We start from the raw sequence: 57,671 nt of genomic DNA on the forward strand, positions 1-57,671 counted from the left end.
TAATCGGCTCTTCTGGTTCCATCCCCCCACCAGGAAAATCCCAACCATGGTCCTTGTTTGGTTTTCGCTCCGCCTCTGATTTATGCAAGATTAACACTCGATCATCAGGATCAAATATAATTGCTTTTGCCGCAATCTTTATTGGTTTTTTCATCCAAGCCTCCATTTACGACAAACGAAAAAAGGTAGAAGATCCTTTAGCAACTAACTTTTCCCGCTCATCCGTTACTTTCGTTTCCATCACGATAATTGTCTTTCCTTGTTTGATGATTTTGGTTTCAGCTTCTAACCAACCTTCCATTCCTGGAGATAAAAAATTCACGGAGAGTTCAAGTGTTACTGCTTTTGTATCATCTCCTAAAGCTTGGAAAATCGTAGAACCCATGGATGTATCGATAAAAGTAGAAGTAATGCCTCCGTGAAGCATTTTAAAGCGATTGCGCAACTCATCAGTGATTAACATACGGTGAATATATGCCCCTCTTGCTTCATCATAGCCCAGGGACTGAAAATGCATCATTTCTTCAATATAAGCTAACGGACTGACACGGGTTCGCTTCAATGCTTGCACTGCTTTATGGATCGTCTCAAGCTCCGTCTCATTACAATCTGCTAATTCTTGGTATAAACTTTCCAGTGTCATGATGAACTCCTACCTCAATTCCCTCTTATTTCTCTTTTTATATATATTAACGAATGAATTATTTCGTAGCAACATACCTTCATCAACAAATGAATGTCTATAACCCTAATGGATGAATCTATTACTGAGTTAAAGATGATCTTTCCAAGGACTATTTTTTATTACTTTAAATGTTTTATCGGAGCAAGTAGTTTTGCTCAAGTCGAGTGATTACTCCAAGTGAGGAGTTTGATTGAGATCATGTAGTTGCCAACCTTTTTCAGGATGGTGTATCAGGTGAGTAAAACTGGTATTGAATAGCCGAGGGTTACCGATCTGAACCTCACCTTGAGTCAGTTCAGTCAATAACGAGGAGAGGCTCATTCCATGACTGACAATCCAGATCGGCTCGCCTGGGTGTTTTTCAATGATTTCAAGAACAAACTTCTGCATCCGTTCTTTCATCTGTTCAATGGATTCCACACCATATTTTCCCCCATTTAGACGAATATCATCAAAATCAGGATATACTTGTTTCAACTCTTCAACCGTTCTCCCTTCCCATTCCCCACAGTAACGTTCCCGCAAGTGATGACTCGTCTGTACCTGAAGTTGATGACGACTAGCGATTCGTTCTGCTGTTTGCCTTGCTCTTAACAAGTCACTTGAATACAGATACCCTGACTGCTTCTGCTGATCTTTCAAATATTGACCTAATCGGTCAGCTTGTTGTATGCCATGCTCACTGAGTGGGACATTTTGGTGTCCCTGTACTCGCAATTCCTTATTCCACTTCGTCTCACCATGCCGAATCAATGTGATTGGGGTTAACATTCTTCTCCTCATCCTCCCTGTGTAATTCCTCAACCCATATAACCATATATACCACTTTTTCGTGGTATGACTCATTTTTGCCCGTAAGAAACTTTTTTGCTTTGTGTAACCCACTTGCAACTAACAGGCAACAACATTTCATTAAAATATGTACATAATATTCTGAAAGGATTGATAAATGTGAAGCCTAATACTAAGTACAAAAAAAGCTTTCGAGTGTGCCTCCTACTCATAGTCATGTTGACAGTGATATCTTCACCTTGGGGAGCTCCATCCGTACATGCCTCAGGAAGCTTTAATCAATATTATTATGGAAGTAATTTCTATTTCAAAGTTTATGTCCCTAGTAACTATTCTTCGAACCAAGTAGCTCCTCTGATGGTCATGCTTCATGGATGTACGCAAAATGCCGATAATTTCGCGGCAGGTACACGAATGAATGAAATTGCCGAGCAAGAAAACTTTATTGTCCTTTATCCTGAAATGAATCCACTTGCCAATGGGGGCCGCTGTTGGAATTGGTTCTACGATTACAACCAACACCGCGGAAGTGGCGAACCTGCAATCATCAAAGGGATGGTCGATTGGGTTAAAAATCGTTACCAAATTGATTCCAACCAAGTCTATGTTGCTGGACTTTCTGCAGGAGCGTCCATGAGTGTCATCATGGGAGCCACCTATCCAGATGTATTTAAAGGTGTAGGCGTTCACTCTGGTTTAGAATATGATGCCGCCAATTCATCTATGGCTGGAAGTATGGCTATGTTATATGGGGGACCTGATCCTGACGAAAAAGGTCTTGAAGCTTATAGAGAAATGGGTAACCAAAAAAGTCGTCTCCCTGTCATTGTCTTTCATGGTACAAAAGATGGAATTGTGAATCCTGTGAATGGGGATCAAGTTGTCACCCAATGGGCTCAGACCAATGATTATGTCGATGATGGAATCGATAACAATTCTGTTGATGCTTTCGAAGATGAGACAAAAAGCGGATCAATCAATGGCAAAAGCTACACACAATTCATCTATCATGATAGCTCTGGAAAACCACTCATCGAGAAATGGAAAGTTACTGGATTAGGTCATGCTTGGTCTGGCGGAAGTTCCAGTGGAACATATACAGACCCTCAAGGACCTGATGCCAGCCGGATCATGTGGAACTTTTTCATCTCTCAAAGCCAGCTTGCAAATCAAAGGTAATTTCGAAGAATAAAAGTGTTTCCTGAACGATTCAACAAAGCTAACTTAAACTACTCAATAAAATGTAAGCGATTTCATAAAATATAAATAACCAAATACCTTCCCTCTCTTCCCTGTGTAAAAGAGGGAACAGAGGGAAGGTTCTATGATCATCTCATCAAAAATCTTACTTCTCTTCTTAAAGCCTCTAGGATATAATACAAAAAAACTAGATCAAATATAGATGAGGCTAAATCAATGCGTATAAGAAGAAAACCTGAAGCAATCCAAATCTTACAGGAGCATCCGCTCGTTTATCAAGACTCAGATCCACTTCAAGGCGAGTGGCACTCTATTTTTGATAATAACCATCCCAAATATGTCGAACTCGGCACAGGTAAAGGACAATTCTTAGCAAAAGCTTCAGAATTGCATCCAAAGATCAACTGGATTGGAGTAGAAAAGATTCAGGAACCACTCCTTCATGCAGTTCGAAAAGGGGAGGCTACCAATAATCCTAACCTCCGTTATTTATGGATGGATATTGAAAAGTTATCCGAAGTCTTTGCCAAGCAAGAAGTAGATCGGTTTTATCTCCACTTCAGTGACCCATGGCCCAAAGCCCGTCATGCAAAACGAAGATTAACAAATCGTCGCTTTCTTAATGTTTATAAGCATCTACTCTCCCCTGCTGGAGACTTGATCCTAAAAACAGACTCCCTTAGTTTGTTTGAATTTTCCCTAGAAGAATTTCAAGAAACAGGTTGGTCTGTCATAGAAATATCCCGTGACCTCCATCACAGTTCCTATCATGAGCTCAATATAACCACTGAATATGAGGAAAAGTTCGCTTCTCAAGGCATGCCTATTTACTATGTAAAAGTAAAACCGATCAACACTCCGATCTAGGACAAACCTTGCAGAAAAAACAGTAAATGCCCACTTTTACATTGACTTTTTTTGTAACTCATATATAATTAATCTTTGTATGGCTCAATCCGCCTCCAGGGTTCATTGAGGATAGCTAGCAAACGATAGGTGAAGGGATCACCCTCACTGATTCGCCCTATGTGAACATAGGACTCCTTCTTTCGCCGCTATCCGGAAGAAGAGAGATCATGCGAATCAGCACCCCTGTCATTTGCGAAGTCAATTGCAAATGATGATAAAGGAGCGAACGAAATGGCACGTTATACTGGACCTACTTGGAAATTAAGCCGTCGTCTAGGAATCTCTCTTTCCGGCACTGGAAAAGAGTTGGCGAAACGCCCTTATGCACCTGGACAACATGGCCCAACCCAACGTAAAAAGCTGAGCGAATATGCAATTCAGCTACATGAAAAACAAAAACTACGTTTAATGTATGGAATGAACGAAAAACAGTTCCACTCCCTCTTTAAACGTTCAAGCAAAATGAAAGGGGTTCACGGGGAAAACTTCATGAAACTATTGGAGTCCCGTTTGGACAACCTCGTTTACCGCTTAGGTTTTGCTCGCACCCGTGCACAAGCTCGTCAATTGGTAGTACACGGTCATATTACTGTAAATGGCAAAAAATTAGACCGTCCTGCTTACCAAGTACAAACAGGTGATGTGATCGGTCTTCGTGAAAAAAGCCGTAACCTTTCCATCGTTAAAGAATCTTTGGAAGATCGCACCTATCTTCCGGAGTATCTATCTTTTGAAGAGAACAAAATGGAAGGAACTTATACTCGTCTTCCTGAGCGTTCTGAATTACCAGGTGAAATTAACGAAACCCTCATCGTTGAGTACTACTCCCGTTAATTTCTCCAAAGAGTCCCTTTTTGCGGAGCCGCAAGAGGGGCTCTTTTTGTTCCATTCTATCACAGGATGATTTTTGATATAATGGCATCAGTATCTAGGAAGAAGGAAGGTATATGGGCAGAAAACGAGTCATTGATCCAACTGATTTATTAGTAGCTACTGAAGAATTATTGCTCGAAGTAGGCTACCACGCATTTAACTTCAAGTTGTTATCCCAAAAATTACGAGTAGCACGTAGCACCCTTTACGAGTACTATCCAAACAAAGAAGAACTGATCACTTCATATATGCTTCAATTAATGGAACGGATTTTGAATGAATGTGAATGCTTGAACGAAATTGAATCACCCATGGATCAGTTACATCAAATCTTGCTGATCTTTATTAAGTACTCACAAGTGCACCAAGTGATGCCAATGACATCTTTTATTGATGGAAAAGCTTCACCCACCATTAAAACAGGCTTAGTCCAGTTAACGAAAGATCACTATCGACTATACAATCAGATCACTCAAACCATTGAAGAATGCAAACAACGGCAGCTGATAGACGCTTCAATCTCAACGTCGATTATTGCTGGTCTGATCTATAACTCTATCCTGATTCCTAATAAGGAACAATTACCCAAAGAAGAGTTTACCAAACAACTGTTTTCTGTGATCAAAAATGGAATAAAAGCAAAAATTGTTGACACGCATGTCGAAAACATAGAATAACACATTCGACATGTGTGTCAATTATTTTTATCACCTCTTAGTATTAGCGTAGGTGGCGGAAGTGTTCAATTACCAATCACCATTGATTTTTCATCATTGATTTTCATTTGCTCTTTTGCTTGTATGAGAAGTAGAATAAAATGATAAATGATTGAAATATAGCGATCGGGGAAATAACCCTAAAAAGGAGGGTGAATAGGCTTGAGCCATAACGAGATCTTTTCGTTTGATCCAAGTCATGTAGAACCACTTGAAGAAACTTCACCAGAACAGGTCACCGAAGCAATGCTAACCGCTAGAACAGTATTCTCAATTTGGAAAGATTATACGCTTGCCCAGCGATTAGAATATATGAAGCAACTTCGCTTATATCTCGTTGAACACTCAGAGAACATTGTTCAAAAAATTGTTTTAGAAACAGGAAAAGTTCCTGTCGAAGCTTTAATGACAGAAGTTTTCACAACCATTGAATTGATCCGTTATTATGAAAAGCATGCCAGCTCCATTTTAAAAGCTAAAAAGGTGTCAACACCATTATTTATGTATGGTCGTCAATCAGAGGTCATTTACCGCCCGATGGGGGTGATCGGGATTGTCTCCCCTGAAATACAACCCTTTCAATCAGCGATGATTCCGATTGTGACTGCATTAATTGCGGGCAACACCATCCTTTTATGTCCTTCTAAGCCCTTATCAGCACTACATCATCTGTTTGAAGAGATATTTGCTGCTATTTCATTGCCTACAGGAGCCGTTCAAATCTTAAGCGGCGGAAACAGAGTGGCTGAGCTACTCGTTGAAGCAAAACCTGCTAAGATGTATATTTCGGGCTCTTCTCACGCAAGTAAAAGGATCTATCAAAAGGCTTCAGAACAAATGATTCCTGTTGAGTTACAACTTGGTGGGAAAGATGCCATGATCGTGTTTGCTGATGCAGATTTAGAGCGTGCTACCAACGCTGCTGTCTGGGGAGCCTTTAACAATAGCGGTCAATCTCGCGCAACCATTGATCGACTTTATGTTGAGTATTCCGTTTATGGAGCTTTAATCACCCGTTTGAAAGAAAAAACGGAAGCCCTTCGGATTGGTCAAGGTCACGAAGCAGAAATGGGCTCCATCTCATCCGTGCGGCAACTTCAACTCCTTCAACAACAGATTGCAGATGCTGTTCAAAAAGGTGCTACCCTTTTATGTGGTGGAAAACAGATAGATGAAAATCACTTATATTTTGAACCCACTATCCTTGTAGATGTTGACCATACGATGAAAATCATGAAAGAAGAAACCAATGGTCCTGTCATCGCCGTGATGCCCTTCTCTACTGATGAGGAAGCCATTCGCCTTGCCAATGATTCAGATTATGGGTTAGGGTGCAGTATTTGGTCGCGAAGTACAAAACGTTTAGAAATGGCAGTTCAACAAATGGAGGTTCGAAATATCTGTCTGAATGATATACACGCACAGATGAACAATCCCAATCTACCTATGAGCGGAATGAAACAAAGTGGTTTTGGTACCACTTATGGGCCAGATGGTTTACTTGCCTATTGTCATCCCATTTCAATCATGACTTACAAAGGAAGTAAAGCAGAAGAATTTACTTGGTACCCCTATGACTTGAATCAATATGAAACATTTCAAATGTTAATTCAATCTTTCTATGGTAAAAAAAAGAAACTTGCTCCAAAAGAAATGAAAGAGCTCTATGATAAATTAATGAAATAGCATATAACTTCTTATGTTGGACTTCCTTGAAGATGAAGGAAGTCCAACATATTGAATACGTACACGGCCATGAAGACTCCCATCACAAAAATCAGTTCTTATTTAGGAATGTTCAATCAAATTTAAGTAAGCCCAAATGCCTTAAATTAATAATAATCTGTTCATCATTCATTCCCAGCTTTTTAAACTCTGCGATTTTCCTTTCTTTTCGTTTTAACATTTCGTCTCTCTCTTTTTCTTCAAATTGACGAATATTCTGTTGCCTTTCTTCTTCTGTTGGTGGAATAAATTCATACAATTCATCAGGACGAACACCTAGAATATAAGCCATATGAAACAACGTATCTGGACGTGGCATCGCTCCACCTCGGGACCATAAAGAAACTTGTTGTTTACGTACACCCAATTCTCTAGCTAAGGTCGTCTGACTCACTTTTCGTCCACCGATCAGATACCCTTCTTCTTTACGCTTACTCATTACGCTGTCAATCCTCGGAATTAATTTCATATACTCTTGATCCCCTTTCTTAATCCAATCCTTTTTTACCTGATTCTAACATGATTATTATAGATGATAAACTATTTGCATAATTAAAAACTAAAAATATTAATAATAAAAATCAACAATTTGTCACTTTCTATTTTAAATACCTTAGTTTAAACAAGAAAATTATCAAATTTTAAATGTAATTGTACATTTTGTTATATCTTTCACTTCCGTTTTTTGTTAAAATAGAACCAAGGGTCTAACTCTTTCCCCTCAGTCTTTTGTTCCATCTCCTCTTATTCTCCATCCCCTCACAGCGTTCGTTGTCCCATTTTCCAAAGACCCTAGAAGGGACAGGTGAGCGATGATGACTTCTCCCAAACAACGAGTAAATGCTTATGTTGTGGTTTTAAATCGAAATAGCGAAATCCTGTTAGTGAAACAAAATAATCGCAGTTGGGATCTTCCTGGTGGCTCAGTCAAAGGTCGGGAGTCTATTCGGATTGCTGCATTACGAACAGTCAAAGAACAAACTGGATTACAGATTAAATTAGTCCAATTTTGCGGAATATTCCAAAATGTGAATGCAGGCATTACTCATATTTTATTTATCGCAAAGCCGATCGGCGGGCAACTTTTAGAGACAACCGAATCATTAGATGTTGGTTTTTTTCCTATTAAACCTGCTCTCCGCTTTACTATTTGGAAAAATGTTAAGCAAAGAATATTATACTGCTTAGATGAAAGCAAACAACCATTTTTCGTTGAGTTTTAAATCTATTCACTGAGGTCCAAAAAACCATTCACCATAGAAAAGGGTAGGATGTGATTATTGATCTCCTACTCTTTTCGCATCTTTAGTCATTTTGTACATATTTTAGACACTGTATAAATGCTCTTAATACGATAAAATAAAACAGACAGCAGTGTCGATTATTAAACTTAGGAGTTGATATTTCGCACTACCCGAAAGTGACTTTGATTATCATACTCTTAAAAGTGAAATCCTACTAAACAAGAGCGACATCATATGATAGTCGCACTTTAAATGTGTGAAGCTTTGGGCTTTCTCATCCGAGTTCACTGACTTCGCCATGATCTCCTTTTCAGGAGTATTTTTGTATATTGGGAGGTAACACTTTGTTAAAAACAGCTCTTGGACGTTTACGTGTAGTTGGTTTGATTGAAGGGGTCTCTTATCTTGTACTACTAGGCATTGCGATGCCCCTTAAATATTTTGCAGACATCCCGATCGCTGTTACGATCGCAGGTGGGCTTCATGGTGTACTCTTTATTTTATTTATGCTTGCTCTCGCTGAAGTAAAGTTCAAACATCGTTGGCATTTACAGCGTGCATTCATTGCCTTCATACTCTCGTTGGTTCCATTTGGAAACTTTGTTCTAGATAAAAGCTTACGACGAGATCAAGAGATGCTTACGAAATCAAAAGTATCGATGAAACAATAATCTCTATTCATTGAGGTCATGTCAGATACTCTATCATGACAAAAAACACAACCACTCCTTTTTAGAGACCGGTTGTGTTTTTACTGGAACATGATCAAAAATCCTGATGTTTTCAGAGCAACTTTTATCCTAATCGAACACGGGCAAATTTACGACGACCCACTTGTACAACCATGTCATTCTCCACTTTGACTTGTAGTTGAACATCAGTCACTTTTTCTTGATTGATTCGTACACCGCCCTGTTGTAACATTCGTCGTGCTTCTCCATTAGAAGAAACTAATCCCAATTGAGATAGAAGAGTAACAATCCAGATCTTTCCATCGTTGAGTTCATTGTTATTAATTGTTACCTGTTCAATCTCATCGGGTAAATCACGCTGTTGGAATACAGTCCGAAAACGAGCCTCTGCCTCTTTAGCTGCTTCTTCACCATGGTACATACGTACTAAAGTAAAAGCTAGTTTCATTTTGGCATCACGTGGATGGATCGTACCTTGAGCAAGACCCGATCTTAATGATTCTAAATCAGCTAGACTAAGGTCAGTAACTAACTCATAGTATTTAAGCATGAGCTCATCAGGAATTGACATTGCTTTTCCATACATCTCACTTGGTTCTTCATCAATACCAATGTAATTTCCAAGGCTTTTGCTCATTTTCTTCACACCATCGAGCCCTTCAAGAAGTGGCATAGTCAAAATCACTTGTTCTTCTTGACCATACTCTTTTTGAAGTTGACGTCCCATCAGTAAGTTAAAGGTTTGATCCGTCCCACCTAACTCTACATCTGTATGAAGGGCTACAGAATCATACCCCTGCATTAAAGGATAGAAAAATTCATGAATACCAATTGCTTGACCACTATGGTAACGCTTCGAGAAGTCATCCCGTTCTAATATCCGAGCTACTGTACATTTAGCTGCAAGCTTAGTGATATCTGCAAAAGTAAGTGGACTTAACCAGTGACTGTTAAAGTGAATTTCTATCTTTTCAGGGTCTAACACCTTGAACAACTGATCCGTGTAAGTTTTTGCATTCTTTTTTACTTCATCTTCACTTAATGGCTTCCGTGTTTCTGACTTTCCAGACGGATCTCCGATCTGTGCTGTAAAGTCACCAATGACTAATTGCACCATATGACCCAATCGTTGAAAATCACGTAGTTTATGAAAGACTACAGTATGACCAATATGAATATCAGGAGCTGTTGGATCAAGACCTAGCTTTACTTTTAAGGGAGTTTGGGTTTCAAGAGAACGTCTAATCTTCTCTTCCAACATATCCATCGGTAAAATCTCTGATACACCACGTTCTAAAATTGCCAGTTGTCGTTCAATCTCTGCTTTCACTTCTGGCTGTATGGTTTCTTCTGTTGTCAATTGGATCACCTCTGATTAAAATGAAAATAAAAAACCCCCATCCCTAAAAAGGGACGGAGGTTGATTCCGCGGTACCACCCTAATTGAAAGTTATATATAAACTTTCCGCTTGGTTTTCATAACGAAGAGTATTCTCCGGGTGCACAAAATTCACACCAAGCTCCCAAGTGTAATTCACCCTGTAGTCGATTGCTGATTCACACCAACCATCAGCTCTCTGAGTAATCGTACCTACTGGCTACTAAGCTTGTTCACTGCCTTTTCCAGTTAATCAATTTGTTGTTATTTTATGCCTTGACCAAAACAGATGTTTCGGTAATTATGATATAATATAACCCAATGTGAGGGGGTTAGCAAGACCATGGGGAAAGAATATAAAAAACGATCAGAAAGTCTAAACAGACCTCTAGGAAAGCGCATCCTCAAAGGAACCCTTACCACTTTGTTTGTCCTCTTTGTTATTAGTCTTGTACTAATTGTTGGAGGCATTGGAGTGGGAGCAGGAATTGTCTCAGCAATGGTTAAAGACGAAAAATTACGTACCAAAGATGACTTTCAAAAAGATTTCGATAGTTTGACGCAGAATAGTTATGCTTATTTTCAAAATAAGGATAAAAATGGTGATTCTGTTCTGATCGGTAAGTTACGTAATAACGGAAATAGTATTAAACCAGTGACATCGACTAAAGATGTAAGTAAATACCTCATTGACGCCTTTATTTCGACAGAGGATCAAGAGTTTTATGAACATAGTGGAATCGTCCCCCGTTCTCTCATGCGAGCAACGATCCAACAAGCTACGAAGTCAGATACAAAAACGGGTGGTAGTACCATCACCCAGCAATTGGTTAAAAACGTCATTTTGAAAAATTCAGATAAAGATGTCTCTCGAAAAGCAAAAGAAATTGTTCTTGCGATTCGTTTAGATTCAATGTTTGAAAAAGAGGAGATTTTTGTTCACTACCTAAACAGTGTTTACTTCGGAAAAGGCGCAGATGGTTTACATATGTATGGAGTTCAATCTGCAGCCCATGGTCTCTTTAATAAAGAGGTTGATCAATTAGAACCTGCTCAAGCAGCATACATTGCTGGTATGGTTCAACGCCCTAACGATTATAATCCAATTTCTGAAGACCCGAAAAACTTACAACGTGGTTTAAGCCGAATGAAGATCGTCTTAAATAACATGTTAGCAAACCAAAAAATCACGCAACAACAGTATGATGAAGCGTTGAAGTTTGATATCAAAGCTTCATTAGCAAAACCGAGTGATTTTGAGAACAGCTATACCAAGTATCCCTTTATTATGCACGCAATCGAAGAAGAAGCCGCTGAAGTATTCATGGAGATGGATAATCTCAATATCACAGAACTAAGTAAACAAGGGAAATACCGAGCCACCTTAAAGGATTATAAAAAGAAAGCAATGTCTGGTGGGTATCGTTTCTACACAACGATTGATCAACAAATGTATGATGCCGTTAACAAAGCAGCCACAGAGAGACTCAAGTTTCGTGACAAAACCTATAAGGGAATCAAAGATCATGAACAATTAGGTGCTGTAATCATTGACAATCGCAATGGAGCCGTTCTAGCTTTTGTCTCTGGAGCTAATCAAGGTCAAAATATAAACCAAAAAGATCATGCTTTACATGCAACGAATCAACCTGGGTCAGCAATTAAACCATTACTCGTTTATGCCCCTGCGGTGAATGAAGGAGTTATTTCTTCAGGTACACTCATTTTAGATGAAATGATCAAAAAAAGTGATGGTTCAGGCTACTATAAAAACGCAAACAATAAATATAAAGGTCCTGTAAATGCCAGTACAGCTTTGAAATACTCTTACAACATTCCTGCGATTAAAGTATTTAACCACATGGGACATCAAACTGGATTTGAATACTTAAATAAGATGGGAATTCCACCTCATGAAAATGATGGTGAATCAGCAGCCATCGGTGGAGCTACCAATGGTTACACGGTTGAAAAAATGACAGCAGCCTTTGCAACCCTTGGGAATGACGGGAAATATAACAAGCCTTTCATGATCTCCAAGATTGAGGATGCTGATGGTAAAGTAATCTGGGAACATCAAACACAACCAGTAGAGGTCTTCACACCACAAACTGCTTTTGAAACGAACAAGATGTTACGCCAAGTATTAACTGGAACAGGTGCATATGTTGGAGGTAAAGTTAGTGGTTATGATCTCGCTGGAAAAACGGGAACAACCTCTGACGATAAGGATCTCTGGTTTGTCGGTTATACACCACAGATCACTTTAGGCGTCTGGGGAGGATATGACTATAACTTCTCCATGAAACATAATAGTCACTTCACCAAGCAAGCTTGGGTCAACATCTTTAAAGCTGCTGCCCAAGCAAACCCTGGGTATTTTGATAAAAAGGCTCGCTTTAATAGCCCTGGTGGCGGTGTAAAAGGGATCGCCTGTATCGAATGTGATCGAATCCGTGATTATCATCAGAAGAAACAAGCAGAGGAAGACAAGAAAAAGCAGGACGATCATAGAAAAGGCGGTACAAAACCACCTGGGCATCGAGATCCAGATCCGCCGATTACAACACCTCCTACATTTCCACCACCAAATACAACACCACCAATCATACCTGAGCCTCCAAATAGAGAAGAAGGATCAGAATAAACGCAAAGTCGAAAGCCTCCAGATTTTATGGAGGCTTTTTTCTATGAAAACACAAGAGGATGAACATCAAGCTATATTACTTAGATATTTGGTCATTTTCATCCCCAGCAGTTCTAGAATTTTTTTTGTAGTAAAGGACACAATTTCCGAATGAAGTTACGAATAAGAAGAGTAGACACTATTTTAAAATATAATGCTTAACACATCAATCAAAAGTCTTTTCGTCTATACACATCACTTTTAGTTTAAAAAAGATGTGTGGCTGACTGCAACAGTCAAACAAAAACGGGAGCAGATTCTCGCTATCGTTTCCTTATTCCCATCATGTACTTAACCATGGGGAAAGGATCTAAACACCACGGAACCATGCAAACCGAATCACTTAGATGCAAACATGATGTCATCCACAGCCAAATTCAATTTCATCTAATCGTCAATATTTTTCTATGAACTGCCTTCTTGGTTCCTGTGATATAATGATTTGGCAGTTGCAAAGGGGGAATCATTGGATGCAAAAAGATGGTTTCAACCCAAAACAGAAAAAGAAAAATAAATTTTTGGGTCAACCTATCTTTAAACGAATGCTTCAAGTCTTTTTTGTCTGTTTTGTCATGATTTTGATTGTATCAGTTGCTTCTTTAGGCTTTGGTGCTGGATTGGTCTCAGCGATTGCCAAAGATGAGAAAATACGAAACAAAGAGGATTTTGATGAAAAGTTACAAGGTTGGTCACAGACTAGTTATGCATACTTTGGAGCTCCAGAAGGAAAGGAACCTGAACGAATCGGTGCGATGATCACAGAATTAGATCGCCAATTGTTAACGGATTTGGATCAGGTAAACCCTTATTTCATCAAAGCTTTTCTCTCCGTTGAAGACCGTGAATTCTATCAGCATAAAGGAATTGTTCCTCGCTCCTTGCTTCGTGCTACTTATCAACAAATATCAGGTAGCGAAGAGACCTCAGGTGGGTCAACACTTACACAACAATTAGTCAAATTAGAGGTTTTAAAAGATAGTACCCAGTCTTATGAACGGAAAGCATTAGAGATTATCAACGCGATCCGAATCGAGAAGTACTATAATAAAGAGGAGATTTTCCTCTCCTACTTAAATGGTGTCTTTTTCGGTAAAGGCGCTCATAACAAAAATATGTCTGGGGTTTCAGCTGCAGCTAAAGGTATTTTTAATAAATCCCAAGATGAGTTAAATCTTGCCCAAGCCGCTTATATAGCTGGTATGGTTCAACGTCCTAACGGATACAATCCATTCCGTGGTGAAGAGAATTTAAAAGTCGGATTGGAACGGATGAAAGAAGTATTAGATAAGATGTTATTGCAAAAGGCAATTACACAGCAAGAGTATAACGAAGCGATTGCGTTCGATTTGAAAGGCTCTCTTGCCACTAGTGATCAATTTACCAATGCTTATAATGAGTATCCCTTTATCGTGACAGCTGTTGAACGGGAAGCAATGAAAATTCTTCGTGAGAAAGATAAAGGTAATCCAGAAGCCAAAGATAAAACCACTAAAGATTACCAAAAACAAGTCCGCCAAGGCGGCTTTCACATCTATACCACCGTGGATCGTCAATTATACGATGAGATGAATAATTCTTTAAAAGGCCTCCATTACCCATCGAAAAAAATTCGCGGGAAAATGGTTCAAGAACAAGTGGGAGCTGTACTGATCGATAATAAAACGGGTGCTGTCCTCTCCTTCTTTGCTGGAACGGACTTTGCTAAAGATGAGATGGACCATGCTTTTGAAGCTACCAACCAACCAGGATCGACGATTAAACCCCTACTTGTGTATGGACCAGCATTAAATGAAGGACTCATCTCACCCGGCTCTATTCTAATCGATGAGCCCGTTCAAAAAACAGGTACCAACAAGTATTACAAAAATTCAGGTGGGGGCGAATATGGGGCCATTAGTGCAACTGACTCATTGAAAAAATCCTTAAACAGAACCACAGTAAAACTCTTCCGACAACTGGGGTTCGAAAAAGGGTTTGATTACTTACGCCAGATGGATCTTCCTCCACATAAGAATGACTGGGAAGCAGCTGCTCTTGGTGGGATGTACAATGGATACACTGTCGACAAAGTGACTGCAGCTTTTGCGATGATTGGAAACAATGGGGTGTATAATAAACCCCACCTGATCGACCGAATCACAGATGCCGATGGGAAAGAAATTTATAACTTCCATGAGGCAAACAAGCCTAAACAAGTATTCTCTCCACAAGCATCCTACTCTTTATCACAAATGTTACGCCAAGTAGTCATATCTGGAACGGCAGCTGGAAGCATCGGACCATCTGTAGGGGGATACACGGTAGCGGGTAAAACAGGGACAACCTCGAATGAGTGGGATTTATGGTTCGTAGGTTACACACCTGAAGTTTCACTCGGTGTTTGGTCTGGCTTTGATTACAATGCAAAAGGTAGTAAAAACCTTGCTAAAACAGCTTGGGTGAAACTATTTAAAGCTGCTGCAAAGACAAGACCTGATCTCATTAAAAAAGGGACTCAGTTTGATAGCTCACGCGGTGAAGTAGAGCATAAATGCTTTGAGTGCGATAAAGTTCCACCACCACCGCCAGCTGGTGATGGTGACGGTGAGCAACAACCACAGCAACAGCAAGCACCACAACAAACAGAGCAACCACCTACAACTGGTGAACAACCACCGCAGCAAACAGAGCAACCACCTACAACTGGTGAACAACAACCAAATCCAACCCAATAAGATCAGACCGACTAGTATGACAGATCAAGACTGAAGCAAATAATTCGATCCATAAGTAATAACCCCTCTTCCATCACTAGGAAGAGGGGTATTTTATATTATGTTCTTACTTAATCTTCCATCGTGGATAAATCACCTGTTGGTAAACCTAATTCCCAAACTTTTAACACTCGACGCATGATTTTACCACTTCTTGTTTTAGGAAGTTTCTCTTTGAATTCAATCTCACGTGGTGCAGCATGAGCAGCTAACCCCGTTTTGACAAAAGCACGAATCTCTTCAATCAGTTGATCAGATGGTTCATAACCCACACGTAGAGAAATATAAGCTTTAATAATTTCTCCTCGAACAGGATCTGGTTTTCCGATCACACCCGCTTCAGCTACAGCAGGGTGCTCAACGAGTTTACTTTCTACTTCAAATGGTCCAACTCGTTCACCTGATGTGTTAATCACATCATCTACACGTCCTTGGAACCAAAAATAACCTTCTTCATCTATATAAGCAGAATCGCCCGAGACATACCAACCTTCAATCTCAAAGTATTCTTGATATTTGGCAGGATTATTCCAAATTTGACGCATCATTGAAGGCCAAGAGGGCTTAATTGCTAAATTCCCCATGCGGTAAGGTGGTAATTCATTTCCTTGGTCATCGATAATCGCTGCCTCGATTCCTGGAAATGGTTTGCCCATGGAGCCAGGCTTCACATCCATCTGAGGATAGTTAGAGATAAGAATCGCCCCTGTCTCCGTCATCCACCAATTATCATGAATCCGCTTGCCATATACCTCCATGCCCCAGCGAACTACTTCTGGGTTCAAAGGCTCTCCAACGCTTAAGATATGTCGAACAGAAGAGAGATCATATTTTTTCACAACTTCATTTCCGGCTCCCATCAACATACGAAAAGCGGTTGGAGCGGAATACCAAATAGTCACTTTATTCTTTTCAAGTGTCTGATACCAGTCATCTGGACTAAATCGTCCTCCACGAATCACATTAGTAACTCCATTTAACCATGGGGCAAAAACTCCATAAGCCGTTCCTGTTACCCAACCAGGATCAGCCGTACACCAATAGACATCCCCTTCTTGGAGATCTAAGATCCATTTACCGGTCTGGTAATGTTGAATCATCCCATTGTGTACATGGAGTACACCTTTGGGCTTACCTGTCGATCCAGAAGTATAATGAATCAACATGGGGTCTTCACGGTCAACCCATTCGATCTCTAACTCTTTTGAGGCTCGTTCCATCTCTTCCCCAAAGTTATACTGACCTTCTTTTAAATCTTCCGTTTCTCCTACTAAGATCACGTGTTTAAGGTGAGGAAGCTCGTCCACAGGTACACGTTCCAAAAGCTGTGGAGTAGTAATAATGGCTGTTGCTTCACTATTTTCTAAACGATCTTTTACGGCAGCTTGCATAAATGCTTCAAATAGTGGTCCAACTACAGCGCCAATTTTGATCGCTCCTAAAAAGCTAAAATATAGCTCTGGACTTCGAGGCATAAAGATAAAAACCCGATCTCCCTTTTTGACTCCTAATTGACGTAATACATTTCCAAACTGATTGGACTTATCTTTCATTTGTCCAAATGTATAACTTTCATCTCGTGTTTGATCACTATACTTTAAAGCTATCTGATCCTTTTTACCCGATTCTACATGACGGTCAATCGCCTCAAAAGCTGCATTTACTTTTCCAGTCGTATGCCAAGTGAAATTTTTCTCCACTTGTCCCCAATCAAATATTTTTACAGCTTCTTCATAATTGGACATATTATTCCTGGAAGTTTGTACTGGAATACGTTCTGTATGCTCCAATTAAACTCCTCCTTTATGGCAAATGAAAACGATTCCATTTGTCACTATTATATCATATGTTTGAACATTATCAATTTGGGTCTATATGGTACAATATGATATATCTAAAGCCCTATTATCCGCATAATCAGTCTGTTTCTACTATACATTCATAGGGCCTTGATGTTATTCGATCACAGAAAAATAAACTAGGAGTGAGAAGAATTAAATGGAACACATCAAAACGTTCCACCGCCAAGAGATCTCGACTTCTCACACAACTTTGATTGTGGAAGGTCCTGTTCCCTCTCAACAGATTGCAGCCTATCGTTTTCATGAGGGACTTGTGGCCTTTCGGCAACCTGAGGAACAGAAAGAAGCTCTGATCGGAATTGCTAGTTTACCAGAAGGTCGAATCATTATCGTACGTGACGGGGATTGTATCGTGGGGTATGTCACTTTTTTGTATCCTGATCCACTCGAACGCTGGTCAGAAGGAAAAATGATCGATTTGCTTGAACTCGGCGCCATAGAGATCGCTGCTCCTTATCGTCATGGTGGGATTGGCAAAGAGATGTTAAGAACAGCTTTTGCTGATGATTATATGGAAAACTACATTGTGATTTCGACAGAGTACTATTGGCATTGGGATCTAAAAGGGACTGGGCTCTCTGTATGGGAGTATCGGAAAGTGATGGAAAAGTTAATGGGAAGTGTTGGAATGCAGTGGTTTGCGACAGATGATCCTGAGATTACAGCCCATCCAGCCAATTGCTTAATGGCGAGAGTTGGCAAAAATGTCCCCTTAGATTCAGTTGAACAATTTGACCGTTTGCGCTTTGTCAATCGACAATACTATTGATCCTTGCGGTAGAAAGGTTCGGAGGGACCGCATCATGAATAAAACACCTTGCTTTATATTTAGCGAACATCTTTATCGGTATGAATTTCACGATTCTCATCCATTTCATCCGATTCGTCTTAGAATGACTATGGATTTAATTAATCGGATGCATTTACTTAAAAAAAATCAAATCATCCCCCCGCGCCTAGCTACTGAGGAAGAACTTACTCTGATCCATGATCCGCTTTATATTGACAAATTGATCCGTGCAGGTCGTGGTGAGTTGACACATGAACAAATGGTTCAGATCGGCATTGATACGGATGATAATCCACATTTTCCTGATATGCATGAAGTAGCTTCCTATGTAGTGGGTGGAACCTTGGTTGCTATGGAACAAGTCATGTCTAATCAAGCATGCCATGCCTTACATCTCGGTGGTGGTTTGCATCATGCTTTACGTGGGAAAGCCTCTGGATTTTGCTTGTATAATGATGCTGCTGTTGCCATCGCTAAAATCAGAGATGAGTATGATGCAAAAGTATTATATATTGATACTGATGCTCATCATGGAGATGGGGTACAGTGGGCCTTTTATAATGATCCACAAGTATTTACCATCTCCATTCATGAGACCGGAAAATATCTATTTCCAGGAACAGGTGCGGTTTATGAGCGTGGAGAAGAACTTGGTTTTGGAAGCAATATCAATATTCCTCTAGATGCTTTTACTGAAGATGACTCTTGGCTATATGCATTTGAACAAGTGATCCCCAAAGTGATCCAAGAGTTTAAGCCAGACGTTATCTTTTCTCAGCATGGTTGTGATGCACATCGGACTGATCCACAAACCCATCTTGCAGCTACGATGAACATTTACCGTCTGATCCCCCAATACCTACACCAATGGGCACATCAATGGTGTGAAGGTCGTTGGATCGCCGTAGGGGGTGGTGGATATGATTTATATCGTGTCGTTCCTCGTGCTTGGACCTATCTATGGGCCGAAATGACTGATCATCCCCTAAATGATGAACCTATTCCAATGGATTGGATCAATCATTGGCAAGCTCAAAGTCCTGTCTCCTTACCTTTAACCTTTCATGATCCAGACGGAACTTTCCCACCAATTCCTCGGAGAGCTGAGATTACTGAATTTAACGAAAGAATTGTCAAAAGAATCCTTCTATTTCTGGAAGGTTATTAAATTAAAAGTCCCAGTGCATCATTAAGCACTGGGACTTTTAATTTAATCTTTCTTCTCAAATGTGTAACAATCGGTTTCAGCTTGGTCACTCGCTAGCTCACCCTGCTGACTGACCACATAGATCTGTTCAGCTTCACAAAGATTTCCTTGTCCCCAATAGACACAGTTATTAACTTCACACATTACATCTCTTGGCATCGTGGAAATCCTCCCTTCGTAAGAGCTAAAGGTATTATGTTTCACCTTCTTTTCACTTACTCAGGTACTTATTTCCTTTGAACCATTAGCTATAAAGTTGAGCACAAATATTTGAACTCTAGGATCTTGTTTTCGTTTTTTGTAGATGTGTTAACATATGGGTCACCATCAAAAATGAACGCTCTGCAGCAAGCTCAGTAAATTCTATGAAATTAACTTGCGCCGAATGATCAGCACGATCAGACATGGAGCGGATCACCACATAAGGAACTCCACTTAAATAACAAACATGTGCAACAGCTGCCCCTTCCATTTCAACACAATAACCATCGAATTCTTCACGTAAATTTCTTACAGTGCCCACATCAGAAATGAATTGGTCTCCCGATAATACTTTACCTGTAAATACTTTAGCTCCTTCGATCCATTGACTTGCCTCTTGAGCCCATGATATTAGCTGCGTGTCAGCAGGAAACACAGATGTTTCTTGAAAGGGAATAGTTCCTCTTGCAAATCCCAAAGGGCTCGCATCCAGATCGTGTTGCTGACAAGAAGTAGATATGACAATATCACCAATCTCCAACTCTGGATGGACAGCACCTGCTACACCTGTAAAGATCACAGATTCTACTTGAAAACGGTCAACCAACAACTGGGTACAGATGGCAGCATTTACTTTCCCTACCCCTGACTTACAAATCACCACTGGAACTTGGCAAAGGGTTCCTTCATAGTAAGTAATCCCTTGAATCACTGTTGTATTTGCTTGATCGATTTCTTTCAGATAACGACTAATTTCCGAATCCATAGCTCCAATAATACCAATTTTTCCTATACCCAACAAACTCCCTCTTCCCATATCATATCTAGTAACCTGGCCCTATTTTTCTTCCCACTCTTTTAATCGTGTCGAATCCCGCAACTCAAGACTATACTGTAGAACGACCTGTCCAGATTCAACATGCTCATTATTCATATATTTCGTTAGCAAACGCATCGCAACCGCCCCAATGTCATACATGGGAACACTCACCGTACTAAGTAATGGACGAACTTGTGAAGCTAAGGGAATATCTTCAAATCCAATAATCGATAAATCTTCAGGAACCGAACGCCCAAGATCTTGAGCCGCATGGATCGCACCTACTGCCATTTCGTCACTAGCTGCAAACACAGCAGTCATCGATGAATGAGAGGTAAGTAAATTTTTCATCGCCTCATAACCCGATTTGTAGCGATAATCCCCTAATTGTATGAAGCTCTCCACAAATGGGATCTCATTTTCTTCAAGTGCTTCCTTATACCCAATGTAACGAGGGTAACCATTGACAGAATCCGTTAAAGGACCTCCAATATAAGCAATCTGTTGATGCCCTTCTAAAATCAAAACTGAAGTGGCCTCTTTAGCTGCTTGAATCTGATCAATCGTCACAGATGGCTTTTCCTGATGTTCCTCTCGAGTAGCAGCTAAGACGATTGGAACAGAGGTATGGTTAAATATTTCGCGATGAGAATCAGTCACTTCTCCCCCTAAGAAGAGGAGCCCATCCACTTGCTTTTCCAATAACGCTTCAATTAATTGAATTTCTTTTTCTGTTTTTAAGTCAGAATTACTTAAAATAATGTTGTAATGATACATCGTAGCAATATCTTCAATGCCCCGAGTCAGTTCGGCATAAAACATGTTTGATATATCTGGAATGACAACCCCTACTGTTGTTGTCCGTTTACTAGCTAGACCACGGGCAACCGCATTGGGACGATAACCTAAACTCCGAATCACATCTAGTACTTTTTTCCGAGTCGCAGGCTTTACATTTGGATTTCCGTTTACGACACGGGAAACGGTTGCCATGGAGACCCCTGCTTCCCTAGCCACATCGTAAATTGTAATATTTTCTCTTTTCTTCCCCATTTTTTATTCCACATCCAATTTGTTTTGTACCCTTAAGTAGCTTTAGCATACGATAAAAAGTTTTTGTCTGCAAACGCTTTGCAATGACCAAGTATGCTCAGACTTTCTGCTTGATTTTTTCAAGAAAACATCCACTTTGATTGATAATGCTCAACTAAATCAAGATTGGAGTTTTCTACTATAGCTTTTCCCAATGAAAAAAAAAGAACCAACCCGCAGGTTGATGAAAAACTAATTCAATCTAGGAGGAGGAAGTTTCACTTTCACCATTTAGATCTATACTAAAAATCAGCTATTCTGAAACCCTCCTCGTTGTTGATCTGTCCTTGATCGCTAATTCTTTTCTTTCTCCAATTGTGACATCAGTTGTAAGACATAAGGTAAAGTATCTCCCATGATACTGGTCCAAGCTTCCGTTGATCCACGATTAATCCACACAATGGGGTGTCTGGGTGCTAAAGCCCGATATAATTTTTTAGTGGAAACTAAGCGTGGAATCATGGATGGTAATTGTGAGTTTTTCCGATGTGCTTCATCAATTAGAATTTGGGCATGACGCTCCGAAGTGAAAAAGTCAACAATAGGACTTTGATCCTGCCCTGCTAAAATAACCATATTTCCTTCAGGGTCAACCACTACCCATATACGTCGTAACTCCGCCATCGCCCGGCAAACTTCCCATCCATTTGCCAAACCTTGTCCCTCAACAGTCGCTTTTTCAAGCTTCTCCAGTCCTAATTTAACAGCTGGATCAATCGGTTTGCGTTGAATAGGCTTTTGAACAGCTGGAGAAGGTTCAAGTTTTGGCTGAGGCTTTTCTTTCTGAATAGGTGGGGAAGATTTAGGTGCTTCCTGTGAAGGTTTCTGTATGATAATACCTTCTTTACCGACAATCGGTATATGTGGTTTTTCTTCTTTAACCAGTACAGGTGATTCTTGCTTTATTGATTCATTTGCTTGACCTGTGCTTGGTTGCCCTTCATTTTCAGAAATAGTTGGTTTCATCACTTGTTCCTGTAAAACCTTTGAGCCTTGTTTTTCATCTTTCTTATCATCAAGTTGTGGTGACTGTTCCAGTACTGATTCTATCTTTTCTAACTCAGGTTGTTTCTCATTCATCACAAACGGATGTGCCACATGTTGTGATTCAACATAACCCGCATGTGGTCCATGTTGAATCTTTTGCATATGCTTAGGTAATAGGTGACATTTTTCAGGCAAGCCAAAATGTAGATACGGAGCAGGTGCCTTCAATTGATAACACCTCTCAAAGACTACTGACCAAGGATGCTGAATAACAGTTCCACCTGACTTTTTGGAAACATACTCTGCATCTTCAATGTCTGAATAGACAGCAACTGTATAGTTCCCTTTTTGGTGCTCTACAAGTAACAAATTTTGATTCATGGTAGGAATCCATGGTCCAGGCAACTGTGACAGTTTATGTACTGCATATTCTCGAATCAATTTAAGCAACTGAGATTTCACCATAAATAGACATGAAGGTAACCCTGGATTCATTAAAATTCCAGTTGCATCTGAGCGATAAGCTTTGATCAAAAAAGGGAGTGCTGGCTCTTCCACCAATTCGACCATTTGAGGGTGAGACACTTGGATCGTTCTGGCTGCATCTAAATCGCTACATACGACTACAAATTTTTCAGTAGGTTGGCTTCCTTTAGATAGAAATGGTTTCTTACCTGCATCCGATTTTTGATATAAAATCATGAGCTTGGGTAGCTCAACGACCAAAGCGTCCATGAGTTGCTCTGGATTCATTTGGCCTCTATTTGCCAATTCTAAATACTTTCTAGCGTTCAATGACTTTTCCTCCCTAGGCTGATTTTCCAACATTCTTCATTTTTCTTATTGATATGATTAAGTTTGTTATCTTAAAGATCTCCTCTTTGATTCTGTCCAGAATCAGTCGGTAGAGTCGATCGGTCATTTCACTTAAGATAGATAAAATCAATCTATGGATGATCACTCTAACATGATCCATAGCGTTTATGAATGAAGCAACAGAGCCTAGATCCATCCATATGAGCTTTTGCCTAAAGAAAAAAGAAAACAGTCCACTCCGCCATCCGATTCTGGCATTAGATTGGCGAAATCGAGCATCTTAATGAAAAGTGGGCTCTGTTAAAAAATAGCATAAAGTCATGTAAGATGGGGGGATCAACTCCTAATTGTTAGGCCTTTTGGCACTATTGCTTCATTATATATATGCAAAGCAATTATTTATTTCCATATATATTTATCATAACAAATTTTTGAGCCAAAAAAAGCGAACCGACTCAATCGTCTGTACGCTTTTTTGTGAACAGCATCGCTATTTAATTAGCGAAGGCATGTTCCCCACCTTATTAGTTTAAATGACTGTCCAAAGTTTTTCTTTAGACTTTAACCTTCTTTTTTGGACAAAAATTGACATTTACGTAATTCGTCCATAAATGCAGAAAAAGATGAAATGTCAATTTGCTGTTTAGCATCAGATAAAGCAACAGCTGGATTAGGATGAACTTCCAACATGATCCCATCCGCTCCTGCCGCCAATGCAGCTTTAGCACAAGGCAATAAAATATCTCTTCGTCCAGTTGAGTGAGTCACATCTACAAATACAGGTAAATGAGTTTCATTCTTTAAGATTGGGACTGCTGAAATATCAAGTGTATTTCTCGTCCACTTTTCATAAGTCCGAATTCCACGTTCACATAGCATTACTTGTGTATTTCCACGTGATGCGATATATTCAGCTGCAAAAATAAACTCTTCGATCGTTGCGGCTAGTCCCCGTTTCAATAAGACAGGGGTCCGAACACTTCCCGCTGCCTTTAAAAGCTCAAAGTTATGCATATTTCGTGCACCGATTTGAATCACATCGACATACTGCTCAGCCATCTCCATATCACTTGGACTTACAATTTCACTAACTACTTTCAAATCATATTGATCAGCAGCTCGACGTAAAATCTGAAGTCCCTCTTCTCCTAATCCTTGGAAATCATAGGGAGAAGTACGTGGCTTAAAAGCACCTCCACGCATGAGAGTGATCCCTTCTTCTTTTAATGCCTTAGCTACACGAAATACCTGCTCTTCTGATTCAACAGAACAAGGACCAGCCACAACAACAGGAGTTCCGTTCCCTACTTCATATCCCTGAATTTGCACAATCGTATTATCGGGATGCTTTTCTCGACTGACTACCAGTGTGTTTTTATGATCATCCACTTGTAAGTCTAGAGATGCTTTAAAAATCTGTTTAAATAAGTATCGAACTGTATCATCATTAAAAGGACCTCGGTTCTGCCTAATGAGTAGGTCCAACATATCACTTTCTCTTTCAGGGTCAAACTTACTGATCCCTTGTCTTTTCTTTACTTCCCCAATTTCTTGAACCAAAGAAGCTCTCTGATTTAATAACTCTAATAGCTGTAGATTGATTAGATCTAATTGTTTACGCAGCTCTTCTACTTTATGATCGCTCACTCGTCTTTCTCCTCTCTACTCTTCTATTATGATGCCCTAGTCAAATCAATCATCAAAATACTTTTTACAGGATAGATTAATTTTGCCTATTATATCTAAAAAAGAGTCCCCTGTCATCTATGGATCTTGAGCTGCAAATTTTTCAAAGTAAGTAGTTACCCCGCTCTCATTATCAGGAAAGTGGAAAGTTTCAAAATGGGTTTGATCTCCTTTTTGGATAATGATTGAAACAGGGAAGTTTAACTCTCTGTCGCCCCACTCCTCAGACTCCATCTGGATTCCTGTGCTCGACAAAAAGGTTTGAAAGGTTTCATGATCTGGCACCTTAACTAATATAAGTCGGTTAATGCGATTCATCCACGATTGATCTCCTTTTTGAAAAAAAGGCATTGCACTTGGATAAACCCAAGCTGTATCAGTCTGCAAAGAAGTATCCAGTTCCATCGGCTGGACAACTTGAAGCGAGTCATTTTTAGGAATGTGTAGCTTCTCTGAGGTAGTAGCTAACACCAACATATCCCATAGCTTTGAATTTTCTTGTCCTATCTGCTTTACACTCGTGAGTGGAAGTGACTCTTCTTCTGCTTGCTTAGATTCAATCGGTGATAATAGCAACAAAAAAGAGACTGACATACAAACAGCTATCCATTTTGCTGGAATCATAAACAAGCGACGCTGACGAATCCTTTCTTCCATACCAATTTCGTCTAAGCTATGAAATAAAAGGATCATTTCTTGTGCTTGTTTGCGGCATTTCATGCAGCTATTGATATGATCTTTCACCCTTTTAGTTTCTATTTCATTTAATTCCCCATCCAACAATAACTGAATGAGTGGTTCGGTCTCTTTGCATGAAGACATCACTCAGCCATCTCCCTTTAATCCTTCCTGGAGAGCCGATCTTTAAGCATTTTTCGAGATCGAAATAGCTGGGTTTTGACGGTTCCCTCAGGGATCTCCAACTCTTGACTTATCTCAGTATAAGAATAACCATGATAATGACGTAAAATAATGACACGTCGATAAATTTCGGGCAAATCCATAATCTCTTGCTTCACTCGTTCTAATAGTAGTTTTTGCTCCACCTCTTCCTCTACCGATAAAGATGAGGTGGGGGTAGGCTCTGCTTGGATAAAAGTATCATCCAAAGTAACTAGATTTAAGCTTTTTTTACGCTTTTGATCACGGAAACGGTTGGTCATCAATGTTTTTAACCACGCCTTGAGCGATTTTTCGTATACATACTTATTTGATTTCCGATGGGCCTGCCACAAAGTCTCTTGCGTTAAATCTTTGGCATCTTCCCGATTCCCTGTTAATCGATACGCAATATGAAATAAATAACGTTGATGCTGTTGCAAACGCTCCATAAACTCGTCTGCCACATGTTTCCATGCACGTTCTCCTAATTCTTTTGAAGACATGACAACCTCCTTCTGATCTTTCCCATACCAGAGATTGTTGCATACATACTTCATGAATCTCTTTTTACACACCAGTCAAGTGCACCTTGCCAATTCATAACTGAACTAACTAGGTTGAAGAGCAACAACCTCCATCAAGATCAGGTCTGCTTTGCTTTTTCTAAGTTTTCTTCTGTAATCTCCCCATGTGATGCATCCCAAGCAACATGGGTACCCTCTTTAATGTAAAGTGTTTGAGGTGACTCATGTTTAATTCCAAAGCGTTTGGCGATCCCTTGAGACAAGGAACGATCCTCAATGACTAAAATGAGCCCAATAACCTCACCATGATGCCCTTTTCGGATGAATTTCTTCACTTCTTCATATGCATGAGCACTGATAGGACATGAGGTGCTATGTTTAAATATGAAAACTCCAGCGTCTTTGGAGCTTTCTAACAGCACATTCAATTCTTCTTCTGTTCTTAATCTTTGGATTCCACTCACTTTCAACCCACCCTTTTCAAGCTATCCTATTTTTAAGATAACTCCTTTTTGTTAGAAATACAAATTAAGCTAAAAAAATGTTAAATGTAAAAGGCATCCAAAAAGGATGCCTTCTGTAAAAGTTATTCTATTTCGATTCATTTGATTCCTTGTTTTCTTCTTGTAGTTCAGGCAGTAATGCTTGAGGTTGGTTAACAGGAAGCGACTTAAGCTCTATATTTTTACTTTGCACCACTTGACATTCTGGCCATTTATGTTGAATAAAATCATTCACATCGCTAAGTTTTTCCAACATATCATCGGTATTTTCTTTAATATTAGACAGAAAATCAGCGCTACGATCCTTGATATTTTCTACACCTTGTTTAAGATCTTCTCTCATTTCTTTTCCTGACTTTGGAGAGGTAAGCAAAGCAACTGTCGCTCCTACAACTCCTCCCACAACAGCTCCAAGTAAAAAATCTCTCATTCTAATGCCATCATTTTGATTACTCATATTCGTCCCTCCCTATTTTCTTGGTTTTTGAAGATTACGTGCTATATCAATCCCAGCGCCTACAAGAGCGACTAGGTTACTTAAACGACTCTTATTGACCTCAGCTTGTCGGACAATCTCAGTCGAGACCTCTTCTAAACTTTCACCTGCTTTTTTCATCGATTGAAAGACAGCATCTGCTTGTTGTGACTTTTGACGAAAATCTTCAACTAGATATCTAGTCTCTTTCAACGTTTGCGTCGATTCATCCACTGCCACTTCCACTTTTCCTTTCAACTCATTTAACGTTTGATTCATCAGATGAATCGTTTGATTGAAAGAGATGAGGGATCGGATCAAGAAAATGACAAGTACAACCACAGCGATTGCAATGACACCAATACTAATAGAAACAATCATGTTTCATCCCCCTTTCTAATGATGTGTATACCCTACATGATTTTTCAGAAACTACTTAGAAGATTATCAAATGAGATTCACTTGATTGATTTTAAGGTGAAACAGTAACAGGTAATTGCCCTTTCAGTTCTATCTTACCATGAATTGCTTTAGCAACGGCATGCAAAGAAGTAGGAGTTGAGCCATAAATCGCTAGATATGTAGAACCTTTCGGAAGTAGACTCACTTCATAAGGAGTATCTAGACCGATATGAATGATTGGCTTTTTGAGTCCTGACAATTGATTCACGAGCTCGATCATAGGAGAGTCCGCAGCTACATCACTCATTCCTACTAGAATCACATCCGCTTCTTGCCCTTTTTGAAGCAACTCTGGAATATCTTTAGATTGGAGCCTATCTAAATAGATCGATTTGGCTTGAAGTCCTTCTTGCTGAAAAGCTTCCTCAAAGCCTTTGGGACGTTTTTCTGTTAAAATTAGCAATTGAGTCTGCTTGTCCAGCTTTACAGGTAGCTGACCTTTAGGATCTTGGACTAATGTGATTGATTGTTCAGCAATCTTTTCTGCAACCTCCGGATTACTCGTAAGCTCTGATCCCTTTTTCACCAAAGGTAGAGGTTGTTTGACAATAGAGTTCTCTCCCAATCGTTCAGCTTTTAATTGCAAAATTCTTTTTACAGATTGATTGATTCTCTCTTCCGTAATGGTTCCATCTTCCACTGCTTTCTTAACTGCCTCAATCGCTCCTTTTTGTTTTTCAAGAGAGTGACCAATTAATACAAGATCAGCGCCTGCTTGAATCGCTAACACGCTTGCCTTTTCAGTTCCAAAATGTTTAACGATAGCTCCCATTTCCATATCATCTGTAGCAATTACTCCTTGATAGCCCATCTCACCTCTTAATAAGTCAGTTAACACCTTTTTAGAGAGAGTTGCTGGCAACCCAGGAGTCGGATCAATAGCTGGAAAGGTCGTATGTGTAGTCATCACAATATCTACATCTTTCTCGATCGCTGCTTGAAATGGAACCAATTCGATTTGACTTAGTCGATCACGGGAATGAGCTACTTGTGGAAGATCGATATGAGAGTCCAACGATGTATCCCCATGACCTGGAAAGTGTTTGACAGATGCTAATATATTTCCATCCTTAAATCCATTAATCATTGAAATCCCCATCTGCTTTACCAGTTGAGGGTCTTCTCCAAAAGAACGAACTCCGATAATCGGATTTTTTGGATTGTTATTTACATCTAATGAAGGAGCTAAGTTTAGATTGAAGCCTAAAGCTCTTAAATCATTACCCATTTGCTTTCCTGCTTGATAAGCTAGTTGTGGATCCCGTGTGGCACCTAGTGGCATATTTCCGGGAAAAACAGTCACACCTTCTTTAATCCGGATCACCTTCCCACCCTCTTGATCAACCGCCAAAAGTAAAGGGATCTCAGAAGTAGACAAAGATAAAGATTGAAGTTGATGATTTAACTCAACGGTTTGATTCATATTTTTAATATTACGTTCAAATAGAAGAATACCTCCAACATGGTATTTTTCTATCAATTCTTTGGCTTGATCATTCATGACTGTTGCTTCTTGTTGACCTGATGATTCAAATCCGACTAAAAACATTTGTCCGATTTTTTGATCCAACGACATATCGGAGATTTTCTCCTCTACCCAAGCGGGACCAGCCATAGTGGTACTAGGTTCATTGGAGCAAGCCGTCAATAATAGCAAAAAACATACACTAATAATAGAAAGAGTTTTTATTTTTTTTGTCAAGCATTTCTTCCTCCTTATAATTCAAACCATTCTCTTTTTATACCCTAACGTAATGTATCTAAAAAAGAAAGTTGAGATTTTCTAACAAAATGAAAAAAGAATGTTTGCTCTTTAAAAAGAAAATTACGTATGTCAATTTGTCCAAATCTTCTGCGTCTAGTAACAAGTATAGGGTAAGGGTATAATAAACAAGGAATGCTATATATTTTAGAGGTGAGTTAGTTGAGTAACATCAAATCAGTCGTAATTATGAAAGGGGATCAAACCGGACAAGAGCTACTAGATGAAGCCCTCCGTGTTCTTGATCCCAATGTGATTGGCTTTGAAATTGATTTCCAAACGTATGATCTTAGCTTAGAAAACCGCCGTGAAACAAACAACCAAGTCGTTCATGAAGCTGCAAAAGCCATGAAACGCACAGGTTTCGGTATAAAAGCCGCAACCATCACCCCAGAAGTCACAGGGGATGTCGGTAGTCCTAACGCTATTTTACGTAAAGAAATTGATGGTAAGGTCATTATTCGTACTGGTCGTAGAATTCCTGGTGTTCGTCCTGTTGCAGGCATTCACTCCCCGATCTCCGTCGTCCGAATGGCTGTTGGAGATGCTTATGGAGCGAAAGAATGGCGTGAAGGTGAAGATTTAGATGAGGTAGCGTTTAGAACCGAGAAAATCGATCGGAAAACTTGTCGTACAGTAGCGGAATATTCTTTCCGTCATGCCAAAAAAACCAACGCCAAAGTATTTGGTGGTCCTAAATTCACCGTAAGTCCTGTGTATGAAGGTATGTTAAAAGAAGAAATGGATGCGGCAAGTCAACGTTATCCTGAAGTTCGCTATGAACCACAATTAATTGATGCAACCTATGCACTTTTAATTAGTAATTCTGGAGATCCGATGGTGATCCCTGCACTCAACCGTGATGGGGACTGCTTAAGTGACCTTGTGTTACAACTATTTGGTTCGATCGCTGGCTCAGAGTCCATTTTGATGAGTTTCGATGACGATTTTAATACCCAAGTAGTCATGGCAGAGGCTCCCCATGGAACAGCCCCTTCCCTTTATGGTAAGAATGTTGCCAACCCCATGGCAATGATCTTAGCTTCCGCTTCTTTACTCACTTATTTCAATGAGCCAAAAGCAACTGCTGCTTCGCGAGCGATCTATGAGGCTGTCATTGAAGCCGTTCGTGAGGGAATACGTACATCTGATTTGGGGGGTAGTTCTACTACCAGTGATTTCACTAATGAAGTCATCCGCAAAGTTCAAACGAAATTAGAAGTGTGGACCACTTTACAAGGTTTCTAAGGCCTAAGCCGGTTCCTCCTACCAGGGACTGGCTTTCTTTTTTATTTTTATTTTTAAGAGGTGTCACCATGAATCGAATCATCGCATATTTTATTGGACTTGCTTTCCTAGGTTTAGGAATTACTATAGCCATCCAGGCTGACATCGGTACAGGTGCATGGGACGCTCTGAATGTTGGGTTAGCGAAGCTGACAGGTTTGAGTGTAGGAAGTTGGGTGATCATTGTCGGTATCGCCTTGATCTTTATTAATGCCATACTAATGAGAGAACGTCCCGATTTTTATGCGATGTTAACTAGTTTCTCTCTTGGGTTGATCATCGATGGCTGGTTTTTGATTATTTCAGTAGAACCAACAGCTTGGATTTGGAAATTCCTACTCTTTATACTTGGAATGCTAGTGACCGCCTTGGGTCTTGCCACCTACTTACAAGCAAAGTTTGCTCCTACCTCCATCGATCGATTGATGTATGCGATCTCTAAGCTTACTGGTTTTAGTTTAAGAACCTCAAAAACGATTGGAGAGGTGATCGCCCTCTTGCTAGCCTGGATGATAGGTGGTCCAATCGGAATAGGAACGATTTTAATTACATTTTTGATCGGTCCCTTACTCCATCTATTCCTTCCCTATATGGAATCCCTATTTCACACGAAATAGATGCCCGTCTTCTTTATAGATACGGGCTTTTTTAATCCATAAAAAAGCTGACCCTCGTTACAGGTCAGCCTCTGAGTCAACTAATTTCGCTTGGGATTTAATTTTTTCTTCCCCTTTAAGATATCCATTCCTTGGTTTGGGTTTTTTTCAATCTGATTAGCAAATTGTCTTAGCTCCCCCATATCAACATCTGCTTGGGTCACCTTCATCAAATATTCTAGAACAGCATTCATTCCACCACGATCCTTGGCTTTTTTAGCCCCTTCAATAATCCGTTCTAATTGTTGTTCAGAAAGTACTCTCTGTCCCATCACGCTGTTAATCATCTGAGCCAAATCTTTTATAGATGGTTCGTTTCCTGCCATATACAGATCCCCCTTTTTGGTGATTCACCTACAATTTATGTGAAAAGAAAAGGGGTGATAGGGATAAACGCCCACCCATCCGCCCAAAACAACTTCATTTAGGAAACTCATGACAAAAGCTGATTTTTCATAGATGCAGAAACACCATACAAAGTTTATGAATATCTAGATAAAGGATATACCTTGAATCCAGTTATTCGATGGTATCCAAGGATGGTAGTGTGATGCCTCTTACTACATTAAAGCGCAAGCATTCAGGGCAAATAACTATTTTTCAAGAGTAAGGTATTCGCCTGTACAATCAGAGGACCAGAGGCATAAAGTAAAACAGCTAAAGATGAAAGAGACCAAACACACTTTTACAAATCCTTGATCTTCATCATAGGAAATTCTACCACACCCATCTAGAGATCTCTTTAGATCAAATATCTTTCATCCTGCAAAGAAGGGTGCATTTAAGCTTAGAAATATCCCTTACGCTCCTTAGTACTTAAGATATAGCACCCATCTTGTTCATTACTTTTGAGAGGAGGTGAATTCATGAGTGGATACGGATACGGAATTGGATGCGGGTTTGGTTGGAGACAATTATTACTCTTCTTACTCGTCATCGCGATTATCTTCTTCTTCGTTTGTGGTGGATTCGGTTTAGGTGGATATGGTTGCTAGATCATCATAATCTGAGCTCCACCCACTGATAATGGAAAGGAGGTGATGTTCATAAATCAATGAATGGAGTTTTTCACCTTCTTCCATCTACGGTGGACTCAGATCTAGTTAATTAGATGTAATAGGATATGTAATAGCAAACCCATAGAGTCATGTGGAAGGAGGAGAAATATGGGCTACGGTCGATATGGCGGAGGATTTGGATGGAGACATTTACTACTTTTCTTACTAGTCATTCCAGTCATCTTCTTCTTCGTTTGCGGTAATTTCGGATTTGGTTATGGTTATTAGAAGCCTAAAAACTGATTATTAAGGAGGGCTTTTCATGAGCGGTTACGGATATGGATGCGGATATGGATGGAGACATCTCCTGCTCTTCTTGCTCGTCATTGCAGTGATCTTCTTCTTTACTTGTGGAACTGGCTTTTATGGTGGTTATGGGTACGGCTGCTAGTACCCTTGAAAACTGATTAAAAAGGAGGGCTTTCCATGGGTAGATACTACGGATACTCTCGATGCGGATATGGATGGAGACAACTCCTTCTCTTCTTACTTGTCATCGCAACAATTTTCTTCTTTGTTTGTGGCGGAATCTGGTAAGACAGCAGCAAAAAAGAAATGTCCTCATACAGGGCATTTCTTTTTTTATTGACAAACAAAAAATCCTCCTCACTCTTTTCTAGAGATGAGAAGGACTTCTTGAAGAGTAATTCATAAAGGAAATGTTTTTAAAGAGATATATTCCTTATGATATGTGATCTCGAGCGCTCTACTTCCGAATAACTGAATGAACACGAAGTCGACTTGGATTTCTCCCCATTAATTGTATTAAAATTTGGTACTGCTCTAATAACATAAGTTCAAAAAAGCGACTGTCCTTACGCAACTTTTGATTCTCTACAGTTAAAGACTGAATTTGCTTACTGAGGCTTGCAACCTGGGACTCTAAACGTTGGACACGTACTTTAAGTAAGGAATCCTTTGTCTGAGGGGAATTACCAGCCAAGTGAAGCACCTCTCTCTTCAATCTGCTCATACTAGGTAGTTTATGAAGAAGAGTCTGACTCTGCTTCCACAGGTATCCCGGTGCTATGCATCTTTCTATTTATTTCATTGACTTGAATATCTTCGTTTTCTTTCATATATTTCAGTAATTGAACTAACTCAAAATAACGGTCCTTGATCTCCTTTTCATATAAATAATAGGAGTCCTTCTCTTTCTTTAACTGGCTGTTTTCCAATTGTAGTTGCTCATATCGCTTTGTACGATCTGATAATGTATGGGTCAATCGATCCACATCTTCACGTAAATCATGATAATTTCGCTCTGTTTGTTTAAGCAATGTCATAATCTGTGCAAATGATTCAACCGAAGTCCCTCGACTTTTTTGAATTTGCTGATGTACTCTTTTTCTTTTTGCTTCCTTATATGAATGTGGATCTTGTTGTCTTAATACTGCATTCCAGCGAAACCCACAGGCCCCTAATGTACGACCTAATTGTTTCCCCACTTTTTCAAAAGCATGAAGCTGGGTTCCACCATCGCGGATCGACTGTAAAACCTCTTCTCTTAACAACTGATCTTCCTCTTCTGTCCATCTTCTTCCTTTCATATAACATATTCCTCCTCCTTAGAAGCCCTTTCAAAACACTTGTTAGCAAAATTTAGATTCCCACAATACCCTTTTCTCATCAAGAAAAATAGGCTTCTGATCCATCAACACTACTCGCTTTATAGTTATTATGTAGTCTCATCTATAGTTATTTATGTTTATTTATCAGAAAAAAAGACTCAAGAATTTGAGTCAATCCATTCACATCTGTAGAATTTTCTAAGGTAGACACAAAAAACCGAATCAATCAGAGGTTGATTCGGATGAAGAATGTGAGATGTCCGGAAGTGGGCAAGTTTGAATCCCAAGCTGTTCAATCTCGCTCCAAGACATTTTTTCTATTGATTGAGGTAAAACCTCTAAGCAATGATGTAGCCACTCCAGAACTTGACTCACCTCTACTCCTTCTGTATAAGGTGCATAAGACTCTAAATAGCCTTGTGCAGTTGTGGCAAGCTTACGTGCCCCTCGTACTTTTCCTTTTTTCAACTGATGCATGATCGCAGCAATTTGGATCAATCCGTGATAAAAACGATTATGTCGCTGGGTTTGCCACAATTCTTCTAATACTTCGTGAGCTTCCCAGTATTCCTCGCGATGGTAGTGGGTAAAAAATTGGATGTAAAGAGGATGATAAATAGAAGAACTCAATTTGAGACACTCGCTTTCCATTGTGTTTTGGAAAAGGAATAAATAAAAAAGACCAGGTAACATTCCTGGTCGCATGAAAGAGGGTCAAGATTAAGGAGTTAAAAAGAAGCGTGGTAGCGTAAGCAAGAAGGTCAACCTTACTTACAAAAATCATTTTAACACGCTCCCCGAATTTTGTCGATATTTTGTCGAGATTCATTTTCAAACTTTTTCATTATATCTAAAAACCCCAGCGTCTCCACAATGAAAAACGCGATACATTTGTGGCTTTTAATACTTGGCGGAATTGCGAACGAATCCATTTATTCCCTGGATCTAAACGCAAGGCACTTTTTAGTTGTTTAGCAGCCTCATCATACTGACCTAGCTCCACAAAAAGCTTTGCTGTTTGTAGATGATATTGAACGGCCTGTCCTTCATGATAACGCCCTGCAATTTTAATATGTAAAAGCGCTTGAGCAGTCCGTCCCTTCATATGATAAACTTCAGCTAAGAATGTATGAGCTAAGGCATCCTTAGGATTAAGCTCCAAACTATGTAACAAAAAGTTTTGTGCCATAGATAGACAGTCTGTATGTACCATCATATAGCGGCCATACTCCCGGTATGCTTTACTAAAATGAGGATGGTTTTTCAAAATAGATTGATACAGTGAATGTGCTGCTTGAAGATCATTTTGTCCTTCTAAGATTTGTGCCATAAGCAATTGTGCTTCTTCGTGCATGGGATCTAACTTTAATGCAGCCTCAATTGCCATTTGTGCACGATCCCAATGTTGCCTAGTTGCCTCAATATGAGCGAGAACTAGATAATGTTCAATTTGCGGGTTTTTTTTAATTAATCGCTCGAGTTTAGCACGACTGCGACGATAACTCTTAGTAGGCACTCGTTTCCCTTCAACCTGTACAATAGTATGTGTCTCTATCATCGATCCTGCCATCACCATTTCCCCCTTTGCATCCTACCGACTATTTGTCTCTATGGCTAGATCTGTTCGTTCAGTATCTTGTAATATTAGTGTAACTGATTCGACAAACTTTGTCACGTTAAGTCGAAACAACCCTCCGCCATAAGCAAAGGGTTTACAGAAAAATTATTTTTGTTGCACGGTTTGCAGACGTATATGAGTAAAGTAATCAGTCTCATAATATTCGAGTTCATCTCGTAAATACTCGAAAATTTTAGATAGCGAGAAAACTAATTGTTGCAGAGATGATGGAGTTGCCTCCCTAAATCGGATTGCATCTTGAGCCGTATAGGAATACCTTCCATCTTCCTCATACACTTCATTTCGTGGATAGTAAAAGCCATACACACAACTGTGTACAATCTCACCTAATACTTTATTGGCGAAATCTTCACTAAATGTAGCTCTTCGTAGAACTAGACTAATCTTTTCATAACCAAGCTCACAAACCACTACTAAATGACGAAGATCACTTAAAAATTCACATATATATTTTTCTGTATCTGGGTCTGAAGAGTTTTCTTCCATCAGTTCGTGTACACTATTATAATTAAGGAAATTTTCAAGTTGTTCTTTCGCATTTCTTAATTTTTCCCTCGTCAATACGCAGAGCTGCTTTGTCTGTTCAGCTGGCATATCTCGATTAACCCCCTTGGACATCATAATGTCCCTTTCACAAATCATTTTCATTAGTATAACACATTTATCAATTAGCATCTCTAATTCCTTGATCACTTACCACTTTTTTAACATATATCTCGCTTAATAACAAAAGAAAGCAATGATCATGTCAATGACTAAAAAGATGAATCCATGATCTAACTTGATCCTGGAACCACAATAATTCTATTCTGACTTATTAAATTATTTTATTCAAGAAGGTTTTTCTATTAATTTCTCTAATTAAAACATTGGCAGTTCTTAATATAGCTCATTGGAGGGAGACATCATGTCACAAACATGGCCGCCTAAAGATCTAGCTCAATGGTTTAAGGATTTCCGTTATTTCACACCCATTCAAGTTCGTTTTTCTGATACGGATTTGATTGGTCATATTAATAATGTTAGTTACATTACATACTTTGAATTTGGACGAGTTCAGTATTTAAAAGATCTGGGACTATATCAACTCCTAGCTGAACCTGAACCAGGAAAGAAAGGTACAATCGTAGCAGCAAGCATTGAATGTCATTATCTTCGCCCCGCTTACTATGAACAAGAGATTCAAATTGGCGCTCGTGTAAGTCGAATTGGGAACAGCAGCTTTGATTTCCAATATGCGGTCACCATTCCAGCAGAAAAAAGTATTGCGGCAATCGGGAAAGGAGCTGTCGTCTATATCGACCCCCAGACAGGAAAAAGCCAACCACTTCCCGAAGAAGCCAAAAACATTATGCTCTCATATGAAGAAAATATAACTGTTTAAAGTGATAAAAGCCCAACTACTTAACTGTAGCTGGGCTTCATCTCTATTGTAGAGGCGATTGTGAGTGAAAAACCATCGCTTCTACAATAATCATATTTATATCTTCTTTACTTAATAAAGCTAATTCACCTTGTATAATAATATCGGAATTAAGTTCTACTTCTGTCAATAATTCATAAAGTTCAGGTGTCATATTTAAAACCAACTCTGACAACTTCATGGTTTGCACTGTGATCACCTCGTTGCATGGATCTTTTGTTCAATCATATGCAACGCTCGAATCATATGTTTATATGATTCACCCTATTTATCAACTTTACCCAATAGGATCGCATGGTCTACTTTTATACAACGATCCATGATAACTGTAACTCCTTTTTCTTTGGCTAACTCCGAAGCTTCTTCATTGATGACTCCCAATTGCATCCAAATTGCCTTCGCTCCAATTTGAAGAGACTCTTCAACTACAGGTAGTACAGTTTCGCTTCTACGAAACACATTAACGATATCAACTTTTTCTGGAATCTCAGTCAATGAAGCATAAGGCTTTTCTCCTAGCACAGGTTCTGTTAGATTTGGATTTACAGGAAAGATTCGATAACCAGCTTGTTGCAAAGCTTCTGCGATTAGATAACTGGTTCTCTCTGGCTTGTTTGACATTCCTACAACTGCGATATTTTTGGCTTCTTGTAGTAACTGCTTTCGTTGTTCATCGTTTGGATTTATGAACATATAGATACCCTCCTCTAAGAATTTGTGTATGTACCTTACTTTAGATAAGTTTATTATATTAAAATTATCCACAGCACTCAAATCAATATAATTCTATGGCTCACCTTTTAGATCTTGTTTCTTTTTCCTGATTATAAAGCTTTTCTGTTATATAGTTGTTTAAACTTAAGAAAAAATCTTTGATGGAGAATTCTTCAGAGGCACGTGCCATATATCTTTTTTTAGCAAATTCAATCATCCATGTAGGAATCTTTCTCCCCCGAATCAGAGGATAATAGTGACGATATCCCTCAACCAAGTGATCCCAACGAAGATCATTTCCTTCTTTTAGGTATTCAGAAACATCTACAACTTTTGCATGCCCATCTTGGTAAATTACATTTTTCAAGTGAATATCCCGGGGATTTAAACCTTTCATACGAGCAAACTTACGGGCTTCCTCAACATCTTGAACGACTTGCTCTGGGATCTCAATCCCTTCTTCTAGACACTGATATAGAGTAGGTCCCTGCTCATAGCTTAAAATTAGATAATGCTCTCCTTGACCAAAATAACGACAAAAGTTGGGATGAGAGCCTAGTTGTTCATATACAGTTGCTTCTACTACCTTTTTGTTTTGCCGATCTGGAGCAAATACTTTGAAAACAACTTTTGGTTCACTGGGATGCCATACGACAATCGCATCTGTTCCCAAACCAATCAAATGGAATTCAGACGGAATTTCATTGACTATCACGATTTGGTTATCTTTATTCACATGAATCTGAATCTGCTTTAGTAAATGATCAATATGCTGGTCCTTTACAAGATCCACTCCATCAACCCTTTTCTTTCGTTGATCTCTTCTTTATAATCATGCCAATAAATGGTTGATGTCGCAAGTGTTTCATAATTGTACCATTTTGGAACATGATTTAACTACTATTGATTTACCCTTAAAGCAGGACTCATTCAACATGATTTTTTACTATGTATGAATTATTTCAGTCAGATGTTGATTGGATAGAAAAAACATCTCCAATCACTCCAAATCGTTTTGATTAAGCCAAGTTATTAATGACGGGTCATGAACCTATACATAAGGAGGAACAGATGAATGAGATTATTCAACAGCACTCACACGAAATGGCTTCTACTAGGCGACTTGCTCATTTTGCTTATATTTTCATGGTTGGGACGTGTCACCCATGAGATGCCTGTAGACATGGGTATTGTCCTTTGGACCACGTTTCCCTTCGCCATTACTTGGCTATTGGTTGCCCCCACATTGGGGATCTACTCTACCACATCCCTTGAGAGTAAAAGACAAATGTTTTTTCGGACAAGTGGTACCGTTTTTATAAGTATCACCCTTAGTATTTGGTTCCGTTCTATTTTAACTCAGCATCCTTTTCATTGGCTCTTTTATGTAGTTACTCTCTTAGCCCTTTTACCTTTATTTTTAATTTGGCGAGTCACCTATACCTGGATCTATCAACGAGTACATGCTACTCACAATCCTTCAACGAACTAACTCCTGTCTACATCATTTCACTACGAATCATTGTTCATTTCATATACTTCTGATCTGATTCGTAGTGAATCATTCAACCCATTATAATGTGAACTGAAATGTATTATATTCGTGATATAGTTATTCACTATTCATTGCAAATTAAGCTCTTACTTTGCCCAACTTTTTTTGTATACTAAAAGGGAGAGATTTTTCCCAAAAGGAGATGTAGCCTAATGTTTATCAAAAATTGTTTAACCCCTGCCCAACAGATTAAAACCGTTACTCCTGATATGAGTTTACAAAGTTGCTTAAATCTTCTTGAACAGTATCAACTTGATTCGATCCCTGTAGTTGACGAAAAAGGCGGTTTTGTTGGAATTACTGGTTATAGCTACATCTTTAAGGCTTTAATCACAGAAGGCAAAGAAAAATCCGAGCTAGATCATCTCCCTATTTCAATCAGTGTGCATCCGATGAAACCGCTTTCAATCAATGCCACTTTTGAGCAAACATTACCTGTTACGGTCCGTTATCCATTTGTACCGATTGTGGATGAAGATGGAAGTACATTTGCAGGGATTGTTAAGATCAGTCATATTGAAGCTATTCTCGAAGACACTTATGGGCTTGAAGTTCCAGGCGTTCGTTTCTTATTGGGTGTACTTTTAGATTCACCTCACATCCTGTCACAAGTCATTGAATGTATAAAACCATTTGATATCAATATTATCAATCTGGTAACCTTTGATGCTGGAGAACGAGCAGCACGTCGTATTATTTTAAAGGTGAACCATTCTCCTTATACACAACAAATCAGACAAGCTTTAGAAGAAAAAGGCTTCCGAGTCTTAGATGTAAGAGAATAATGATCAGATATAGAACCCTAATCTTAAAAATCAAGCCTAAAAAGAAAAATGAATAGAAAAAAAGCTTTTACTTTACGGAGAAATCCACAAAGTAAAAGCTTTTTTCTTTTAAGTTTTCTATTTATCTACTTAGAGATTTTTTTAAAATAGTAATCGCTTTTAGATACTCTTCATTCTCAATCAGTCCTGTATCTTTTAAATCTTTGATTTCATCCAACATAAATTCTAGATCTCCGACTGGATCGCCTGTATAAACCACAATACCAAATCTTTTTAATAAATCGCGTACATTTTTGACCCGATTCATCAAAAACACCCCTTTCTAGAGAAGTCCCTTTGTGAACATGGTACAATAGATGGACATCATTCAAAAAGAGGTGTAAAACACATGTCTTTTTTTATACCCTTTAAAAACTTTGCTGGTGAGTTACTTATTTCCCAACGAAGAGGAAACTTACGATATACATTAACCACCAAAGAGTTAGTGTTTCAAAAACCGCATACTTCATACCATATTTTCCTATCTGATGTAATCGGACTGATTCCTATACAACCTCACTCAATGATCCCCTGCTCATCTCATGGCGATCCATGGGTTGCGCCCAATTTTTATTCGCAAATTTACAAAATATCAGCTCAGAAGCTTCAAATCATAAACCGACAAGGTCTGCACACTCTGGAAGATACAGATCTCCTGCTTCCTCTTAATCAACGATTGATCTATCAAATTCAACAATGTGCAGATTTCACCTTACTAACTTCTGTTTAGTCTGAGTGGTCTCCCTATAAAAAAAGCTGATGGTTTCTCATTACCATCAGCTTTTGGTGTTACCTTCATCAATCCTACCATTCATCCAAACTATTCACTCACTCGTTTTCCCCGTTATGCACTCTTGTTAGCGGTTGCTTTCTTCGGGATCAAATTAGGAATCGCCTTATGTAAAGCTAAAACAACAATCGCTCCAAACACTACTTTGATCACGTCGCCAGGCAAGAAAATCACGAGTACAGACATAAATGTTTCTTTTACTAATGGAGCCCCTGTCGTCACTACAAACCAAGTAAATCCACAGAGGTGAATAAGGATGGTTCCACCGATGAGGTGAGCAATGATTATATGCCACAACTTAAGTCCACTTTTTTTAGAGAAAGAATATACAATCACCCCAATAATAAAAGCAGCGATCGGCCAACTAAAAATATATCCACCTGTGGGTCCCAATAAAGCAGCGAGTCCTGATTTCCCTCCTGCTAAGACGGGAGCTCCCACAGCCGCAAGGGCAATGTATACAATCATACTCAAAAATCCTCTTTTCGGTCCTAGTACGGAGCCTGTAAGCATAACAACCAATGTTTGCAAAGTGATTGGAACCGGTCCAAGCGGAATGCTAAATGTACTCACAACAGCTAGAAGAGCAGTAAATAAAGGAATAAGTACTAAATCTCGAACCTGAAACCTAGAATTCATCGTCTGAAATTTCCCCTTTTTATTCATATCAATCTGATCGTACAATTCCTTAGAATCATACTTAAATAGAATAAACACATGTATAGCTTAAAAAATGTCACGCCATTTGTCAACTTATATAATATTGTGGTTTACATTTAACTTTCAAAAGACCCTCTCAGTGAAGCAATATTTACTCTTTAACTTTAAATACCTCATTTTCATCACCTATGAACTTGATCCAACTAGACTATCGCCTTAATCATTACAATGATCTGGATCATTTAGGACATCGCCTTGCCTTACAAACGCTGAGGTACATACAATATACAGCCATCTAACTAGCTAAGGGTTGGGAATAGGAGGCTGCGTTCTATGCGCCAACGGAAAATACGTTTATCGCGTTCTGAGGCAAAAGTAGCTGCAAATCATCCTGCCAATGTCTTCGTCTCCGTCGTTCGTAAAGTAAGAAATAGTGTTGTGTCCATCGTCACAGAAGAAAAAAAAGTTCCAGCCTTTCAAGATCAAGTTTGGGGCATGATCTTTTCGGACCTCCCTCAACAAAGATCAGAAAAAAAGACGCAATTTGGCTCAGGATTTATCATCCATCCCCATGGATATATTTTGACCAATGAACATGTCGTCCAACAATCACCTTCCATTCTCGTTCAAGTGGAGGGGTACAAAAATCCTTTTCGTGGTACTCTTGTCTGGAAAGATGAAAAACGAGATCTAGCCATCCTTAAGATTCCTGTTCCGCGTCCACTCCGACCTCTACCTCTTGGAACATCTATGAATACACAGATTGGCGAATGGGCCTTAGCTGTAGGAAATCCCTTTGGTCTGGATCAAACCTTTACTGTAGGTGTCATCAGTGGAAAAAATCGACCGATTCATGTTGGGAAGCGGACTTATGAAAATGTGATTCAAACTGACGCTGCCATCAATCCTGGCAATAGTGGAGGTCCCTTAGTCAACATCTTTGGGGAAGTGATCGGTGTCAACACTTTGATCATCTTTCCTTCCCAATGTATTGGCTTTGCCATTCCTATTGAAGAAATCAAACCAATTATCACTCATTTTCTTGGATCATTTAAATCATGAACGGAAAAACCCTTGATTGACTCTGCCTCTCATAGAGAAAGTCATCAAGGGTTTTCGAGGGTTCCACTAAGGAATAACACAAAACCAATTCATGCGAAACATCGACTCCTAACTGTTGATCAATCTATTGAATCGTTGTTTTTTTTCGGATTCCATTAATCAGCACCTGAATCACTTCCGTTCGGGAAAATTCAGGAGGGGGAATTTCACCTGCTTGGAGCATCTCTCTTACTTTCGTTCCTGACAATATCACATGATCATCTTGAGAGTGTGGGCACGTTTTGTAAGAAGTCATTCCAGCACACTTTCTACAAAAGAAACTATGTTCAAAAAAGAGTGGAATGATTCCGAGTTCTTCAGTCCGAAATTGCTTAAATATCTCTTGTGCTTCATAGGTTCCATAATATGATCCTACTCCAGCATGGTCACGCCCCACAATAAAATGAGTACAACCATAGTTTTTACGAGATAAGGCATGAAAAATAGCTTCTCGTGGTCCTGCATAACGCATCGCCGCTGGAAATACGCCTAGCAATACCCTTTGTGGTGGATAATACTCCTGTAAAATCACTTCATAACTTTTCATCCGTACACTCGCAGGGATATCGTCTGACTTTGTTTCTCCTACAAGTGGATGGAGAAACAATCCATCTACCGTTTCTAAAGCTGCTTTCTGTATATATTCATGGGCTCGATGAACTGGATTTCGTGTCTGAAAACCAACGACTGTTTGCCAACCGTTTTTTTGAAATCTTTCTCTGGTTTGGATTGGATCATAATGATGTCGAGAAAACTCTCCTTCATGTGGACGATGAAGTAACCAAATATCTCCTCCCAGATTAACGGGGGATTGTTTAAAAAGTCTAGCTACACCAGGATGTTGGGGATCTGTAGTTCCATACACCTGCTTCGCCTCTTTAAATAAATCTACTTCGTAAATACTTTCCACTTGAACGATCGCCACTATCCGTCTAGTAGAATCTCTCAAGGAAACATAGGGTGCTCTTCGAATTTCAGTGATGGATTCTTCGGGGATTGACAATGTAATGGGAAGACTCCACACTGTTCCATCTTGTAAACGCATGTCATCACAAACGGATTGATAATCCTTTTCTGTTAAAAAACCTGTCAATGGAGAAAAGACCCCTGTAGCAATACATAACAAATCCGATACAGTTGTATGAGGAATCGTGATCGATGGATAAGTATCAGCTTTCTTTAACCACTCATCGCGTTTAATCTCTGCCACCATACGGTTAACTAAATGCCCTCCATGAGGCGTAATCGTTTCTAACATGCCCGTTTGTTCTCCCCCATCTCTATTCCCTTATTCACTTGGGGAATTATGTAATCCACATTCTGTTTTTTCAGTACCTGTCCATCGTCCTGATCGAGGGTCTTCACCAGGGAGAACAGCTTGAGTACAGGGTTCACATCCGATACTAGGGAAATTTTGATCATGTAAAGGGTTATATGGGATTTGATGTTCATGGATATATTTCCATACTTGAGTAGATGTCCAATATGCCAACGGATTGAGCTTGACTAAGCCAAATCCTTCATCCCATTCAACCACTTCAGCGTGAGCACGTGTCAGTGATTGCTCACGACGAATCCCTGTGATCCATCCCTGATAGCCTTGTAACACTTTTTTCAAAGGCTCTACCTTACGAATGCGACAACATTGGTGGGGATTCTTAGTCCAAAGTGCTTCCCCATACTGCTTGGTTTGTTCTGTGATAGAAACATCTGAACAAACCCGTTTAAATTGGCAAGAATACCGTTCAACTAAACGATCCCGAACTTGATACGTCTCTGGAAATAATAAGTCTGTATCTAAATAGAAAATCGTTAAATCTGGCTCTATTTTTGAGACCATATCAACCAGAGCCACATCTTCATAGCCAAAACTGCACGCCAAAGTTAATGCTGAACTCCCTACGTTTTCAACACCCCAACGAATGACATCCATAGGATGAGCTTCCTTTAATCGGAAGGCAACCTCTTTGCATGATTCTGGTGATATTACATCTTCCATATCCAACTCCTCCTTCTTCCATTGAACCATTCATCGCTGAATCCCCCTGATGTCTTACCATATGGACTTCTGCCCCTGTCCTATGACAGAAGATCCCCGATTTACTCCAATCGTTCACAATCTCACATTTGAGAATCAAAAAAAGCTGCTGATTACCTTTTTGAAAATAAAGGTAATCAGCAGCTTTTTATATGAAATCAACAGTGTCGATATCCCCGAAGTTGAGAGTCGATATTTCGCGTGAAATGACTTCTTTGCAAATGAATTATTGGTCTGACGATGGTGCAACAAATAAGCTTTCATGCTGTTTTCCACGCCAGAAAAATCGATAATAGAGATACTGTACAATCACATTAAATAAAAATGCCATTGGGTATGCCATCCAAACCCCGTTGAGTCCATACAAACCAGATAATAGATAGGCACAAGGGACTTGAACTCCCCAAATAGCAATAATTCCGATCAATGTAGGCCAGAAAACGGTCCCACTGGATCTCATAAGTCCTGAAATGATGATCGCATGACCAAAAATCATATACGACCATAGCACGATATACAAGATCTCTTTAGCCATCGCAAGAGTCGTAGGCTCCACTAAAAACCACGATAAAATAGAACTACTAAATAGATACACAATCGAGACTAAAACAAGACCAATGGTATAATTTAAAAGAACCGAACTGGTAAATAGACTCTTTAGCCGATTGACTGCACGTGCTCCAATCAACTGAGAACCAAAAATCCCCACTGCCATTCCCAAACTCATCGCTGGAAGTTGTACATAAGTAATAACTTGCATGACTGCACCATAAGCGGCTGTTGCCTTTTCACCATATCCATTGATCAAGGTGATAACAGCTACTGCGGATAAAGAGACAAATATCATTTGCACGCTTGTAGGCAAACCAATCTTCAATAGTAATTTTAGGATTTGACCATCCCAAGTCAACTTCGTAAAAAAAGACCGATCAATCATCAAGATATGGTTTTTTCTTTTCAGATATACAAAAAGAAAAACTAATGTGACTACAATAGATAAAACACCTGCAATCGCTACCCCTCGAAGTCCCCATTGAGGAAAGCCCGCCCATCCTAATGCGAGGAAAGGGGTTAATATGATGTTTAACCCAGTACTAATAATGAGGAAATAAAATGGAGTTTTAGAATCTCCTGTCCCTCGTAAAAAAGTCGTATAGTTAATATAGATAAATTGGATCGGGAGAAAAGCGAACAATATCTGTGCAAATTGAACCGATGAATCAATAATACCTTTAGGTGTCCCCATCAATCCTAATAGTTCTCTTGCATAGATAAATCCAATCGCAGCCATTATCAAACCAAGCAAAAAGGAAAACTTTAAAGAGGTATGGACGGTTTGCTTTAAACGATCCATTTCTTGACCTCCATACGCTTGTCCAATCAAGATCGAACTAGCACTTCCAATCCCAATCACAATCGAGATCAGAAAAAATGTAACTGGAAACACTGCACTTGCAGCAGCCAGCGCTTCCTCTCCCAACCCTCTTCCCATAATCACTGCACTAATCGTTCCACCCAACGACTGCAAAGCATTACTTAACATCAAAGGAATTAAAAAGATCAGTAATGGTTTCCAAATGGGTTGGCTTGGATCCAAGATATTGGGCTGGTTTTCTTTCTGATCAGATGTCTCTGACTCTAAAGCTAATTCAGGTTGAACCGTCCTCTGTTCTGATTCATCTATCGTAGAAAGCTGTTCAATCTCTCCTTCTATTTGACCGATCTTACTACTTACCATTCTTTCACCTCAACTTTTTTCTTTGACTCCATTTAAACCGTTTTTGCTACAATAAAAGGGGGTACATGATGAACTCATTGACGCCTCATATGATGTAAAGTGAGGCAAAAGATGTGCCAATCTTAAAAATATGAATCTAAGGAGTCTGGCAGATGAAACTATTCGTTTACCTAGCAGGGCAAATTCACGATGACTGGCGAGCTCAACTGAAACAAAAAGCAGATGAGAGACAATTACCACTTCACTTTTTAGGACCACAAGAAAATCACGAGCGTTCCGATGATATTGGTGAATCGATTAAAGGAAAACAGCCAAATACGATTTATCGTGACTATACAGCATCGGAGTTTAATAATTTACGCACTCGGGTCTGGATGCAAAAAGCGGATGTAGTCATTGCCTTATTTGGAGAGAAATATCGACAGTGGAATACAGCAACAGATGCAGGAATCGCTCTCTCTCTAGACAAACCATTGATTTTGGTTCGACCCGAAAGTTTACATCATCCTTTAAAAGAGCTAGCCCAACGCGCCCAAGTCGTGGTTGAGACCCCTGATCAAGCTCTTGATGCTTTAGCTTATGTGTTAGAGTAACTAGTACTGATCTAAACCTTCATCCTGTCTTCATCGACAGGATGAATATCATCACATAAATGCTATTCGGTTACATCCGACCTATCTTCCTTCTTTATCATATCCCCTTTTATTGTAGCAATAATAAAACATTGATGATCATTATTTTTATAAAACCTGATCAAAGACCTCTCATTTACTGTGTCGTTATCTCCACGATTATCCATTCCTCAAAAGCTTACGTTCTATGAACTTGTGCCTTATAAAGAGCCGCTCCCCCTTCGATTCAGGGAATAGGCTAGAAGCATCTCCATGAAAAGAGTCGCCTCTCTCTTCCTCCATCGAAGGGTTCTGCTAAGGAATGGTACATCATATTTACTACGGAAAAGATCGATTCTTAACTGTTGGGAAGTCAGCTTGACTATTCTCATACAAAATCTTTCCAAGTAGTTATACACAACTAAATCATTTCAGAGCGATTTAATATCTATAGCGCAAACCAATCCCTCAGCTTATCATATCATTGATCTGGATCCTTTTCCGATCTTTGTCATTCCTTCAAGACAGCAGGCTGATCTTCAAAAACAATATAGTCCAAGTTAATATTTAACAAAAAGACATCTTTACCTGTTTTTTGATCCTTTAGTACAAAAAAATCGCGCCCCACCTCACGCAAGGTTCCTGTAAAAATGCGATCCCTCCATTGATTACTAGCATCGTAACTCATATAAGCAGTAATTCTTTTTCCAACATTATTTTGTAAAAAATCTTCTGAGTAGAGACGATCCCTCTTTTGAGAAATCTCTCCATTTTGTGAGACCATTCCGTAAGGATACGACCAATACATACTCTTTACCTCCATTAACGGTATACTTGCGGACAATTATTGGGAGTAGGTACATAAAAACAATGACTTTTATATCTTCCACTATTCGCTTGATTAAACCAAGTAGGAGGGCAATCACCTGCTGGCTTAAAAAACCACAACCCATAACGACCTGGTTCAAATCGCTCACCGCGAATCACTCTTTCTGCCAATCGGATATCCATCTTACGTGCGGGCTGATAAAAATAAGATTTTGTAATCGCTTCAAATCCACCTGGCTGCTGATAAACCATTTTTTGAATACTACTAATATCTCTAAAATCCAAACATTCACTACGCACCCGATTAACCCCAACATTTCCGACTAAGAGCATTCCTAGTCGACCATCTCCTTCAGCTTCCGCTCGCATCAGTCTTGCTAACAACTTTGTCTGTTCTGGATTTGTTCTGACCACAGCCATGTGACCACCTCTTGGGCTATGGTATGAGAATTTATGACTAAAAAGAACACTTTTCAACAGAAAAAAACAGATGAGATGAAACTCATCTGTTACTTTTGAAAGGCGATCTTTCCATTGATAATCGTCTGGAGTGTTTGAGCTTTTAGGAGTTCATCAACGTCTCCAGTAAGCAAGTCCCGATCAAACACGCTGAAATCTGCCTGTTTTCCTACTGAAATGGTCCCACGTCGGTGCTCTTCTCCCTCAGCATAGGCACTTCCTTTAGTGAATAGCATCAATGCTTCTAAGGCAGCTAATTTTTGTTCTGGAAGATAACCAGGATGATCTACGGAGTCTTCCAGCCTTCTTCGAGTCACTGCTGCATGGATGCCTAACAAAGGGTTCACAGGTTCAATCGGAGCATCACTTCCTCCTGCACATACAATCCCTGCTTGATGTAGCGTTTTCCATGCATAGGCAAATGCCGATCTTTTTTCGCCTACTCGTTCTAACACCCATGGAAAATCACTAGCGACAAATCGTGGTTGAATATCGACTGCCACATCATCCATCTCTTCCAATTCCCTTACTAAATCTGCTCGCAGGACTTGGGCGTGAATCAGTCGATGTCGTAATCCGCTTCCTTGAATGGAATAAGCTTTCATCGCTTGAATCACTCGGTCAACCGCTTCATCTCCAATCGCATGGACAGCAATGGGCATATTTCGCTGTGCTGCCTGTTGAGTGAGATGAAGAAGTTCTACTTGCTCGTGGATTGCCATCCCTTGATTGTTTGGATCGTCCGCATAAGGCTCTGACAGTAAGGCGGTTCTCCCTCCAATCGCTCCATCTGCAAAAATCTTGCAAGCACCAAGACGGAACCATTCATTTCCTTGACGTTCTTGGGGAGACAGTCGATCTATTTCTAGAAGATAGGGGTGGTAAACCAAGTGATGTGTACGTAAAAAAATACCTTCCTCATATAATTCTTGGCAAATTCGGATCAGTTCTTCCACACTAGCTATATAACGAAGGTCATCACTATGAACAGCCGTTAATCCACAAGCAAGTGCCTTCTTCATAGCGATCCGCATCGTCTCTTTTTTATCCTGATAGCTCGGCTCTGGTTGAGCTTGATTAAAAATAAATGAGGCATTTTCATACACCCAGCCATTTAACTTGCCTGATAAATCTCTCCCGAATGAACCATCCTCAGGATCTGATTGATCTTCGGTCACACCAGCTTTCCGATATGCACAGGTATTGACTAAATAAGCATGATAACAAATTCGACTTAAAAATACGGGATGATAGGGAAAGGCTTCATCCAACTCAGCCAATGAAGGGACTTCACCACCCATTCGATTTTCATCCCATCCTACTCCGATGATCCATTCTCCTGGGTTGATCATACTGGCTCGTTCTTTCATTTTTTCTAGCAGATCCGTTTTCGATCGGCAATGAGTAAAATCTAACATTTGACACTTCTGCCCCAGTCCAGAGAGATGCATATGGCTATCCACTAATCCTGGATAAACATATCCTCCCTCCAAATCTACCCGTTGAACATGACCCTGATGAAAAAGGTTTTCCATCTCCTTATTCGATCCCATGGCAATAATCTTTCCATTTTCCACTACAACAGCTTCTGCTTGTGGGCAAGTGGGGTCAAGGGTGACGATGTGACCATGATGAAAAATCGTTTGACTCATTTACCTGATCCTCTCCGTTCATATCGAATCGTCCTCATATCCATCATAGACCGAACTACTAATCCTCGTAAATACTTCGATTTACTCCCGTTGGAAACATTTCTCGGTATAAAGCGAACGTATATTTGCATATAATAAGATCCAACAGATCATATGTTCGGTTATGGAGTTGGTTAGATGGAACCTGTCATTTTTCTGGTGGATATGCAATCTTTTTATGCAAGTGTAGAAAAAGCTTTACGCCCTGAATTAAAGGAGCGTCCTCTCGTTGTTTCAGGTGATCCTGAACGGAGACACGGAGTTGTACTGGCTGCCTGCCCCATCGCCAAATCTTATGGGATTAAAAATGCAGAAACATTATGGGAAGCCCAAAAAAGTTGCCCTCAGTTAGTTGTTGTGCGACCACGAATGAAACTCTATTTGAACATGTCCTTACGGATCACAGAGATTTTAGAACAGTTTAGTGACCAAGTAGAGCCTTACTCCATTGATGAACAATTTATCGCCGTCCATGGAAGTCAACAACTATTTGGAAAGCCAGAGGAAATCGCTGTTAAAATCCAAAAGGAAATTCAACAGCAGATCAAGGTCTATGCCCGTGTTGGCATAGGTCCTAATAAAGTGCTAGCTAAAATGGCGTGCGACCATTTCGCCAAAAAAAATGAGTCAGGAATCTTCTGGTTGACGCATGAAAATATGGAAGAATACCTATGGCCATTGCCGATTGGCAAACTATTTGGGGTTGGCAGTCGCATGAATCGCCATCTGCAACGGATCGGAATTCGCACCATTGGAGAACTAGCTCAATTCCCACTTGAACGGTTAAAAAAGCGTTGGGGGATTAACGGTCATGTGTTATGGATGACTGCTAATGGTATAGACTCTTCACCTGTTACCAAGCAAACATTCCAACAACAAAAGGCAGTAGGTCATCACATGACATTACCACGTGATTACCGAACCGAAGAGGAGATTCAAGTCGTATTGTTGGAGTTATGTGAAGAAGTATGCAGACGTACTCGCCATCATCACCTGATGGGTCAGACCATTCATGTTGGATGCCGAAGCGCTAACTTTGATCGACCCACTGGATTTTATCGTCAAATGAAACTCCCCGAACCGACGAATCAAACGATGGTGATATTTAAATATGCTTGGCAACTCTTCCGCAAGTTTTGGGATGAGCAGCCCATTCGTTCTTTGGGAATTAGTCTAAGTCAACTTCAGCAAGATGACACCATACAACTCAATCTATTCAACCCTCATCAAGAGAAACAAGTCAAATTAGGATATGTAATGGATGAGATTAAAGAACGTTTTGGTACAACCGCCATTTTACGTGCCTCATCCTTAACTTCAGCTGGGCAAGCGGTCGAACGCTCTCGCAAGATTGGAGGTCATTACAAATGAGTGATATCTTAGATCGGAAAAATATTTTATGGGAAAGTAGCCGAATGTTTTTACCTGAACACCGTCAAGCTCTCCTTGAGCAACATCGCAAAGTGACTGAGTATCATCCACCCGAACTGGATGAAGATCAAAAAACGTATATGAACTATTTGTTGCAAGAAGCACTCGAAACAGAAAAACCCATCCTCGCCACATTTGCCACTCAGTACTCTCCACAACAATTTTGTGGCTTTATCGATCATGTAGATTTATTGACTCAAACCATCCACTTATCCAATGGAACCTACAAACAACTGATTTCATTTCAAAAGCTATTAAATGTAGAGTGGCCTTGATCATGATAGCTAATAACTTACTATGATCGTTTATTTATTGATAACTTTTGCAAAACGAATATATATCCTTGATTTAACTTAGCTGAAATCATAAGATTATGAGTGACTTTACACCACTATGAGTAAATATATTGGATTAAAAAAACTCATAGAGTGGTAAACAATGTAGTAACTCTGAGTTTGCTAGCACAACAAAACTGACCCACTTTCACAGTGGGATAGAAAAGTAGAAACAGGAGGTATAAAGTTTTGTTTAAAAAGTTAATGGCAAGTTTTGGACAAGGTGGGGCTAAAGTAGACTTGGTTCTCCAACAAAATCAATTCTACCTAGGAGATCAAGTGGAAGGAAAAATCATCATTTATGGTGGTACAGTTGCACAACAGATTAACCGAATTGGTGTTTCTTTAGAAATGGATGTACGAGTTTCTGGGCGTCATTATACCCGAACGGTAGCTCAAGTCCCCTTCCATTCATCTTTTACCATTCAACCTCATGAGCAAAAAGAACTTCCATTCCAGTTTGTTTTACCTAACAATCTACTGATTTCTGGAAATTATGTTTCCTTTTATTTTAAAACCCATCTCGATATTGCAGGTGGCGTAGATCATACAGATAAAGATTACATCTCCGTCCTCCCTACCCCTGAACTGCAAAATGTTCTCCATGCACTTGAGCAGTTAGGCTTTCGGGAAAAACATGATTCCAGAAAATTTAATGGGTATGCTCAAGAGTTTGAACTGTTCCCTACTCAATTATATCAAGGTCAAATTGAAGAGATTGAATTCATTATCGCACTTCAAGAAGATGGGATTCGCATGCTGTTTGAGGTAGATATTTACTCCTTTGGTCATAAAAGAGAGGTAAAAAGAGAACTATTCCTTGACCACTCATTGTTAACCAATGTACCTAACTTAGCCAATTACTTTAAACAACTATTAGACGAACTATTGGCTCAACAGTCTGCATTTGGTCAACAACCTACTTTTGGTCAGCAATCTTCTCCATATCCCCAAAACCCGTATTCTCAAAATCCATATCCCCAACGTCCTCAGCGTTACTTTGGTTCATCTTCAGCTCGCCATTATGGTCATCATCCACATCACAAACACCGTGGCTTCTCAAGTGGAGCAGCTGGAGCTGTTGGGGGATTCGCAGCTGGGATGCTTGGTGGAATGTTAATCAACGAAATGATGGATGATGATGACGATGGAGGGTTTGGTGGCGGCTTTGATGATGAGGGAGGATTTGACGACTTCTTTGGAGGAGATGAGGATTGATCTACTCATCATCCACCTTTACGAAAGCGGATTCAAAAAAAGGAAGTTCTCTATATGACTTTCATCAAAAAGGAAGTGACATCATCTCATGGATACAAAGTGGATCAAAGTACTCATTCATGCTAGTACATGGTTTGCACCGATCCTGGTACCCATTATTGTTTATCTAGTCGCAGATGATCGAGATATTAAAAAGCTCTCTTTACAAGCCTTAATATTTCATCTATCCATGGTCGTCTTACTCGCCATCTCATCAGTCCTAACAATCATCTTGATCGGATTTTTACTCATATTTATCTTCACATTAATTTCTATCATCATCCCAATCATGGGGATTATCTATGCTTTACAAGATCGTACATTTAACTACCCAGTCATCGGTCAGTTTATTTCCTGATTTTTTCCATCGCCATCCTTGGTTACATCCTAAGTGAGAAATCAGACCAAGGATGGCTTTTTTATCATCTAAATAGATTCAATAATCCCATCACTAAGTTCTTTGAACCTAAATACATGAACTACATTCTAGCTTTGACTTGCTTTATTTCCTCAACCAACTGCTGGAAGCGTTTCTCTAATTGAGAAGAAATATCTCCTTTAGGTGTAGTTGATAACCTACCAAGCACTTCACTCAGTTCATTCTCCAATGATAACAACCGTTGTTTCTCTTCAACCACTAAATCTGATAGAGAACGGTCCTTTTTATGTTGAATCCACTCCTGATATGTTCCTGAAAAATATATCGCCTCTTTATTTTCAATGAGTAACACATGCTCTGCTAATCCTTGAATCAACTGACGATCATGAGAGGCGAAAAGAATGGTTCCCGGGTAAGCTCGCAACACATTTTCTAACTCTTCTCTAGTAAAGACATCAAGGAAATTGGTTGGTTCGTCTAATAATAAACAGTTACAGTCACTAAGAAACACTTTGGCCAAGGCTACTTTGACTCGCTCTCCTCCACTCAATACCCCTACTGGTTTATAAACATCCTCTCTGCGAAACAGCAGACGAGCGAGAACGGTGCGGACCAACGACTCTGTATATGGACTCTCTTCTTTGACATTTTCAAGAATTGATTTCTGTTCGTCCAACTGGGTTAAATTCTGTCGAAAATATCCAATTTGGGTAGAAGGAGAAAGATAAACTCCTGGTACTTGATCGACGATCATTTGAAGTAAAGTTGACTTACCTACCCCATTCTTACCAAGAAGAGCGATTTTTTTACCAGAAGGGATTTGACAAGTAAACGAGTTGAACAGCTCTCGTGCTCCGATCCTTTTACTTACCTGGTCGATGCGTAGTGCAACTCGGCTTTCCATGGGTCGAAATACTTCTGTTTCAAAGCGTACTGATGGTAATGAAGTCGGCTTTTCCTTCTCTTCTAATTGGTTAATTCGACTTTGAATCGCTTTAGTTCCCTGATCTAGTTTTTTCTTTTTGCCACTCGTTACCCACTTATGAAGTCTCGCCTCACTTGGTCCCATCCGCTTCGGAGCTTTACGAACTCGTTGGGAAGCTAATTGTGTTTCAGCCTTTGCATCAAGTAGCCTTCGTTTTTCAGCTACATATTGTTCATACTCGAAAGCTTGACGACGAAATTGTTCCTCTTTTTGTTGGCGGTACTCATCGTAGTTACCCGTATATACTTGAACGACCCCTTGTTCAACTTCGATGATCTTATCACAGACAGCATTTAACAACGAGCGGTCATGCGAAATCAATAACAGTGCTCCTGGATATTGTTGAAGCTCTTTTTCTAACCATTGGATTGACTCAAGGTCTAAATGGCTTGTTGGCTCATCGGCTAAGAGAAGAGCTGGTGATTTAGCAAGTGCCTTAATGATCTTACGCCGTGTCTTCTCTCCTCCACTTGCTGGGGGCTCTAGATCACTATCCAGTCCATCCCCTTGATGAATCCAACTCATCGTTCCATGAAGATGAATGATCCCTTCATCGACCGGCATTTCTTTACTTAAACAACGTAACAATGTCGTTTTCCCGGCTCCATTGACCCCCACGATTCCGATCTTATCTCCTTTAAATATCTGAAGTTGATCCATCGAGAACAGTAATCGATCACCCAACCATTTCTTTACCTTTTGCGCTTCCAAAATGAACATAAAAAAAACCTCCCTGAGAGATCCTAGAGAGGTTCGTTTTCCATTCCTAAATAAGATATACTTGTGGATATGCCAAAAAACATGAAAACCAATCAGCTATTTTCACAAGGTATATCGAAAAATGGGCAAACGAATCCCGCTCTAGTTCTTAAGCATTTTTAATTGCTTTGAGTTAGCGAGATTTCTGCTCCATCGTTCGAAATACCATTCCTTTCAGAGTTATCGATGACTGTCACTCTAAGTTGAGTGATTCATCCTATAAAATTTACAATATAAACATTATATTTTACATTATAAGGAATATATATTCATGTGTCAAGAGAGGGATTTTATTGATCAAAGAGCTCGCCGCATGACCTGAGCGCTGCCTTCACTACGGATCACTTCAAAGGCTAAACGTTCATAAAAGCGTACGGCTGGATGATCTTTAGCTACATGAAGTGATAAACCTGGATACCCCTCTAAACGCGCTTGGTTAATCAGTCGAGTGAGTAAATCACGCCCTAATCCTTGACGTCGATACTCAGGGAGTATAGCAATCGTAATCTCAGGCTCCTTCTCTGAAACAAACCCATACCCCGGTTTTTCTTTACTAAACTGCCGAAACCAAGCCGCTCCCACAGGTTTCTTCTCTTTTTTTTCAACAGCAAAAAAACCTAAATCACCCGATTGACCCCAGTTTTCTAAATATCGGCTTAACTCAGGGTGATCCACATTTTCGGATAATTTCTGTTCACCAACTGGAGCTTGGATCGCCAAATATAAAAATTCTTTTAAATGTACGGAATCACTTGGTTTGATCACTCGATAAATAAAGTTCAATCATTCCAACCCCTTTTAACAAATCATTCATTGATATATATAAAACAATAATTTTTAGATATAAGTAACATTTCGATAATAAAACAAGATGTACCTGCTAATTATTTTTGAAAACATAAAAATGTATATAAAAAAAGGTGTGAACTCTCATCACAAATAAAAACTATTGACTATTGAAATAGTCAATAGTTTTTATTTATTACTCTGTACAGGTTTAGTCACATATGGATCCAAATCCCGTCAGAGAGATGTTTCCCATCCTTACTCACGTAGCCGGTTAAAAGTCGTTCGCAAGAGTCACATCTCCCCTCTTGGGTGGATGAGATCGATCATTGCTTCCTAAGATGAAGAAACAGCCACATCTACCTTTTGTCTTGAAGAATGATTCCAAAATTTTGCTACTACCCAAGTTAATACTAAGGCAGTCATCACTCGAATCAATAGAAGATAAATAACAGGAATGCCTAATGGTATAAAGATCAAGGTATCTTCGATGACCGCATGGCAGACCGCTAAGAAAATGAAAATGATGGTAATATCTCGTTTAGGTAGGGGATTTTCTTTGGCTTGTTCAAGAATGAGACCTGCTCCAAACATTAAGCCAGCTAATAATCCACTAGTCATCGTAATTGATCCTTTAGGTGTAACTCCAAAAGGTTTTAGTAATGGAGACATTTTAGATGCAAACCAGTTCAACCCGTTAAAGTCTTTTAAAATCTGGATCGCAAACATTAAAGGAATAATAATGATTGCTAACATCCCTACACCATTAGCTGCTTTTAACACTGCAAACCAAATAATCTCTCCCCAACCAACAGGGGCTATCTCTACTTCTTGAATCGCTACCATCGTCGCTGGTTCGCTTCCACCTTGCCAAATCCAGTGGATAAGAAATGCAGAGATCATCGCTAAACCGATCCGAATACTAACGATCAACCAAGTAGATACCCCTACTCGTTTACAAATGGCTGATTCGATAAACATATTATGAGAAAAACTTAACATCGTCGCTAAAATAAAGACTTCCTTCACAGAAAGATCGAGGGTGAGGATCGCACCGATCGCGGCATAGAGGTTTAATACATTACCTAAAACAAGTGGAATCGCCGCATCACCACTGAGCCCAATCCAGGACATGAAAGGAGCTATTCCTTTGGTCAACCAATCCATCAACGGGGTATATTGAATAATTTGAATGATAACAGTGATGGGAAAAATAATTTTTGCTAATTCCCATAATGTACGAATCCCTGACTGTAGTCCTTTCTTCCAAGAGATCGATTTCACACTCCCACTCCTTTTCTCTATACGCCTTGAGCCTGTATCAAAAAATGTTCACCATCCATGATTTTTCACCGTTCTGTAGTGATCGCAAGA

Annotated in this window: 62 protein-coding genes and 1 other annotated feature (1 of these 63 cut by a window edge); of the genes, 25 read left to right on the plus strand and 37 right to left on the minus strand. The window is 39.6% G+C overall.

Annotated elements, in window-relative coordinates; translation table 11 throughout:
- From EDD58_RS08405 to EDD58_RS08415, 3 genes are all read right to left on the minus strand, one after another.
- Nucleotides 1-154 carry the 5' portion of an NUDIX hydrolase gene (locus EDD58_RS08405; RefSeq protein ID WP_165875886.1) on the minus strand. The gene continues 281 nt to the left of window position 1, outside the view, so 154 of the gene's 435 nt are visible here — the first part of the coding sequence; its start codon is at nt 152-154; its stop codon lies beyond the left edge, outside the window.
- A 12-nt stretch (nt 155-166) separates the two neighbouring features.
- Nucleotides 167-643 (minus strand): PaaI family thioesterase, encoded by a 477-nt coding sequence (locus EDD58_RS08410; RefSeq protein WP_131924405.1) that lies wholly within the window; start codon nt 641-643, stop codon nt 167-169.
- A 210-nt stretch (nt 644-853) separates the two neighbouring features.
- Nucleotides 854-1,456: a histidine phosphatase family protein gene (locus EDD58_RS08415; RefSeq protein WP_165875887.1), complete on the minus strand. Its 603-nt coding sequence runs from the start codon at nt 1,454-1,456 to the stop codon at nt 854-856.
- A 237-nt stretch (nt 1,457-1,693) separates the two neighbouring features.
- Here EDD58_RS08415 and EDD58_RS08420 point away from each other — a divergent pair, with 237 nt between their 5' ends.
- The 5 genes from EDD58_RS08420 (at nt 1,694) to EDD58_RS08440 (ending at nt 6,861) form a co-directional block, all read left to right on the plus strand.
- Nucleotides 1,694-2,656, plus strand: coding sequence for an extracellular catalytic domain type 1 short-chain-length polyhydroxyalkanoate depolymerase (locus EDD58_RS08420; protein WP_131924407.1), 963 nt, complete (start codon nt 1,694-1,696; stop codon nt 2,654-2,656).
- 237 nt (nt 2,657-2,893) lie between these two features.
- The gene (gene trmB / locus EDD58_RS08425; RefSeq protein WP_131924408.1) at nt 2,894-3,544 is read left to right on the plus strand and encodes a tRNA (guanosine(46)-N7)-methyltransferase TrmB; all 651 of its coding nucleotides are present in this window, start codon (nt 2,894-2,896) and stop codon (nt 3,542-3,544) included.
- A 273-nt stretch (nt 3,545-3,817) separates the two neighbouring features.
- Nucleotides 3,818-4,420, plus strand: coding sequence for a 30S ribosomal protein S4 (gene rpsD / locus EDD58_RS08430; RefSeq protein WP_131924409.1), 603 nt, complete (start codon nt 3,818-3,820; stop codon nt 4,418-4,420).
- A gap of 113 nt (nt 4,421-4,533) precedes the next feature.
- The gene (locus EDD58_RS08435) at nt 4,534-5,136 is read left to right on the plus strand and encodes a TetR/AcrR family transcriptional regulator (protein ID WP_131924410.1); all 603 of its coding nucleotides are present in this window, start codon (nt 4,534-4,536) and stop codon (nt 5,134-5,136) included.
- Nucleotides 5,137-5,337: 201 nt separating this feature from the next.
- Nucleotides 5,338-6,861 (plus strand): aldehyde dehydrogenase family protein, encoded by a 1,524-nt coding sequence (locus tag EDD58_RS08440; protein WP_131924411.1) that lies wholly within the window; start codon nt 5,338-5,340, stop codon nt 6,859-6,861.
- Nucleotides 6,862-6,973: 112 nt separating this feature from the next.
- On the opposite strand, the gene EDD58_RS08445 is transcribed toward EDD58_RS08440, so the two are convergent.
- On the minus strand, nt 6,974-7,339 hold the full coding sequence (locus EDD58_RS08445) for a helix-turn-helix domain-containing protein (protein WP_165875888.1): 366 nt from the start codon (nt 7,337-7,339) through the stop codon (nt 6,974-6,976).
- Nucleotides 7,340-7,715: 376 nt separating this feature from the next.
- Between EDD58_RS08445 and EDD58_RS08450 the strand changes: the two genes are divergently transcribed.
- Nucleotides 7,716-8,123, plus strand: a complete 408-nt coding sequence (locus EDD58_RS08450) for an NUDIX hydrolase (protein ID WP_131924413.1) — start codon at nt 7,716-7,718, stop codon at nt 8,121-8,123.
- A gap of 365 nt (nt 8,124-8,488) precedes the next feature.
- The gene (locus EDD58_RS08455) at nt 8,489-8,815 is read left to right on the plus strand and encodes a DUF3817 domain-containing protein (protein ID WP_131924414.1); all 327 of its coding nucleotides are present in this window, start codon (nt 8,489-8,491) and stop codon (nt 8,813-8,815) included.
- A gap of 124 nt (nt 8,816-8,939) precedes the next feature.
- On the opposite strand, the gene tyrS is transcribed toward EDD58_RS08455, so the two are convergent.
- A complete protein-coding gene (tyrS, locus tag EDD58_RS08460) occupies nt 8,940-10,196 on the minus strand; it encodes a tyrosine--tRNA ligase (protein ID WP_131924504.1) in 1,257 nt (418 codons plus the stop codon).
- Between the two features lie 46 nt (nt 10,197-10,242).
- Nucleotides 10,243-10,460 (minus strand) — a binding site (T-box leader).
- A 97-nt stretch (nt 10,461-10,557) separates the two neighbouring features.
- Between tyrS and EDD58_RS08465 the strand changes: the two genes are divergently transcribed.
- Nucleotides 10,558-12,861: a transglycosylase domain-containing protein gene (locus EDD58_RS08465; protein WP_131924415.1), complete on the plus strand. Its 2,304-nt coding sequence runs from the start codon at nt 10,558-10,560 to the stop codon at nt 12,859-12,861.
- A 509-nt stretch (nt 12,862-13,370) separates the two neighbouring features.
- Entirely contained in the window at nt 13,371-15,614 is a 2,244-nt protein-coding gene (locus tag EDD58_RS08470; RefSeq protein WP_165875889.1) for a transglycosylase domain-containing protein, read from the plus strand.
- 110 nt (nt 15,615-15,724) lie between these two features.
- Here EDD58_RS08470 and acsA read toward each other — a convergent pair whose 3' ends face one another.
- Nucleotides 15,725-17,443 carry an acetate--CoA ligase gene (acsA, locus tag EDD58_RS08475; protein ID WP_279389101.1) on the minus strand — a complete coding sequence of 573 codons (1,719 nt, stop codon included), beginning with the start codon at nt 17,441-17,443 and terminating at the stop codon, nt 15,725-15,727.
- Nucleotides 17,444-17,651: 208 nt separating this feature from the next.
- Between acsA and EDD58_RS08480 the strand changes: the two genes are divergently transcribed.
- Both EDD58_RS08480 and EDD58_RS08485 read left to right on the plus strand, forming a co-directional pair.
- Nucleotides 17,652-18,284, plus strand: coding sequence for a GNAT family N-acetyltransferase (locus tag EDD58_RS08480; protein ID WP_131924417.1), 633 nt, complete (start codon nt 17,652-17,654; stop codon nt 18,282-18,284).
- Nucleotides 18,285-18,318: 34 nt separating this feature from the next.
- The gene (locus tag EDD58_RS08485; protein ID WP_131924418.1) at nt 18,319-19,473 is read left to right on the plus strand and encodes an acetoin utilization protein AcuC; all 1,155 of its coding nucleotides are present in this window, start codon (nt 18,319-18,321) and stop codon (nt 19,471-19,473) included.
- A 42-nt stretch (nt 19,474-19,515) separates the two neighbouring features.
- On the opposite strand, the gene EDD58_RS08490 is transcribed toward EDD58_RS08485, so the two are convergent.
- The 11 genes from EDD58_RS08490 to nagZ form a co-directional block, all read right to left on the minus strand.
- Nucleotides 19,516-19,671 carry a DUF1540 domain-containing protein gene (locus tag EDD58_RS08490; protein WP_131924419.1) on the minus strand — a complete coding sequence of 52 codons (156 nt, stop codon included), beginning with the start codon at nt 19,669-19,671 and terminating at the stop codon, nt 19,516-19,518.
- 118 nt (nt 19,672-19,789) lie between these two features.
- Nucleotides 19,790-20,512 (minus strand): 5'-methylthioadenosine/adenosylhomocysteine nucleosidase, encoded by a 723-nt coding sequence (locus tag EDD58_RS08495; protein ID WP_243648682.1) that lies wholly within the window; start codon nt 20,510-20,512, stop codon nt 19,790-19,792.
- Between the two features lie 39 nt (nt 20,513-20,551).
- Entirely contained in the window at nt 20,552-21,586 is a 1,035-nt protein-coding gene (gene ccpA / locus EDD58_RS08500) for a catabolite control protein A (protein ID WP_131924421.1), read from the minus strand.
- A gap of 333 nt (nt 21,587-21,919) precedes the next feature.
- On the minus strand, nt 21,920-23,407 hold the full coding sequence (locus tag EDD58_RS08505; RefSeq protein ID WP_131924422.1) for a hypothetical protein: 1,488 nt from the start codon (nt 23,405-23,407) through the stop codon (nt 21,920-21,922).
- Between the two features lie 582 nt (nt 23,408-23,989).
- A complete protein-coding gene (locus tag EDD58_RS08510) occupies nt 23,990-25,075 on the minus strand; it encodes a bifunctional 3-deoxy-7-phosphoheptulonate synthase/chorismate mutase (RefSeq protein ID WP_131924423.1) in 1,086 nt (361 codons plus the stop codon).
- Between the two features lie 117 nt (nt 25,076-25,192).
- Nucleotides 25,193-25,936, minus strand: coding sequence for an anti-sigma factor family protein (locus EDD58_RS08515; protein WP_131924424.1), 744 nt, complete (start codon nt 25,934-25,936; stop codon nt 25,193-25,195).
- A 17-nt stretch (nt 25,937-25,953) separates the two neighbouring features.
- Nucleotides 25,954-26,499: an RNA polymerase sigma factor gene (locus EDD58_RS08520; RefSeq protein ID WP_165875890.1), complete on the minus strand. Its 546-nt coding sequence runs from the start codon at nt 26,497-26,499 to the stop codon at nt 25,954-25,956.
- A 140-nt stretch (nt 26,500-26,639) separates the two neighbouring features.
- On the minus strand, nt 26,640-26,984 hold the full coding sequence (gene ytxJ / locus EDD58_RS08525) for a bacillithiol system redox-active protein YtxJ (RefSeq protein WP_165875891.1): 345 nt from the start codon (nt 26,982-26,984) through the stop codon (nt 26,640-26,642).
- A 127-nt stretch (nt 26,985-27,111) separates the two neighbouring features.
- A complete protein-coding gene (locus EDD58_RS08530) occupies nt 27,112-27,480 on the minus strand; it encodes a YtxH domain-containing protein (RefSeq protein WP_131924427.1) in 369 nt (122 codons plus the stop codon).
- A 12-nt stretch (nt 27,481-27,492) separates the two neighbouring features.
- The gene (locus EDD58_RS08535; protein WP_131924428.1) at nt 27,493-27,879 is read right to left on the minus strand and encodes a DUF948 domain-containing protein; all 387 of its coding nucleotides are present in this window, start codon (nt 27,877-27,879) and stop codon (nt 27,493-27,495) included.
- A gap of 91 nt (nt 27,880-27,970) precedes the next feature.
- Nucleotides 27,971-29,662, minus strand: a complete 1,692-nt coding sequence (nagZ, locus tag EDD58_RS08540; protein WP_131924429.1) for a beta-N-acetylhexosaminidase — start codon at nt 29,660-29,662, stop codon at nt 27,971-27,973.
- Nucleotides 29,663-29,911: 249 nt separating this feature from the next.
- Here nagZ and EDD58_RS08545 point away from each other — a divergent pair, with 249 nt between their 5' ends.
- Entirely contained in the window at nt 29,912-30,970 is a 1,059-nt protein-coding gene (locus EDD58_RS08545; RefSeq protein WP_131924508.1) for an isocitrate/isopropylmalate family dehydrogenase, read from the plus strand.
- A complete protein-coding gene (locus tag EDD58_RS08550; protein ID WP_279389102.1) occupies nt 30,946-31,626 on the plus strand; it encodes a YczE/YyaS/YitT family protein in 681 nt (226 codons plus the stop codon). The genes EDD58_RS08545 and EDD58_RS08550 overlap by 25 nt, the downstream gene beginning before the upstream one ends.
- An 80-nt stretch (nt 31,627-31,706) precedes the next feature.
- Here EDD58_RS08550 and EDD58_RS08555 read toward each other — a convergent pair whose 3' ends face one another.
- A complete protein-coding gene (locus tag EDD58_RS08555) occupies nt 31,707-31,991 on the minus strand; it encodes a hypothetical protein (RefSeq protein WP_131924431.1) in 285 nt (94 codons plus the stop codon).
- 540 nt (nt 31,992-32,531) lie between these two features.
- Between EDD58_RS08555 and EDD58_RS15025 the strand changes: the two genes are divergently transcribed.
- A complete protein-coding gene (locus EDD58_RS15025; RefSeq protein WP_131924432.1) occupies nt 32,532-32,660 on the plus strand; it encodes a sporulation protein YjcZ in 129 nt (42 codons plus the stop codon).
- A gap of 325 nt (nt 32,661-32,985) precedes the next feature.
- The gene (locus EDD58_RS15265) at nt 32,986-33,114 is read left to right on the plus strand and encodes a hypothetical protein (RefSeq protein ID WP_279389103.1); all 129 of its coding nucleotides are present in this window, start codon (nt 32,986-32,988) and stop codon (nt 33,112-33,114) included.
- A gap of 315 nt (nt 33,115-33,429) precedes the next feature.
- Here EDD58_RS15265 and EDD58_RS08565 read toward each other — a convergent pair whose 3' ends face one another.
- The 5 genes from EDD58_RS08565 to EDD58_RS08585 form a co-directional block, all read right to left on the minus strand.
- Nucleotides 33,430-33,696 (minus strand): hypothetical protein, encoded by a 267-nt coding sequence (locus EDD58_RS08565; protein WP_165875892.1) that lies wholly within the window; start codon nt 33,694-33,696, stop codon nt 33,430-33,432.
- A 10-nt stretch (nt 33,697-33,706) separates the two neighbouring features.
- Complete coding sequence (locus tag EDD58_RS08570; RefSeq protein ID WP_131924434.1) at nt 33,707-34,273, minus strand: hypothetical protein; 567 nt, start codon at nt 34,271-34,273, stop codon at nt 33,707-33,709.
- Nucleotides 34,274-34,516: 243 nt separating this feature from the next.
- Nucleotides 34,517-34,924 carry a DUF309 domain-containing protein gene (locus EDD58_RS08575; protein WP_165875893.1) on the minus strand — a complete coding sequence of 136 codons (408 nt, stop codon included), beginning with the start codon at nt 34,922-34,924 and terminating at the stop codon, nt 34,517-34,519.
- A 220-nt stretch (nt 34,925-35,144) separates the two neighbouring features.
- Complete coding sequence (locus EDD58_RS08580; RefSeq protein ID WP_165875894.1) at nt 35,145-35,864, minus strand: tetratricopeptide repeat protein; 720 nt, start codon at nt 35,862-35,864, stop codon at nt 35,145-35,147.
- Between the two features lie 153 nt (nt 35,865-36,017).
- On the minus strand, nt 36,018-36,527 hold the full coding sequence (locus EDD58_RS08585) for a DUF3907 family protein (RefSeq protein ID WP_131924437.1): 510 nt from the start codon (nt 36,525-36,527) through the stop codon (nt 36,018-36,020).
- Nucleotides 36,528-36,840: 313 nt separating this feature from the next.
- Here EDD58_RS08585 and EDD58_RS08590 point away from each other — a divergent pair, with 313 nt between their 5' ends.
- A complete protein-coding gene (locus EDD58_RS08590) occupies nt 36,841-37,317 on the plus strand; it encodes an acyl-CoA thioesterase (protein ID WP_131924438.1) in 477 nt (158 codons plus the stop codon).
- 43 nt (nt 37,318-37,360) lie between these two features.
- Here the strand turns inward: EDD58_RS08590 and EDD58_RS08595 are convergent, their stop codons facing one another.
- From EDD58_RS08595 to EDD58_RS08605, 3 genes are all read right to left on the minus strand, one after another.
- Complete coding sequence (locus EDD58_RS08595; RefSeq protein ID WP_131924439.1) at nt 37,361-37,546, minus strand: hypothetical protein; 186 nt, start codon at nt 37,544-37,546, stop codon at nt 37,361-37,363.
- A gap of 74 nt (nt 37,547-37,620) precedes the next feature.
- Nucleotides 37,621-38,049 carry a CoA-binding protein gene (locus tag EDD58_RS08600; protein WP_131924440.1) on the minus strand — a complete coding sequence of 143 codons (429 nt, stop codon included), beginning with the start codon at nt 38,047-38,049 and terminating at the stop codon, nt 37,621-37,623.
- A 100-nt stretch (nt 38,050-38,149) separates the two neighbouring features.
- Nucleotides 38,150-38,863, minus strand: coding sequence for a serine/threonine-protein kinase (locus EDD58_RS08605; protein WP_131924441.1), 714 nt, complete (start codon nt 38,861-38,863; stop codon nt 38,150-38,152).
- A 282-nt stretch (nt 38,864-39,145) separates the two neighbouring features.
- Between EDD58_RS08605 and EDD58_RS08610 the strand changes: the two genes are divergently transcribed.
- A complete protein-coding gene (locus EDD58_RS08610) occupies nt 39,146-39,562 on the plus strand; it encodes a DUF3054 domain-containing protein (RefSeq protein ID WP_131924442.1) in 417 nt (138 codons plus the stop codon).
- A gap of 215 nt (nt 39,563-39,777) precedes the next feature.
- The gene (locus EDD58_RS08615) at nt 39,778-40,410 is read left to right on the plus strand and encodes a CBS domain-containing protein (RefSeq protein ID WP_131924443.1); all 633 of its coding nucleotides are present in this window, start codon (nt 39,778-39,780) and stop codon (nt 40,408-40,410) included.
- Between the two features lie 121 nt (nt 40,411-40,531).
- Here EDD58_RS08615 and EDD58_RS08620 read toward each other — a convergent pair whose 3' ends face one another.
- Nucleotides 40,532-40,717 carry a YqgQ family protein gene (locus EDD58_RS08620; protein WP_131924444.1) on the minus strand — a complete coding sequence of 62 codons (186 nt, stop codon included), beginning with the start codon at nt 40,715-40,717 and terminating at the stop codon, nt 40,532-40,534.
- A gap of 81 nt (nt 40,718-40,798) precedes the next feature.
- Between EDD58_RS08620 and EDD58_RS08625 the strand changes: the two genes are divergently transcribed.
- Nucleotides 40,799-41,179 (plus strand): hypothetical protein, encoded by a 381-nt coding sequence (locus EDD58_RS08625; RefSeq protein WP_131924445.1) that lies wholly within the window; start codon nt 40,799-40,801, stop codon nt 41,177-41,179.
- 114 nt (nt 41,180-41,293) lie between these two features.
- On the opposite strand, the gene EDD58_RS08630 is transcribed toward EDD58_RS08625, so the two are convergent.
- Nucleotides 41,294-41,878: a biotin transporter BioY gene (locus EDD58_RS08630; protein ID WP_165875895.1), complete on the minus strand. Its 585-nt coding sequence runs from the start codon at nt 41,876-41,878 to the stop codon at nt 41,294-41,296.
- Between the two features lie 354 nt (nt 41,879-42,232).
- Here EDD58_RS08630 and EDD58_RS08635 point away from each other — a divergent pair, with 354 nt between their 5' ends.
- Nucleotides 42,233-42,961: a trypsin-like peptidase domain-containing protein gene (locus EDD58_RS08635; RefSeq protein ID WP_131924447.1), complete on the plus strand. Its 729-nt coding sequence runs from the start codon at nt 42,233-42,235 to the stop codon at nt 42,959-42,961.
- Between the two features lie 124 nt (nt 42,962-43,085).
- Here the strand turns inward: EDD58_RS08635 and sat are convergent, their stop codons facing one another.
- The 3 genes from sat to EDD58_RS08650 all read right to left on the minus strand — a co-directional run bounded on the left by sat (nt 43,086) and on the right by EDD58_RS08650 (nt 46,776).
- Nucleotides 43,086-44,258 (minus strand): sulfate adenylyltransferase, encoded by a 1,173-nt coding sequence (gene sat / locus EDD58_RS08640; protein WP_131924448.1) that lies wholly within the window; start codon nt 44,256-44,258, stop codon nt 43,086-43,088.
- Between the two features lie 30 nt (nt 44,259-44,288).
- Nucleotides 44,289-44,999 (minus strand): phosphoadenylyl-sulfate reductase, encoded by a 711-nt coding sequence (locus tag EDD58_RS08645; protein WP_131924449.1) that lies wholly within the window; start codon nt 44,997-44,999, stop codon nt 44,289-44,291.
- 265 nt (nt 45,000-45,264) lie between these two features.
- Nucleotides 45,265-46,776: an MATE family efflux transporter gene (locus EDD58_RS08650; protein ID WP_131924450.1), complete on the minus strand. Its 1,512-nt coding sequence runs from the start codon at nt 46,774-46,776 to the stop codon at nt 45,265-45,267.
- A gap of 152 nt (nt 46,777-46,928) precedes the next feature.
- Here EDD58_RS08650 and EDD58_RS08655 point away from each other — a divergent pair, with 152 nt between their 5' ends.
- Nucleotides 46,929-47,369: a YtoQ family protein gene (locus EDD58_RS08655; protein ID WP_131924451.1), complete on the plus strand. Its 441-nt coding sequence runs from the start codon at nt 46,929-46,931 to the stop codon at nt 47,367-47,369.
- Nucleotides 47,370-47,898: 529 nt separating this feature from the next.
- On the opposite strand, the gene EDD58_RS08660 is transcribed toward EDD58_RS08655, so the two are convergent.
- The 3 genes from EDD58_RS08660 to EDD58_RS08670 all read right to left on the minus strand — a co-directional run bounded on the left by EDD58_RS08660 (nt 47,899) and on the right by EDD58_RS08670 (nt 50,326).
- Nucleotides 47,899-48,195 carry a spore coat protein GerQ gene (locus EDD58_RS08660; protein WP_165875896.1) on the minus strand — a complete coding sequence of 99 codons (297 nt, stop codon included), beginning with the start codon at nt 48,193-48,195 and terminating at the stop codon, nt 47,899-47,901.
- Between the two features lie 14 nt (nt 48,196-48,209).
- Complete coding sequence (locus tag EDD58_RS08665; protein ID WP_131924453.1) at nt 48,210-48,635, minus strand: cell wall hydrolase; 426 nt, start codon at nt 48,633-48,635, stop codon at nt 48,210-48,212.
- A gap of 89 nt (nt 48,636-48,724) precedes the next feature.
- On the minus strand, nt 48,725-50,326 hold the full coding sequence (locus EDD58_RS08670; protein ID WP_131924454.1) for an amidohydrolase: 1,602 nt from the start codon (nt 50,324-50,326) through the stop codon (nt 48,725-48,727).
- Nucleotides 50,327-50,503: 177 nt separating this feature from the next.
- Between EDD58_RS08670 and EDD58_RS08675 the strand changes: the two genes are divergently transcribed.
- The 4 genes from EDD58_RS08675 to EDD58_RS08690 all read left to right on the plus strand — a co-directional run bounded on the left by EDD58_RS08675 (nt 50,504) and on the right by EDD58_RS08690 (nt 53,746).
- Complete coding sequence (locus EDD58_RS08675; RefSeq protein WP_131924455.1) at nt 50,504-51,736, plus strand: DNA polymerase IV; 1,233 nt, start codon at nt 50,504-50,506, stop codon at nt 51,734-51,736.
- Nucleotides 51,733-52,071, plus strand: coding sequence for a YolD-like family protein (locus tag EDD58_RS08680; RefSeq protein WP_131924456.1), 339 nt, complete (start codon nt 51,733-51,735; stop codon nt 52,069-52,071). Before EDD58_RS08675 ends, EDD58_RS08680 begins: the two co-directional genes overlap by 4 nt.
- Before the next feature lie 249 nt (nt 52,072-52,320).
- On the plus strand, nt 52,321-53,349 hold the full coding sequence (locus tag EDD58_RS08685) for a sporulation protein (RefSeq protein ID WP_131924457.1): 1,029 nt from the start codon (nt 52,321-52,323) through the stop codon (nt 53,347-53,349).
- Nucleotides 53,350-53,437: 88 nt separating this feature from the next.
- Nucleotides 53,438-53,746: a DUF4870 domain-containing protein gene (locus tag EDD58_RS08690; protein ID WP_131924458.1), complete on the plus strand. Its 309-nt coding sequence runs from the start codon at nt 53,438-53,440 to the stop codon at nt 53,744-53,746.
- A 121-nt stretch (nt 53,747-53,867) separates the two neighbouring features.
- Here EDD58_RS08690 and abc-f read toward each other — a convergent pair whose 3' ends face one another.
- The 3 genes from abc-f to EDD58_RS08705 form a co-directional block, all read right to left on the minus strand.
- Nucleotides 53,868-55,472, minus strand: coding sequence for a ribosomal protection-like ABC-F family protein (gene abc-f, locus EDD58_RS08695; RefSeq protein WP_131924459.1), 1,605 nt, complete (start codon nt 55,470-55,472; stop codon nt 53,868-53,870).
- Between the two features lie 336 nt (nt 55,473-55,808).
- Nucleotides 55,809-56,294 (minus strand): GNAT family N-acetyltransferase, encoded by a 486-nt coding sequence (locus EDD58_RS08700; RefSeq protein WP_131924460.1) that lies wholly within the window; start codon nt 56,292-56,294, stop codon nt 55,809-55,811.
- 339 nt (nt 56,295-56,633) lie between these two features.
- Nucleotides 56,634-57,581, minus strand: coding sequence for a nucleoside recognition domain-containing protein (locus EDD58_RS08705; protein WP_131924461.1), 948 nt, complete (start codon nt 57,579-57,581; stop codon nt 56,634-56,636).
- Nucleotides 57,582-57,671 lie beyond the last annotated feature (90 nt).

Origin of the sequence: Hazenella coriacea (genome assembly GCF_004341825.1) — a bacterium.
Classification (GTDB): domain Bacteria; phylum Bacillota; class Bacilli; order Thermoactinomycetales; family Thermoactinomycetaceae; genus Hazenella; species Hazenella coriacea.

Excerpts from the sequence above, each read along its gene's own strand:
- EDD58_RS08670 (WP_131924454.1), bottom strand. The coding sequence starts at position 50,326 with ATGAGTCAAACGATTTTTCATCATGGTCACATCGTCACCCTTGACCCC.
- EDD58_RS08625 (WP_131924445.1), top strand. The coding sequence starts at position 40,799 with ATGTCTTTTTTTATACCCTTTAAAAACTTTGCTGGTGAGTTACTTATT.
- ccpA (WP_131924421.1), bottom strand. The coding sequence starts at position 21,586 with ATGGGGAAGAAAAGAGAAAATATTACAATTTACGATGTGGCTAGGGAA.
- EDD58_RS08660 (WP_165875896.1), bottom strand. The coding sequence starts at position 48,195 with ATGTATTGGTCGTATCCTTACGGAATGGTCTCACAAAATGGAGAGATT.
- EDD58_RS08450 (WP_131924413.1), top strand. The coding sequence starts at position 7,716 with ATGACTTCTCCCAAACAACGAGTAAATGCTTATGTTGTGGTTTTAAAT.
- EDD58_RS08415 (WP_165875887.1), bottom strand. The coding sequence starts at position 1,456 with ATGTTAACCCCAATCACATTGATTCGGCATGGTGAGACGAAGTGGAAT.
- EDD58_RS08545 (WP_131924508.1), top strand. The coding sequence starts at position 29,912 with ATGAAAGGGGATCAAACCGGACAAGAGCTACTAGATGAAGCCCTCCGT.
- EDD58_RS08485 (WP_131924418.1), top strand. The coding sequence starts at position 18,319 with ATGAATAAAACACCTTGCTTTATATTTAGCGAACATCTTTATCGGTAT.
- EDD58_RS08630 (WP_165875895.1), bottom strand. The coding sequence starts at position 41,878 with ATGAATTCTAGGTTTCAGGTTCGAGATTTAGTACTTATTCCTTTATTT.
- EDD58_RS08565 (WP_165875892.1), bottom strand. The coding sequence starts at position 33,696 with ATGAGCAGATTGAAGAGAGAGGTGCTTCACTTGGCTGGTAATTCCCCT.
- EDD58_RS08590 (WP_131924438.1), top strand. The coding sequence starts at position 36,841 with ATGTCACAAACATGGCCGCCTAAAGATCTAGCTCAATGGTTTAAGGAT.
- EDD58_RS08420 (WP_131924407.1), top strand. The coding sequence starts at position 1,694 with ATGTTGACAGTGATATCTTCACCTTGGGGAGCTCCATCCGTACATGCC.
- EDD58_RS08470 (WP_165875889.1), top strand. The coding sequence starts at position 13,371 with ATGCAAAAAGATGGTTTCAACCCAAAACAGAAAAAGAAAAATAAATTT.
- EDD58_RS08665 (WP_131924453.1), bottom strand. The coding sequence starts at position 48,635 with ATGGCTGTGGTCAGAACAAATCCAGAACAGACAAAGTTGTTAGCAAGA.
- EDD58_RS15025 (WP_131924432.1), top strand. The coding sequence starts at position 32,532 with ATGAGTGGATACGGATACGGAATTGGATGCGGGTTTGGTTGGAGACAA.
- EDD58_RS08480 (WP_131924417.1), top strand. The coding sequence starts at position 17,652 with ATGGAACACATCAAAACGTTCCACCGCCAAGAGATCTCGACTTCTCAC.
- EDD58_RS08520 (WP_165875890.1), bottom strand. The coding sequence starts at position 26,499 with ATGTCTTCAAAAGAATTAGGAGAACGTGCATGGAAACATGTGGCAGAC.
- EDD58_RS08645 (WP_131924449.1), bottom strand. The coding sequence starts at position 44,999 with ATGGAAGATGTAATATCACCAGAATCATGCAAAGAGGTTGCCTTCCGA.
- EDD58_RS08445 (WP_165875888.1), bottom strand. The coding sequence starts at position 7,339 with ATGAGTAAGCGTAAAGAAGAAGGGTATCTGATCGGTGGACGAAAAGTG.
- EDD58_RS08515 (WP_131924424.1), bottom strand. The coding sequence starts at position 25,936 with ATGTCTTCATGCAAAGAGACCGAACCACTCATTCAGTTATTGTTGGAT.
- EDD58_RS08585 (WP_131924437.1), bottom strand. The coding sequence starts at position 36,527 with ATGCCAGCTGAACAGACAAAGCAGCTCTGCGTATTGACGAGGGAAAAA.
- trmB (WP_131924408.1), top strand. The coding sequence starts at position 2,894 with ATGCGTATAAGAAGAAAACCTGAAGCAATCCAAATCTTACAGGAGCAT.
- EDD58_RS08620 (WP_131924444.1), bottom strand. The coding sequence starts at position 40,717 with ATGAATCGGGTCAAAAATGTACGCGATTTATTAAAAAGATTTGGTATT.
- EDD58_RS08635 (WP_131924447.1), top strand. The coding sequence starts at position 42,233 with ATGCGCCAACGGAAAATACGTTTATCGCGTTCTGAGGCAAAAGTAGCT.
- EDD58_RS08655 (WP_131924451.1), top strand. The coding sequence starts at position 46,929 with ATGAAACTATTCGTTTACCTAGCAGGGCAAATTCACGATGACTGGCGA.
- EDD58_RS08490 (WP_131924419.1), bottom strand. The coding sequence starts at position 19,671 with ATGCCAAGAGATGTAATGTGTGAAGTTAATAACTGTGTCTATTGGGGA.
- EDD58_RS08535 (WP_131924428.1), bottom strand. The coding sequence starts at position 27,879 with ATGATTGTTTCTATTAGTATTGGTGTCATTGCAATCGCTGTGGTTGTA.
- EDD58_RS08435 (WP_131924410.1), top strand. The coding sequence starts at position 4,534 with ATGGGCAGAAAACGAGTCATTGATCCAACTGATTTATTAGTAGCTACT.
- EDD58_RS08680 (WP_131924456.1), top strand. The coding sequence starts at position 51,733 with ATGAGTGATATCTTAGATCGGAAAAATATTTTATGGGAAAGTAGCCGA.
- EDD58_RS08465 (WP_131924415.1), top strand. The coding sequence starts at position 10,558 with ATGGGGAAAGAATATAAAAAACGATCAGAAAGTCTAAACAGACCTCTA.
- EDD58_RS08690 (WP_131924458.1), top strand. The coding sequence starts at position 53,438 with ATGGATACAAAGTGGATCAAAGTACTCATTCATGCTAGTACATGGTTT.
- EDD58_RS08675 (WP_131924455.1), top strand. The coding sequence starts at position 50,504 with ATGGAACCTGTCATTTTTCTGGTGGATATGCAATCTTTTTATGCAAGT.
- abc-f (WP_131924459.1), bottom strand. The coding sequence starts at position 55,472 with ATGTTCATTTTGGAAGCGCAAAAGGTAAAGAAATGGTTGGGTGATCGA.
- EDD58_RS08555 (WP_131924431.1), bottom strand. The coding sequence starts at position 31,991 with ATGGCAGGAAACGAACCATCTATAAAAGATTTGGCTCAGATGATTAAC.
- EDD58_RS08600 (WP_131924440.1), bottom strand. The coding sequence starts at position 38,049 with ATGTTCATAAATCCAAACGATGAACAACGAAAGCAGTTACTACAAGAA.
- EDD58_RS08530 (WP_131924427.1), bottom strand. The coding sequence starts at position 27,480 with ATGAGTAATCAAAATGATGGCATTAGAATGAGAGATTTTTTACTTGGA.
- sat (WP_131924448.1), bottom strand. The coding sequence starts at position 44,258 with ATGTTAGAAACGATTACGCCTCATGGAGGGCATTTAGTTAACCGTATG.
- EDD58_RS08610 (WP_131924442.1), top strand. The coding sequence starts at position 39,146 with ATGAGATTATTCAACAGCACTCACACGAAATGGCTTCTACTAGGCGAC.
- EDD58_RS08615 (WP_131924443.1), top strand. The coding sequence starts at position 39,778 with ATGTTTATCAAAAATTGTTTAACCCCTGCCCAACAGATTAAAACCGTT.
- EDD58_RS15265 (WP_279389103.1), top strand. The coding sequence starts at position 32,986 with ATGAGCGGTTACGGATATGGATGCGGATATGGATGGAGACATCTCCTG.
- EDD58_RS08570 (WP_131924434.1), bottom strand. The coding sequence starts at position 34,273 with ATGAAAGGAAGAAGATGGACAGAAGAGGAAGATCAGTTGTTAAGAGAA.
- EDD58_RS08410 (WP_131924405.1), bottom strand. The coding sequence starts at position 643 with ATGACACTGGAAAGTTTATACCAAGAATTAGCAGATTGTAATGAGACG.
- EDD58_RS08580 (WP_165875894.1), bottom strand. The coding sequence starts at position 35,864 with ATGGCAGGATCGATGATAGAGACACATACTATTGTACAGGTTGAAGGG.
- EDD58_RS08650 (WP_131924450.1), bottom strand. The coding sequence starts at position 46,776 with ATGGTAAGTAGTAAGATCGGTCAAATAGAAGGAGAGATTGAACAGCTT.
- rpsD (WP_131924409.1), top strand. The coding sequence starts at position 3,818 with ATGGCACGTTATACTGGACCTACTTGGAAATTAAGCCGTCGTCTAGGA.